Raw genomic sequence first — 56,566 nt, 5'->3', positions numbered from 1 at the left:
CGAGGTGGCGCGGCAGTTGCACACGAGGAAGACGCAGCGCGAGGTCTGAGCCGGAATCCGCTGCGAGGCTCCACGGAGCCTGAGCGGAATCGCCTATACCATCTCGCGGCGTCGCAGCTGATCAACTTCCGATATTTGGTGCAAGCCGCTGAAACAAGACGGTCGTTGGCGTTACTGTCAGTTTCGTGTTCGCTGCAGAACGTCGCCAATTGATCCTTGAAATGGTGCGCGCGAACGGAGCGGTGTCGCTCCGCGAGCTCGCCCGCGTCGTCCAGACCTCAGAAGTGACCGTACGGCGGGACGTGCGGGCGCTGGAGGCAGAAGGGCTGCTGGACCGCCGGCACGGCGGTGCCGTCCTGCCGGGCGGATTCACCAGGGAGTCCGGCTTCCCGCAGAAATCCCACCTAGCGACCGCGGAGAAGACGGCCATCGCCGACCTCGCGGCCGGTCTCGTCGAGGAGGGCGAGGCCGTCGTGGTCGGCGCCGGGACGACGACGCAGGAGCTGGCCCGCAGGCTCGCCCGCGTCCCGGGCCTCACCGTGGTCACCAACTCCCTGCTCGTCGCGCAGGCGCTGGCGCACGCCAACCGGGTCGAGGTCGTGATGACCGGCGGCACCCTGCGCGGCTCGAACTACGCGCTGGTCGGCAGCGGAGCCGAGCAGTCCCTGCAAGGGCTGCGGGTCTCCCGCGCCTTCCTCTCGGGCAGCGGACTGACCGCCGAGCGCGGGCTGTCCACGTCCAACATGCTGTCGGCGAGCGTGGACCGGGCGCTGGTGCAGGCCGCGGCGGAGGTGGTGGTCCTGGCCGACCACACCAAGCTCGGCACCGACACCATGTTCCAGACGGTGCCCACCGACGTGATCACCCGGCTGGTGACCGACGAGCCGCCCGCGCACGAGGAGCGTGCCGCGACCGAGCTCCAGGCCCTCGCCGACCAGGGGTGCAGATCGCGGTGGCCGGGCCGGGCGCGGCGTCCGGACCGGGCGCCGGGGGACCGCCTGGTGGCGGTGAGACGAACGCGGGTGCGGGTACGGGTTCGGGTGCTGCGGGGCCGGGCCAGGCGCCCGGACGGCAGGCCGCGCGGCTCGCTCCCGGCCAGCCCGGCCAGCACTCCTCCGGGCGCGGTGCCGAGGACGGCATGCCGCTGCCGGGGCCGCGCCGCGGTCACCCGCAGGGGCCGGGCGGCGGATCGCAGCTGCGCAACGGGGCGGTGCCGATCGCCGACGGGGCACGGGTGGCGGTGTCGCCGCGCGGCGGGCGGCCGTGACGCCTCGCGGCGGGCGGCCTTAGCGGGGCTTGAGGCCCGTGAGGGTCAGGGTCAGCAGGCGGTCGGCCAGGTCCGGGTCGTCCGGGGACTGCTCCACCGCCAGCGCGATCGCGTTCGTCAGCTGCATCAGATCGGTGATCTCGACATCCGCCCGCACCGATCCGGCCTGCTGCGCGCGGGCCAGCAGCGCGCCACCCGCCTCCCGCAGCGGCTCGCTGCACCGGGACAGCTCCGCGCTCTCCCCGGCGGACGCGGAGAGGAACGCCTGCGACAGCCCCCGGTACGTACTGGCGTGGTCGATGACGGCCCGCAGCCAGTCCACCAGCGCGCGGCACGGCTGCGGCGCCTGTGCCAGCTCCCGCGAGCGCGCCATGAGCGCGTCCAGCTCGCCGTAGAACACGGCCCCCATCAGCGCGGTGCGATGGGGGAAGTGGCGGTAGAGGGTGCCGATGCCGACGCCCGCCCGGCGCGCGATGTCCTCCAGTGAGGCGTCGGTGCCGTGCTCGGCGAAGGCCGTGCGGGCCTCGGCCAGCAGCCGTTCGTAGTTGCGACGCGCGTCCGCGCGCATGGGCCGTGCTGGCGTCTGCGCCGCCTCGGTCGCCATCGCCGGTCCTTCCTTCCTCGGGCTGCCAGTGGGCTCTCCGGCCAGCATGCCACCCCCTGGACGGCCGCGTCCGGGGACGGTGGCCGGGTGGTGACCTCCAGGCGAACGGCGGATGCGGGACGGCGAACAGTTCGCGAAGCCCTTCCGACCCCGGCAACGCCGTGCCGCGCAACCGGCATCCCTCATGTCGGCGTGGCTCGGGGGGCGCGCGGGACGAGAGTGGAGACGAAGGACATGATGGAACTGACCAGCCGCTCGCTGCTCTACACGGTGATCGCGGTCGCCGTCCTCAGCGTGGGGCTCACGGTCTGGCTGTGGCCGCGTTTCGCCGGGCGGACGATACCCGCGGTACTCGGGAGACTCGGCTCCATCGCCGTCACCCAGGTGGCGATCGTCACCTCTTTCGCCCTCGCGGTCAACGCGAACTTCCAGTTCTACGGCACCTGGGACGAGCTGCTCGGCAACGACGACACCGCGCCCGCCGCCCTGTCGAAGTGGGGGGAGGGGGGCGACGACGGGAGCCCGGGCGACCCGTCCGGCGGGTTGGTGCAGTCCGCTGGTCCGGAGAAGCTGGACAAGGTCCACGGGCTGCCCAAGGGGTCGCCGGACCGGGTCGGCAAGGTCGAGTCGGTCCGGATCCTCGGGCGCCGCAGCCAGCGGGCGACCCCGGCGTACGTCTACCTGCCGCCGCAGTACTTCCAGCGCCAGTACAACCGGCAGCGGTTCCCCGTCATCGTCGCCATCAGCGGCTACCCCGGCGGATCGTTCCTGCTCGCGCAGCACCTGCGCGTGCCGCAGACCGCGGGGAAGCTGATCGGCGAGGGGAAGCTGCCGCCCAGCGTCATCGTGATGATCCGACCCACCATCGCCCCGCCGCGCGACACCCAGTGCGTGGACGTCCCCGGCGGCCCCCAGGCGGAGACCTTCTTCCAGAAGGACCTGCCCGAGGCGCTCAAGGGGCACTACCGCGTGGGGCAGGACCCGAGCGCGTGGGGCGCGCTCGGGTACTCCTCCGGCGGCAGCTGTGCGCTCCAGCTGACCATGCGTCACCCCGACACGTACACGGCGGCGGCCGCGCTGTCGCCCGACTACCGCGTCACGAACGACCCCACGACCGGGAACCTCTTCGGCAGCGGCGAGGCCCGGCTCCGCCGGATGCGCGAACACGACCTGATGTGGCGGCTGAAGCACCTTCCGGCGCCGCAGGTGTCCGTATTGGTGGCCACCAGCCGCGAGGGCGAGAAGAACTACCCGCAGGCGCGCGAGTTCCTGGACGCCGTCAAGCCGCCGATGCGCGCCGAGTCGATCGTCCTGGACCGGGGGAGCCACAACTTCCGCACGTGGCGGCGGGAACTCCCCGCGTCCCTGGAGTGGATGGGACGGCAGTTGACGTTCCCGGAGGACGTGGCCGACGGGAGGGACTGAGCGGCGGCCCCTGACCCACGACGAACGGAGCCCCCGGCCGCGGTGGCGGCCGGGGGCTCCGTTCGTCGTACTCGGCGTCCGTACTCGGGGTTCAGTCCTTGATCTCGCAGATGACGGCGCCGGAGGTGAGGGAGGCGCCGACTTCGGCGGTCAGGCCCTTGATGGTGCCCGCGCGGTGGGCGTTGAGGGGCTGTTCCATCTTCATCGCTTCCAGGACGACGACGAGGTCGCCTTCTGCGACCTGCTGGCCTTCCTCGACCGCGACCTTCACGATCGTGCCCTGCATCGGGGAGGCCAACGCGTCTCCGGACACGGCCGAGCCGGTCTTCTTCGCCGCCTTCCGCTTCGGCTTACGCGCACCCCCACCACCGCCGGCGCCGACCGTGGCCACGCCCAGGGAGGCGGGGAGGGAGACCTCCAGACGCTTGCCGCCGACCTCGACGACGACCGTCTCACGACCCGCCTCGTCCTCCGCCTCGGCATCCACAGCAGAAGCAAACGGCTTGATCTCGTTGACGAACTCCGTCTCGATCCACCGCGTGTGGACCGTGAACGGATCAGCGGTGAACGCCGGGTCGGTGACGACGGCCTGGTGGAACGGGATCGCCGTCGCCATGCCCTCCACGCGGAACTCCGCCAGGGCGCGGGCCGCCCGCTGCAGTGCCTGCTCGCGGGTGGCGCCGGTGACGATCAGCTTCGCCAGGAGGGAGTCCCACGCCGGGCCGATCACACTCCCGGACTCCACACCCGCGTCCAGCCGCACACCCGGACCCGACGGCGGGGCGAAGGCCGTCACCGTGCCGGGGGCGGGCAGGAAACCCCGGCCCGGGTCCTCACCGTTGATACGGAACTCGAAACTGTGCCCCCGCACCACCGGATCGCCATAGCCCAGTTCCTCACCATCGGCGATGCGGAACATCTCGCGGACCAGGTCGATGCCGGTGACCTCTTCGGTGACCGGGTGCTCGACCTGCAGGCGGGTGTTGACCTCGAGGAAGGAGATCGTGCCGTCCGCGCCGACGAGGAACTCCACGGTGCCCGCACCCACATACCCGGCCTCCTTGAGGATGGCCTTCGACGCGGCATACAGCTCGGCGTTCTGCTCCACGGACAGGAACGGGGCCGGGGCCTCCTCCACCAGCTTTTGATGCCGGCGCTGGAGGGAGCAGTCACGGGTGGAGACCACCACCACGTTGCCGTGACTGTCGGCCAGGCACTGGGTCTCCACATGGCGGGGCTTGTCCAGATACCGCTCGACGAAGCACTCGCCCCGGCCGAACGCCGCAACGGCCTCGCGGACGGCGGAGTCGTACAGCTCGGGGACCTCTTCCAGGGTGCGGGCGACCTTCAACCCGCGCCCGCCGCCACCGAACGCCGCCTTGATCGCGATCGGCAGACCATGCTCCTCCGCGAACGCCACCACCTCCTGCGCACCGGAGACCGGGTCGGGGGTGCCCGCGACCAGCGGGGCACCGGCACGCTGCGCGATATGACGAGCAGCGACCTTGTCACCCAGATCCCGGATCGCCTGCGGCGGCGGACCGATCCAGATCAGACCCGCATCCAGCACCGCCTGCGCGAACTCCGCGTTCTCCGACAGGAACCCATACCCGGGATGGACCGCGTCCGCCCCCGCGTCCTTCGCCGCCGAGAGGACCTTGCCCATGTCCAGATAGCTGGTGGCCGGGGTGTCACCACCCAGCGCGTAGGCCTCATCAGCCGCGCGCACATGCACAGCGTCCCGATCCGGATCGGCGTACACGGCAACGCTCGCGATCCCGGCATCCCGGCACGCCCGGGCAACGCGGACAGCGATTTCGCCACGATTGGCGATGAGCACCTTGCGCACGATGGCTCCCTCCTTGAAACAAGCCGAGTTTAGGTACTGGCGACACTCCGCGCCGAGGAGACTCCGGGGGTGAGCTTGACCACACGGAGCGTGAAGGAGCCTCCGGGCGGCCTGGGAAATCCTCTGTCGCTCCACGGTACGCCCGGTTTTCGGGGTCACCGGCGGGCTCGTGGTGTGGCCAAGGTCTCCGCCGCGGCGAGCAGCGGCGGACCGCGTTTCTTTGTGGGATTCCTACGAACAGGTGGCGGAAACTTTGCCGCGCGGTCGCGAGCCGCAGTCAGCCGCCGCAGACCCCTTGTCCACGGGCTTACCCGTTAGTAGCGTGCCGCTGTCGAACGTACTCGGGGTAACGGCCCGGAGTCAGGCAGGGGAAGGGGTGGGCGGGGTGGGTGCTACGGCGCGCAGGCCGGTGGCCGCGGCGGCGGCAGTGGTACTGATCGTGGAAGCGGTCGGCATCGCCCTGCTCAACTGGATCCTCGGGCTGGTGGTCGACCGTCAGGACATGTCCATGGGAGGCATGGACCCCGACGCGATGTCCGTCGGCACCTGGGTCATGGGCGGCGTCTTCGGCCTCTATCTGCTGTTCTGCGGGCTGGTGCTGCTGCGCGCGGCGGTCCGCGACCGCGGCCCCGGCCGGTTCGCCCGCATCCTGCTCATCGTCTGCGCGGTGGTGCACGGGCTGCTCGGCGCGCTGACGGTCGGTCTGGTGGGCTGGGCGGCGTTCGCGGGGCTGATGGTGGTGCTGGGGCTGATCGTGCTGACGCTGATGGCGTACGACGACGCCTCCGGCGGGATTGCGGACCGGGGCGCCCCGGACCCCGCCGGTGACCCGGACCCCGAACCCGCCTGACCCGGGCGCGGGCCGGCTCAGGCCTCGGGCGCCCACAGGTCCGTGATGGACACGTCCAGCTCGGCCAGCAGGCGGCGCAGCAGCGGCAGCGACAGGCCGATCACGTTGCCGTGGTCGCCGTCGATGCCGTCGATGAACGGTGCCGACCGGCCGTCGAGGGTGAACGCGCCCGCCACGTGGAGCGGTTCGCCGCTGGCCACGTACGCCGCGATCTCGGCGTCGGTCGGCTCGCCGAAGCGGACCGTGGTGGAGGCCGTCGCGGAGGACCGCCGCCCGCTCGCCGTGTCGATCACGCAGTGGCCGGTGCGCAGCACCCCGGAGCGGCCGCGCATCGCCTTCCAGCGGGCGGTGGCGTCCTCCTCGTCGACGGGCTTGCCGAGCGCCTGGCCATCCAGCTCCAGCACCGAGTCGCAGCCGATGACCAGCGCGCCCGCCACCGCGGGCTGGGCCGCCACCGCGGCGGCCTTGGCCTCGGCGAGCACCAGCGCCAGCTCGGCGGGCGAGTCGGCGTCGAGGGCGTCCTCGTCGACACCGCTGACGATCACCTCGGGGGCGAGCCCCGCCTGCCGCAGCAGGCCCAGTCGGGCGGGGGAGGCGGAGGCGAGGACGACGGTGCGGGGTTCAGCCATGCGGCCCAGCGTAACGGCTCACTTCCTGAGGAACGGGCTCACTTCTTGAGGACCGCCTGCATGACCTTCTTGGCGATGGGGCCCGCCAGCCCGCCGCCGGAGATCTGGTCGCGCGGGATGCTGTCGTCGGGGTCGATCATCACCGCGACCGCGACCGGGGAGCCGTCGCCCTGCTTGGCGTAGGAGATGAACCACGCCAGCGGCGGGAGGTTGTTGTTCACGCCGCGCTGGGCGGTGCCGGTCTTGGCGCCGACGGTGACACCGGAGATCCGGCCGGGGCGGCCGGTGCCCTTCTCGGCGGTGTCCTCCATCATCTGCTGGACCTTCTTCGCGGTGTCCTCGGAGACCGCCTGGGACATCTCCTTCGGCTCGAACTTCTCCAGCGTGTCCAGGTCGGGGTCGCGCAGCGAGTCGACCATGTACGGCTTCATCAGCTTGCCGTCGTTGGCGATGGCGGCGGTCATCATCGCGATCTGCAGCGGGGTGGCGCGGACGCTGGACTGGCCGATGCCGGACATCGCGGTCTGGGGCCGGTCCATCTCGGCCGGGAAGACGCTCTCGACGGCGCGGGTGGGCGTGTCGACCTTGGGGTCGTTGAAGCCGAACTTCTCGGCCGTCTGGCGCATCTTCTCCTTGCCGAGGTCGACGCTGACCTTGCCGTAGACGTTGTTGCAGGAGTGCTGCATGGCGACGTTGAGGGAGGCGTTCTCGCAGGGCGCGGACTTGTCCTGGTTCGGCAGCGGCACCCTGGTCTCCGGCATGGTCCACGGGTCCGGGGACTTCGTCGGCGCGTTGATGTCCTGGTACAGCCCGTGCTCCAGCGCCGCGGCGGCGGTGATGACCTTGAAGGTGGAGCCGGGCGCGTAGGTCAGCTTGAGCGCGCGGTTGTCCATCGGCTTGCGCTTGTCCTTCTGGAGCCGGTCCCAGGCCTCGCCGTCCTTCTTCGTGGAGCCGGCGAAGACGGACGGGTCGTAGGACGGGGTGGAGGCGAGCGCGAGGATCCTGCCGGTGCTCGGGTCGATGGCGACCACCGCGCCGGTCCTGTCGCCCAGTCCCTGGTACGCGGCCTTCTGCGCCTTCGGGTCGATGGTGGTCACGACGTCGCCGCCGCGCCGGTCGTCGCCGGTGAACAGGTCGAGGGTGTTCTGGAGGAAGAGCCGGTCGTCGGTGCCGCTGAGCAGCTTGTTGTTGAGCGCTTCCAGGTGGGTGGCGCCGTAGGTCTGGGAGGAGTAGCCGGTGATCGGGGCGTACATCGCGCCGTCCTTGAACGTGCGCTTGTACTTGTAGTACGTGCTGTCGGTCTCCACCGAGCCGGTGATCGGCTGGCCGCCCACGATGATGTTGCCGCGCGGGTGGGCGTACGCCGCGATCTTCACGCGGGTGTTCTTCTCGTGGTTGGCCAGCTCGTCGGTGCGCTTGAACTGGAGCCAGGTGGTCTGCAGCAGCAGTGCCAGGATCAGCAGACCGCTGAAGACGGCGATGTGGCGTATCGGTCTGTTCATCGGTCGGCGGCTCTCCCCTGTGCCCGGCGGTCGTACCTCTTCTAAGGAAGAGGCGCGAACCGCCGGAGGGGTTGCCCTTGTGTGCCCAAGATCATCCCGTGCTCGTGATCATCCCGTGCTGAGGATCAGCAGGGTGATCAGGACCGCGACGGCCATCACCGCGCCCGCGCGCCGGAGCCTCTCCTGGACCTGGCGCAACTCCTCGGGCGGCTCATCGGGCGGGTCGGACCACAGCATGCGGACGATACTGCTCCGCGGACGGCCGTGGCGCCTGAGTACGCGTACTCAGGCGCCACGGCACGGAAGCACTATGACGCCGGATCAGGCAGGCCAGAAGCTGGTGCGCCACGCCTTGGGGCCCGGGTGCGGCACCCGGCCGCTCGGGATGGTGCGGGCCGGGTCCGCCCACTCGTCGGGTATGACCTGCCCCGGCGCGGCGGCAGCGGCGGCTGCCGCGCGCGCTTGAACCACCGCGAGGGCGGCGGCCAGCTCCTCGGGGGTGGGGTTGCCACGGACGACCTTGATCATGGAAACAACCCTTTCTAGAGGGGGATGTTGCCGTGCTTCTTCGGCGGCAGGGACTCGCGCTTGTTCCGCAGCGCGCGCAAGCCCCGCACGATGTGGCGGCGGGTCTCGGACGGCATGATCACCGCGTCGACGTAGCCGCGCTCGGCCGCGATGTACGGGTTGAGGAGGGTGTCCTCGTAGTCGGCGATCAGCTCGGCGCGGGTGGCGTCCTGGTCCTCGGCGGCGGCGATGGTCCGGCGGTGCAGGATGTTCACCGCGCCCTGCGCGCCCATGACCGCGATCTGGGCGGTCGGCCACGCCACGTTCAGGTCCGCGCCCAGGTGCTTGGAGCCCATCACGTCGTACGCGCCGCCGAACGCCTTCCGGGTGATCACCGTGATCAGCGGGACCGTGGCCTCCGCGTACGCGTAGATCAGCTTGGCGCCGCGCCGGATGATGCCGTTGTACTCCTGGTCCGTGCCGGGCAGGAAGCCGGGGACGTCCACGAACGTCAGGACGGGCACGTTGAAGGCGTCGCAGGTGCGGACGAAGCGCGCGGCCTTCTCGGAGGCGTCGATGTCCAGGCAGCCCGCGAACTGCATCGGCTGGTTGGCGACGATGCCGACCGGGTGGCCCTCGACACGCCCGAAGCCGGTGATGATGTTCGGCGCGAACAGCGGCTGGGTCTCCAGGAACTCGCCGTCGTCCAGCACGTGCTCGATGGCCTTGTGCATGTCGTACGGCTGGTTGGCGGAGTCCGGGATGAGGGTGTCCAGCTCCCGGTCCTCGTCCGTGACCGCCAGGTCGGCCTGCTCGGGGAAGGCGGGCGGCTCGGAGAGGTTGTTGGAGGGCAGGTAGGACAGCAGCGCCTTGACGTAGTCGATGGCGTCCTTCTCGTCGCCGCCCATGTAGTGCGCGACACCGGAGGTGGTGTTGTGCGTACGGGCGCCGCCCAGGGCCTCGAAGCCCACGTCCTCGCCGGTCACCGTCTTGATCACGTCCGGCCCGGTGATGAACATGTGCGAGGTCTGGTCGACCATCACGGTGAAGTCGGTGATCGCCGGGGAGTAGACCGCGCCGCCCGCGCACGGGCCGACGATCAGGCTGATCTGCGGGATCACCCCCGACGCGTGGACGTTCCGGCGGAAGATCTCGGCGAAGAGGCCGAGCGCCACCACGCCCTCCTGGATGCGGGCGCCGCCGCCGTCGTTGATGCCGATGACCGGACAGCCGGTCTTCAGCGCGAAGTCCATCACCTTGACGATCTTCTCGCCGTAGACCTCGCCGAGCGAGCCGCCGAAGATGGTGAAGTCCTGCGAATAGACGGCGACCGGGCGGCCGTCGACCGTGCCGTAGCCGGTGACCACACCGTCTCCGTACGGGCGGTTCTTGTCGATGCCGAAGTTCGTGGAACGGTGCCGCGCGAACTCGTCCAGTTCAGTGAACGAGCCCTCGTCCAGCAGCAGGTCGATCCGCTCCCGCGCGGTCAGCTTGCCCTTGGCGTGCTGCTTCTCCACGGCCCGCGCGGACCCGGCGTGGACGGCTTCTTCGGTACGGCGCTGCAGATCCGCGAGCTTCCCCGCGGTGGTGTGGCGGTCGTGGCTGTCGGGGGCGATCTCCGGCTCGGACATCGGGATGCGGCTCCTGCTCGTCCTCGGGGCGGGGTGGTCAGGGGGCGTTCACGGGGGGTTCACGGGGTTTTCCGGGTCGGTCACCTCGGCTACCGGCTCGTAGCGTATCGGCGGGACTGCGGTGTGGCACTGCGTCGTTGGCCACACCTCCTGACCCTAGGCTGGCCCGTATGAGCCCTTCTGACACCCATGGCAGCAGATGGAACGACCTGGACCGGCCGCCGCTGAACGCCGAGGCGCTGCGCCGGGCGCTCGTGCGGCCCGACGGGCTGTGGACCTCGGTGGAGGTCGTGCCGTCCACCGGCTCCACCAACACCGATCTCGTGGCCCGGGCGCAGGGGGGCGCACCGGAGGGCGCGGTCCTGGTGGCCGAGGAGCAGACCGCCGGACGCGGGCGGCTGGACCGGACGTGGACCGCCCCGGCCCGCTCGGGGCTGTTCCTCTCGATGCTGTTCCGGCCCGGGGAACGGGTGCCCGAGGCCCGCTGGGGCTGGCTGCCGCTGCTCGCCGGGGTCGCCACCGCCGCCGCGCTGGCCCGCACCGCCGGAGTGGACACGGCGCTGAAATGGCCCAACGACCTGCTGCTGACGGTGGCCGGGGAGGAGCGCAAGTCCGGCGGCATCCTGGCCGAGCGGACCGGTGACGCGGTCGTGGTCGGCATCGGGCTGAACGTCTCGCTGCGTGACGAGGAGCTACCGGTGCCCGCCGCGGGCTCGCTGGCGCTCGCGGGCGCGGTCACGGTCGACCGCGACCCGCTGCTGCGCGCCCTCCTGCGGTCGATCGAGCAGTGGTACGGGAAGTGGCGCGCCGCGGACGGCGACCCGGCGGCCAGCGGGCTCCAGGAGGCGTACGCGGCGGGGTGCGCGACGCTCGGGCGGCGGGTCCGTGCGGAGCTGCCCGGCGGCCGGTCGGCGGTCGGGGAGGCGGTCGCGGTGGACGGCGACGGGCGGCTGGTGCTCTCGATGGCGGGCGGGGTGCAGGGAGTGGTCGCGGCGGGCGACATCGTGCATCTGCGCGCCGCTTCCGAGGAAGAGTGAGCTAGGGCACACCTGACGTATCGTTGAGGCGGTCCGTCCAGCTCGGGGCGGCCGCGGGCGAATCCGTAACCGGGACCATCACCGGAGAGGGAAGCGGAAAGCAGTGCGCCAGGATCGGACAGGGGGCGGGCGGTGACCGTCGACGACACGGGGTCCGGCGCGTCCGGCTCGGCCGGTGCGGAGGGCTCCGCGCAGCCTTCTGCGCCGGAGGCGGAGGGTTCTGCGCCGGAGGTGGACGCGGGGGCCGACGTGGGCGTCGGCGCGGGTGCGGTTGCCGGTGTGGACGTCGGCGGGGGTGCGGGTGCCGGCGGGGATGCCGGTCCGGATCCCCGTGCCCATGGCAAGGACCAGGACACGGACGTGGACGCGGACGACGACGACGACGAGGACGACTCGATCGCGCTCCGGCTCGAACAGCTGATCCTTGGCGCCGAGCGGCGCTACACCCCCTTCCAGGCTGCCCGCAGCGCGGGCGTCTCCGTCGAGCTGGCCACCCGCTTCTGGCACGCCATGGGCTTCGCCGACATCGGGCAGGCCAAGGCGCTCACCGAGGCGGACGTCCTGGCGCTGCGGCGGCTCTCCGGCCTGGTGGAGGCCGGGTTGCTGAGCGAACCGATGGCCATTCAGGTCGCGCGGTCCACCGGGCAGACGACGGCGCGGCTGGCCGACTGGCAGATCGACTCCTTCCTGGAAGGGCTCACTGAACCCCAGGAACCCGGGCTCACCCGGACCGAGATCGCCTACCCGCTGGTCGAGCTGCTGCTCCCGGAGCTGGAGGAGTTCCTCGTCTACGTCTACCGGCGGCAGCTGGCGGCGGCGACGGGCCGCGTGGTGCAGGCCCAGGACGACGCGGAGATGGTCGACCGGCGGCTGGCGGTCGGCTTCGCGGACCTGGTCGGCTTCACCCGGCTGACCCGGCGCCTTGAGGAGGAGGAGCTCGGCGAGCTGGTCGAGGCGTTCGAGACGACGGCCGCCGACCTGGTCGCCGCGCACGGCGGACGGCTGATCAAGACGCTCGGCGACGAGGTGCTGTACTCGGCGGACGACGCGGGCACGGCGGCGGAGATCGGCGTACGGCTCATCGAGACCATGGCGCACGACCAGACGATGCCGGAGCTGCGGGTGGGGATCGCGTTCGGGACGGTGACGACCCGGATGGGCGATGTCTTCGGTACGACGGTGAACCTGGCGAGCCGGCTGACGTCGATAGCGCCGAAGGACGCGGTGCTGGTGGACGGGGCGCTCGCGGAGGAGCTGGCGCGGACCGGGGAGGCGCCGGAATCCGAGGCGGAGGCGGCGGAGGCGGCCGCGGAGGCGGAGAAGCGGGGCGAGGAACCGCCGGTGTACCGGTTCGCGCTCCAGCCGATGTGGCAGCGGCCGGTGCGAGGGCTGGGCGTCGTGGAGCCGTGGCTGCTGACGCGGCGGGGCTGACGTCTTCCGGGGCGTGTTCGCCGCGCTGCGGGGGCACCCGCCACGTCCCCTCACGCCGTCCGGCGGCTGACCGCCGGTGGGGCGGAGGGCGTGGCGGGACGTCGGCGAACAAGGCGTAGCGGGAGGTCGGCGGCCGCGCGGCGTCGGCCCCGCGCCGGTGCGGGGCCGCGCGGGACGCTATTCGCCCGGCCACTCCGGGGTCCGCTTCTCGTTGAAGGCCGCGACGCCCTCCGCCCGGTCCCCGGAGAAGGCCACCGACCGCCATGCCGCGTCCTCCACCTCCAGCCCGGTCCGCAGGTCCAGCCCGTGGCCCAGCCGCAGCGCCTTCTTGGCGGCGCGCAGTCCGACCGGTGAGTTCGCGGCGATCCGGGCGGCCAGCGCCAGCGCCTCCTCGCGGTCCTGGCCCTCGGCGGCCAGCTGGTCCACCAGCCCCAGCTCACGCGCCTCCCCGGCGGCCACCCGGCGCGCCGTGAAGATCAGCTCGGCGGCCCGCGCGGCTCCCACCCGGCGCGGCAGCAGCTGCGTACCGCCGCCGCCGGGGATCACTCCCACGGACACCTCCGGCAACCCCACCACGGCCGTCGGGTCGGCCACGATCACGTCGCAGGACAGGGCCAGCTCGAAGCCGCCGCCCAGGGCGTAGCCGTGCACGGCCGCGATGGTGGGCATCGGCAGCTCCAGCACCCCGGTGTACGCGGCACGGGCCAGCGGGCGCTGGCGGCCGAGCTCGGCGTCCGTAAGAGAGTTCCGCTCCTTGAGGTCGGCGCCCACGCAGAAGGCCCGCTCATGGGTGGAGGTGAGCACCACGACCCTCGCGCCGGGGTCCCCGGCGAGCGCGGTGCACGCGGCCCCGATGCACCTGGCCATCTCGGTGGAGACGGCGTTCATGGCCTTGGGCCGGTCGAGCACCAGCTCGGCCACGTGCCCGTGCCGCCGTACGCCGACCCACTCGCCGAACCGCTGTTCCGTCATGGTGCGCCCTCCCGGTGCCGCCGGTGTTAACGATCGTTGACCGGATCATCGCAGCCGACCCCGACCCGCCGCTACGCCTGCCGACGGGGCGGTACGGCAAGCCGCGGCCTCCCCGCCGAGGTCGGAGGCCGGAGAGCGTCGATCGAGGAGGGCGGAATCCGTCAAACGTTCCTACGCTGGATGGCGCGGCGCGCGGTGTGCGCGCGGCGAGGGAATGCGAGGCGCGGTGACGGGCGAAGCGGCAGGCGGCGGTACGGGCCAGGGCGGCGAGCGGATGACGGCCGTGGTGGCGCTGGCGCAGGCCATGGCGGCCGCGCACACGCTGCCGGAGGCGGTGCGGTCCGCGGCGGCCCGCGCCTGCGGCGCGCTGGGCGGGAGCTTCGCGGCCGTGTCGGTCTGGGAGCGCGAGCTGGGGCGGCTGCGGGTGCTGGCCAACGTGGGCGCGCTGGCCCCGGGGGAGGAGGAGTTCCCCGAGAACGAGTGGTATCCGGTGCACGAGTTCCCGGAGATCACCGAGTTCCTGCACGAGCAGTGGGCGCGGGGCGGCGAGCCGCACGCCTGGGTGGAGGTGGCCGAGCCCCCCGGTGCCGAGCCCGGGGAGGACCCGTGCGCCGGGTCGTACGGGGCGTACTGCCACCAGCGCGTGGCAGCGCTGCGGCGGCGCGGGCGAAGCAGCTGCGTGGTCGCCCCGATCGTGCTGCGCGGGCGGGCGTGGGGCGAGCTGTACGTGGCGCGGGCGGTGGGGGAGCCGCTGTTCGACCGCGGTGACGCGGACTTCGCGACGGTGCTGGCGGCGGTGACGGCCGCGGGGATCGCCCAGACGGAGCGGCTGGAGGAGGCGCGCCGGCTGGCGTTCACCGACCCCCTGACCGGGCTGGCCAACCGGCGGGCGGTGGACATACGGCTGGACGAGGCGCTGGAGGCGCACCGCCGCGACGGCACGGTCGTGAGCCTGGTGGTGTGCGACCTGAACGGGTTGAAGAGGGTCAACGACACGTTGGGGCACGCGGTGGGCGACCGGCTCCTGGAGCGCTTCGGCACGGTGCTGTCCCTGTGCGGGGCGATGCTGCCGGGCGCGCTGGCGGCGCGGCTGGGCGGCGACGAGTTCTGCCTGCTGGAGGTGGGCCCCTCGGCGGACGAGGTCGTACGGGTGGCGGACGAGCTGTGCCGCAGGGCGGCGGAGCTGGAGATGGGGGAGGGCGTCGCGTGCGGGGTCGCGTCGACGGGCGACCCGATCGGGCCGGTGCGCAGCGCGCGGCGGCTGTTCCGGCTGGCGGACGCGGCCCAGTACCGCGCGAAGGCGGCCCGTTCGGAGAAGCCGGTGGTGGCGGGCCGGGACGGTGGGCCGGACGACCCGGTGGTGCGCCTGGCGGACTCCCCGCCGCAGGCGCCGCCGGCCGAACGCCGCCGCTTCCGCGGCCGCGCGTCGCCTCCCGGCGAGGGAGCGTAGCGCCGTGCCGCCGTTCGTCTCGCCGGGGCCGCGCCCCGGACCCCGGGCCAGGTGCCGGCCCCGCCCGGGCCCGAGCCGGGAACGCCGGCCTCGCCGGGTCGGGCCCTCTGTCCGCCCCGGCCGGGCCCCCACCCCCGTCCCGGCGGGGGCCGCCGCCGGCCCCCCCGCACCCCGACGGCCTCGGCAAACAGCCGGACTCGGGTGGTGACAGGTCGCGATTCAGTCTCTAGGGTGCCTGAATATGGATATGCACACTGTGGTGGTGGGGTCGTCCGGGACGACCGCCGACGATGTCATCGCCGTCGCGCGCGGCGCCGCCCGCGTCGAGCCGGCCACGGAGGCCCTCGCCGCCGTCGCCGCGGCGCGGCAGGTCATCGACGACCTGGCCGCCAAGCCCGACCCGGTCTACGGCGTCTCCACGGGCTTCGGCGCGCTCGCCGTCCGGCACATCAGCCCCGACCTGCGCGCGCAGCTCCAGCGCAACATCGTGCGGTCGCACGCGGCCGGGATGGGGCCGCGCGTGGAGCGCGAGGTGGTGCGGGCGCTGATGTTCCTGCGGCTCAAGACGCTCGCCTCCGGGCGGACCGGTGTGCGGCCCGTCGTGGTCGAGACCATGGCCGCGCTGCTCAACGCCGGGATCACCCCGGTCGTCCACGAGTACGGTTCGCTCGGCTGCTCCGGCGACCTCGCCCCGCTGTCCCACTGCGCCCTCGCGCTGCTGGGGGAGGGCGACGCGGAGGGCCCCGACGGCGTCGTACGGCCCGCCGCCGAGCTGCTCGCCGAGCACGGGATCGCACCCGTGGAGCTGCGCGAGAAGGAAGGGCTGGCGCTGCTCAACGGCACCGACGGCATGCTCGGCATGCTGGTCATGGCCTGCGCCGACCTGGCGCGGCTGTTCACCAGCGCCGACATCACCGCCGCGCTGTCCCTGGAGGCCCTGCTCGGCACGGACAAGGTCCTCGCGCCCGAGCTGCACGCCATCCGGCCGCACCCCGGCCAGGCCGCCAGCGCCGACAACATGCTGCGGGTGCTGGCGGACTCCGGGCTCACCGGGCACCACCAGGACGACGCGCCGCGGGTCCAGGACGCGTACTCCATCCGCTGCGCCCCGCAGGTCGCGGGCGCGGGCCGGGACACCCTCGCGCACGCCCGCCTGGTCGCCGACCGCGAGCTGGCCGCCGCCGTCGACAACCCGGTGGTCCTCCCCGACGGCCGCGTGGAGTCCAACGGGAACTTCCACGGCGCCCCGGTCGCCTACGCGCTGGACTTCCTCGCCATCGCCGCCGCCGACCTCGCCTCCATCGCCGAGCGCCGCACCGACCGGCTGCTGGACAAGAACCGCTCGCACGGCCTGCCGCCGTTCCTCGCCGCCGACGCGGGCGTCGACTCCGGGCTGATGATCGCGCAGTACACGCAGGCCGCGCTGGTCAGCGAGTTGAAGCGGCTCGCCGTGCCCGCCTCGGTGGACTCGATCCCGTCCTCCGCCATGCAGGAGGACCACGTCTCCATGGGCTGGTCGGCCGCCCGCAAGCTGCGTACCGCGGTGGACAACCTGACCCGGGTCATCGCCGTCGAGCTGGTCGCCGCGACCCGCGCGGTCGAGCTGCGTACGGGGCTCACGCCCGCGCCCGCCACCCGGGCGGTGCTCGCCGCGGTGCGTGCCGCGGGCGTCGAGGGGCCGGGCGGGGACCGCTACCTGGCGCCGGATCTGGCGGCGGCGGACGCGTTCGTGCGCTCCGGAGGGCTGGTCGCGGCGGCGGAGACGGTCACCGGTCCGCTCGCCTGACCCCGCGGTGCGGTGGGGGCACCGGGCAGCCCGGACCCCCTCCGCCGTCGCGGGCGCGGCTACAGCGCGCGGCCCCCGTACGCTTCCGTGCGCGACCGGCGCACGGAAGCGGCCACCATGGCCACGCCGAGTCCCAGGAACGCCGTGCCGCCGAAGAGGTACGGGGTGACGTCGATGCTGCCGGAGTCGGCCAGGTTCAGCTCGTCCGAGGTCTCAGCAGGTGCCTGGGCCTCGACCTGGGTCTGACCGGCCGGGGGCCGCGCGTCCCGCTCGGCGGTCGCGTTCGCGGACGGTACGAACCACAGGGCGCACAGCATCGAGCCGGCGGCAGCGGCGGTCAGCAGCGGTCGGCGTGCGGTCAACGGAATGCATCCCCCTTGAGGCTGCGGCGAATTGGCCTCGTGCGTCCGATCGTAGTGACAACTGCGGGTCGCGCGGAAGCGAGACCCCCACCGCCTTACGCTCCGTTGCATGAGCACTACGCAAACATCACGGTATGTCCGGATCCGGGTCGACCTCATGCTGGAGGTCTCCGACTCCGGCGCGCTGACACGGGCCGCCATCGACCACATCGACGGTGACGACTTCATGCCCGACGAGGAGCGCGGTTACGCGCGGGACGCGGTACGTGACGACGAGGCGGAGGCCCTGGCGCATCTCATCGATCCGGTCAGCCTGGTCGAGGGGGTGCCGGGGGTCGAGCTGGCGAAGGCGTCGTGGACGAGTGAGGGGGTGGCCTACGATCCGGACGCGGACGACTGGGACATGGATGACGACCTCTGAGTCGTTGAGGCATGGACGACGACGTCTGAGCCGTCCGGGGCATGGCCGACGCGTCCGATCGTCCGATGGGTCGGCTGTTCGGCTGGTCCGATCGGCTGCCTGCCGGCGTGCCGCGCGACGGGCGCGCGCCGCCTCGCGCGCCCGTCGGGCGCCGCGTCTGACCGGTGCTTTTGCTAAGTGGCGTCGCCCACAGTTTTACTGATCGGGGAACCGTCCCGAATACGCGGGCGTTCTTCATGGACGGCCGGAGTGCTTGTACGAAGAGTGCGCCGGTTCGGGGTTTTTGGGGTCCAGCAGCAATGGAGAGACCAGTGATGACGGACGGTAAGCGCCGTAAGGGCATGGTGGCCGTGGCCGCCCTGCTCAGTGGCGTGCTGACCCTCGCGGCGTGTGGCGGGGACGACAAGGGCGACGGTGGCGGCAAGGGCACCGGCAAGGACAAGTCGTCCCAGGTCGACGAGGCGGCGGCCAAGGACGCCTCGGACGCCCGAATAAAGATCACGCCGAAGAACGGCGCCACCAACGCCGGCATCAACAACGACGCGAAGGTCACCGTCAGTGGCGGCAAGCTCACCGACGTCACCATGACCGCCGCCACCGGCGCCGTGGTCAACGGCTCCATGTCCGCCGACGGCACCAGCTGGAAGCCGGCCGGTCAGCTGGAGCGCTCCACCCAGTACAAGATCACCGCTGTGGCGAAGGACGCCGAGGGCCGCAAGGCCACCGAGCACTCGTCCTTCACCACGGTCTCCCCGGCCAACAGCTTCATCGGGAACTTCACGCCGGAGGACGGCGCCACGGTCGGCGTCGGCATGCCCGTGTCGATCAACTTCGACAAGGCGGTGACCAACAAGAAGGACGTGCAGTCGCACATCACCGTCAGCTCCAGCAGCAACCAGCAGGTCGTCGGCCACTGGTTCAGCCCGACCCGCCTGGACTTCCGGCCGCAGGAGTTCTGGAAGGCCGGCTCCACCGTCACGCTGAAGCTGGACCTGGACGGCGTCGAGGCGTCCAACGGCGTCACGGGCGTCCAGGAGAAGACGGTCACCTTCAAGATAGGCCACTCGCAGGTCAGCACGGTCGACGTCAAGACCAAGACCATGACGGTCGTCCGCGACGGCAAGACCATCAAGACCATCCCGATCTCCGCGGGCAGCGCGGAGAACCCGACGTACAACGGCCAGATGGTGATCTCCGAGAAGTTCAAGGAGACCCGGATGGACGGCTCGACCGTCGGCTTCACCGGCAAGGACGGCAAGGGCGAGTACGACATCAAGGACGTGCCGCACGCCATGCGGCTGTCCACCTCGGGCACCTTCATCCACGGCAACTACTGGGGTGCCGACTCGATCTTCGGGTCGGTCAACACCAGCCACGGCTGCGTGGGCCTGAACGACGCCAAGGGCGCGGGCGACGCGAACCAGGACGGCGCCTGGTTCTTCAACAACTCGCAGATCGGTGACGTGGTCTGGGTGAAGAACTCCGACGACGCGACCATCAAGCCCGAGAACGGCCTCAACGGCTGGAACATGAGCTGGAGCCAGTGGGTCGCGGGGAGCGCGACCGGCTCCTGACCCCGCGCGGAGCAGACCCCAGCACCTCCGCACCCCTCACCGCCGGGCGGCGGTCGGCAGCGAAGAAGCAGCCGACCGCCGCCCGGCGCGTTTCCCCCTCCGCCCCGACCAGTCCCTCGGCGCGTTTCCTCTCCCGCCCCAACCGGCCCTTCTCGACGCCCCGTTGAACGCCCGCACCACCCCCTGCATACTCCGCATGCGGGGGCTGATGGCAGCCCCTTTCGTGAACTGTCCTCACTTGGGGGGAAGTTGCGTAAAACAGCACAGGCGTTATGGGTCGCCACCGTGGCCGCGGCCGCGGCCACAGCGATGACGGCGGGACTGACCACCGCGCCGGCAGCGGCGGCCCAGGACCGGGGCGGCGCCCCGGCCGCCGACGGCACGCGGGGCGCCGCCGCACAGTGGGTCACCCTCCTGACGGGCGACCGGATCGCGGTCGACACCGCGGGCCGCCCCACCGCCCTGAAGCGGGCCGAGGGACGCGAAGACATCCCCATCCAGATCCGGAAGGCCGACGGGCACACCTACGCGGTGCCCCTCGACGCCCAGCGGCTCGTCAGCCAGGGCCGCCTCGACCAGCGGCTGTTCGACCTCACCACACTCACCCGGCCCGACTACCTCGCGCGGCAGCGCGACGGGCTGCGGCTGATCGTCACGTACCAGGGCGACCGGCCCGCCGCCAGGTCCGCGCTGCGCGCCGCCGGGGGCACCGAGGTGCGCCGTACGTTCCGCACGCTGAACGCCGACGCGGTCACCACCCCGCGCCAGGACGCCGCCGCGGCCTGGGACGCGCTCACCGACGGGCCGACGGGCGGCGGCGGCCCGTTCCGTACGGCCGCGTCCGGCATCGCCGCGGTGTGGCTGGACGGCATTCGCACGGCCGATCTGGACAAGAGCGTGCCGCAGATCGGGGCGCCGGAGGCATGGCGGGCCGGGTACGACGGCAAGGGCGTCAAGATCGCCGTCCTGGACACCGGCGTCGACCAGACCCACCCGGACCTGGCCCGCCAGGAGATCGCCGAGAAGAACTTCTCCGACGCCGCCGACGCCAAGGACCGCTTCGGCCACGGCACCCACGTCGCCTCCATCGCCGCCGGTACGGGAGCGAAGTCCGGCGGGAAGTACAAGGGCGTCGCGCCCGGCGCGAAGATCCTCGACGGCAAGGTCCTGGACGACAGCGGCTCCGGCGGCGACTCCGGCATCCTCGCGGGCATGGAGTGGGCGGCGGCCGAGAAGGCCGACGTCGTCAACCTCAGCCTCGGCGGCCCCGACAGCCCCGGCGACGACCCGCTGGAGGCCGCGGTCGACACGCTCTCGGCCCGGACCGGCACCCTGTTCGTCATCTCGGCGGGCAACGACGGCCCCGGCGCGGGCACGATCGGCTCGCCCGGCAGCGCGCGGGCGGCGCTCACCGTCGGCGCGGTCGACAAGAAGGACAAGCTCGCCGACTTCTCCAGCACCGGCCCGCGCGTCGGCGACGGCGCGGTCAAGCCCGACGTGACCGCGCCCGGCGTGGACATCGGCGCCGCGGCCGCGCCCGGCAGCGTCATCGCGGGTGAGGGCACCCCGGTCGCCGACGGCTATGTGGCCATCTCCGGCACCTCCATGGCCGCCCCGCACACCGCGGGCGCCGCCGCCCTCCTCGCCCAGCAGCACCCCGACTGGCCCGGCGACCGGATCAAGGCCGCGCTGACCGGCTCGACGACCCCCGGCAAGGGCTACAGCGCCTTCCAGCAGGGCTCGGGCCGGATCGACCTGCGCACGGCGATCAAGCAGTCGGTCGTCGCCGACCAGGTCTCGCTCTCCTTCGGCACGCAGGCGTGGCCGCACGCCGACGACAAGCCGGTGTCCAAGGAGCTGACGTACCGCAACCTCGGGAACGAGCCGGTCACTCTCGACCTGGCCGTCACCGCCACCGGACCGGACGGAAAGCCCGCGCCCGGCGGCTTCTTCACCCTCAAGGACAAGCGGCTCACGGTCCCGGCGAACGGCACCGCGGCCACGTCCGTCACCACCGACACCCGGCTCGGCGGCGCCCTGGACGGCGCGTACAGCGCGTACGTCACGGCGACCGGCGGCGGGCAGTCCGTCCGCACGGCCGCCGCGGTGGAGCGCGAGGTCGAGTCGTACGACCTGACCCTCCGGCACCTGGGGCGCGACGGCAGGCCCGCGAAGTTCTTCCAGAGCACGGTCCAGGGCGTCAGCGGCCTCGCCGAGGGCCGGTACGAGACGTTCGACGGGACCACCGGGGCGGCGAAGGTCCGGATCCCCAAGGGGCGGTACGTCCTCAGCGGCTCCGTGCTGGTCTCCGGCGGCGAGGAGTTCAAGGGCGCGGACTGGATCAACCAGCCCAGGCTCGACCTCACCAGGAACACGACGGTGACGGTCGACGCGCGCACCGCCAAGCCCGTCGAGATCACCGTGCCCGACGCCCGGGCCACCTCGGAGTTCGCCACCATCGACATGACCGTCCGCACCGGGGGCGACACCACCGGATACGGCTGGTGGCTGGACTCGTACAAGAACTTCCGCACCGCCCACCTCGGGCCGGCGTCCGCCCCCGGCGAGCTGACCCAGCAGGTGACGAACAGCTTCAAGCGCGGCAACGGGCCCGAGTACCACCTGGCGTACGGTGGCAAGGTCACCAGGCTGGCCACGGGCTTCGTCCGGCACGCGAAGAGCCGCGACCTGGCCGAGGTCACCGCGGAGCTGGGCGCGCCGGCCCCCGGCAAGACCGGCTACCTGGCGGCGTACCCGGAGACCGGCAGCGGCGGCGGCGCGGCCGTCTCCTTCGAGCGCAAGCTGCCGCACACCAGCAGGCTCTTCGTCAACGGCGGCGGCGTGACGTGGCGCCTCTCCTTCGACCAGGTCGGGACGCAGGGCGAGACCGACTCCACGTACACGGTCAGGGAGCGGGCCTACCGGCCCGGCAGCGCGTACGCCCTGCGGTTCAACGTCGGCGTGTTCGGGCCCGCGCTCGGCTCGGGCCAGGGCGTCTTCCGCGAGGGGAACGAGATCAGCGGCGAGCTGCCGCTGTTCGCCGACGGCAGCGGGCACGACGGCTGGTCCGCGTACGACAAGGCGGTCACCACGCTGTACCGCGACGGTGAGAAGGTGGGCACCAGCGACGATCCGCTGAGCGGCGGCGCCGTGTTCACGGTGCCGGCGGGCCGCGCCGACTACCGGCTCACCACGTCGGTCACCCGCGGCACCAAGACCGCCAAGGTGTCCACCAAGGTCACCGCCGCCTGGACGTTCTCCTCCCAGCGGGTCGCGGGCAGGACCGGGCTGCCCGCCTCGGTGGTCCGCTTCACCCCGCGGCTGGCCGCCGACAGCACGGCCAAGGCGGGCGCGACGGTCGCCGTCCCGGTCGCCGTGCGGGGCGCGGCCGCGGGCCGCAACCTGAAGTCGCTGACCGTCCACGTCAGCTATGACGACGGCGCGCACTGGAAGAAGCTGACCGTCACCGGCGGCAAGGTGACGGTGAAGAACCCGGCCGCGGGCAAGAGCGTCTCGTTCAAGGCGAAGGCGGTGGACAAGCAGGGCAACACGGTGAGCCAGGCGATCCTCCGCGCCTACCTCGCCACGTAGGCCGGTGCGGGGGCCTGCTCCGGTGGGCGGGCCCCCGCCTCAGCCCGTCAGTCCGTGGTCAGTTCGAGGACGTACACGTTCCCGGCGGTGCCGACGAAGCGGTAGTCCGCGTCGGGGTGGAGCTGGCGCGCGTAGTCGATCATGTGGCGCGCGGTCCGCGGGCCGTCTTCCTGCAACGCGATGTAGTGCGGCACCACTCCCCGGGTGTCGCCGACCCAGAACACCCGCGTGCGGCTGGTGAGCCGGCTTATCGGCCCCACGTTCGCCTCGACCGTCGCCCCGTCGGGGATCCGTGCCAGCAGCCGTTCGGCGGCGGCGACGCGGGCGGGCTTGCGGTACGTGTCCGGCACCGTCAGCGAGTACAGCGGAAGCGAGCTGGTCAGGGCGAGGGCCGCGGCGGCCACGGCGGTGGGGAGCTGGCCGCTGTAGGAGCGCAGCCAACCGCGGCGGCTGCTGCGGGAGCGGTGCAGGGCGTCGACGAGGGCGAGGAAGACGACGGGCATCAGCACGGCGTTGTAGTGCCAGTCGGTGCCCCAGTAGAACTCCTCGTGCGAGACGAAGCGCCAGCCGATGGTCGGCACGGCGGCCAGCAGCAGTGGGGAGCGCAGCGCGAGCAGCCCGGTGGTGGGCAGCAGGATCCAGGCCAGGGTGCGCAGCGCGGTGTCGAACGGGATGGTGCCGTCGGAGTCGGCGCCGTCGACCTTCTGCCAGTAGGCGTAGTCGCCGTCGCCGTTGAAGCCGGGGATGACCAGGCCGAGCGCCAGCGCCGAGGCGATCAGCCCGAAGGCGGTCAGCGCGATGGCCGCCAGTGGCACCCGGGTCTCGCGCCGCCGCCAGGTGCGGATCAGTATGACGGCGCCGATGGCGGCCACCGTGGCGCCCATGTCCTCCTTGACGAAGACCAGCGGGGCGGCCCACAGCATCGCCGCGTACCAGCGTTCCCGGACGACCGCTTCGAGGGCGAACGCCAGCAGCGGGACGGCGAAGCAGATCTCGTGGAAGTCGAAGTCGACGGCGCGCTGGACGCCCCAGGACAGCCCGTACGCGATGCCGATCAGCAGTCCCCGGCCGCGCCCGAGGAGGTGGGCGGCGGCCCGGGTGACGGGGACGGCGGAGAGGGCGAACAGGGCGGCCTGGGCGACGAGCAGGGTGATCGGCCCGGGGAAGATCCGGTAGAGCGGGCCGAGCAGCGCCGTGACGGGGCTGAAGTGGTCGCCGAGTATGTTCGCGCCGGGCCCCTTGAGGTCGGCGATCGGGGCCTGGAAGCGCGAGTAGGCGCGTATCGCCTGCTCGAAGATGCCCAGGTCCCAGGACATGGCCTCCATGCGGCGGTGCCGGGAGACCGACAGCGCGGCGTACGCGGCGAAGAGCACGGCGGCCAGCCAGTACGGGTCCGCCCCTGGTCGGCGCAGCGCGGCCGCCCGGTCACGCAGACGGGAGGACGCCGGCTCCGCCGGCGCGTCCGGGGCCGATGTGCCGGACGGTGCTGTGGCGGCCATGTCCATGCAAGGTCCTCGAAATGTCGTGCGGGCGGCGGTGCGGGCGTCAGGTCGATGCGGGCGTCAGTGCGAAAAGATACGGGAAACCGGGCGAATGGTTGCAGGGGCGGTCGAGGCTTCCGGTCGGCTGACCGCGCGCTACCCGAGCCCTGGCGAATCGTTTGTCGAAGCGGTGGCTACCCGGCCGCCGACTCCCTACCATCGATCAACGCCAGGTCCGTGCACCGCCGCACGATCTCTGCCGGGAGGCCAACGAATGTTCCGAAGCCGCACCGCACTGTCCGTCTCCGCCGCTTCCGCGCTGCTGCTCGCGACCCCCCTGCTCACCGCCTGCGGCAGTGACGCACACCCCGGTGCCGCGGCGGTCGTGGACGGCGAGCGGATCTCCGTCGCGCAGCTCCAGGCCCAGGTGCGGACGGTACGGGACGCGCAGCGCGAGTCCCCGCAGGCCGACCAGCTCGTCGCCAACTCCGGGCGGCTGAGCAAGGACACGCTGATCCGGATGATCCAGTACCGGGTGATCGAGCGCGCGGGCGCGGACAACGGCGTCCACGTCACGCGGCGCCAGGTGCAGAAGGCCCTCAAGGACGCCGCGGAGCACGAGGGCGGGCCGGCCCGGGTCCGCGCCCTGTACCTCCAGCAGGGCATCGCGCCCGGCCAGATCGATGACCAGGTCCGGATGGACCTGACCCGCGACGAGCTGCTGCGGAAGCTCGGCCCGCGGAAGGTCAACGAGACCTTCGCGGCCACCTCGAAGGCGCTGCGCATCGACGTCAACCCGCGGTACGGCTCGTGGGACGACACGCAGGGCACGGCCCGGCTCGTCCAGGAGCCGTGGCTGCACGCCGCCACGGAGGCGTAGGACGAGGGGAAGACGTGAGGGGCGCCGGGCCACAGGCCCGGCGCCCCTTCCCGTCGGACGTCGGATCAGGCGGCCTTGCAGGCGCCCTCCGCGCATTCGGTCAGCCAGCTGTCGAACTCGCTGTCGTAGCGGTCGCCGATGGACTCGGTCAGATACCTCCGGGCGCCTTCCCAGTCACCCGTGCGGTAGGAGCCGAGCACGGTGTCCACCTCGGAGCGGTGCTTCTCCAGCATGAAGCGCACCGCGAGGTAGCCCCACTGGTAGGTCCGCGTGGTGTTGGAGTTCTCGTAGGTGGTGTTCCACAGCTCGCTGAGCTTGTAGGTGTGCTTGCCGGCCTCCTCGATCGCCTTGTCGTAGTTCTCCTTGCGGTAGGTGTACGACACGTACTCGGCGAAGCCCTCGATCCACCACACGGTGGGCGTGGTGACACCCGCCTCGAAGTCGCCGTACATGTCGAACCGGCCGTCGAGGTAGTGGGTGTACTCGTGGTTGAGGTTCCAGATCGCGAACTTCGGCTTCAGCCACTCCGCCTCGTAGGCGATGAACCGGGGCTGGTTGTCCTCGGCGGTCGGGTCGCCCTCCAGGTACATGCCGCCGTTGTTGGTGTCGATGCCGTAGATGATCCCGGCGTACGTCTTGTAGTCGGTGCTGGAGTCGAAGGCGGTCACCTCGATGGTGTCGTTGAGGTCGCCTTCCACCGGTCCGCTGTCGCGGGCGATGTTGTGGAAGAACTCGTTCTGGTTCTTGAGGCTGTCGCAGGCCTCGTCCAGCTGGGCGCCGGTGATCTCCTGCGCCCGGACGGTGATGCCGTCGCCGCAGTCGTGCTGGACCGGCAGGACCTCCTTGATCAGGCGTTCCTTGAGGTTGCAGGTGCCGTAGTCCTCGCAGTTGTCCTTGTCGTACTCCTCGGTCATCTCGGCGATGCCGACCCACAGCGGGGCCGTGCGCCCGGTGATGCTGCTCTTGCCGAGCAGCTCCTTGGCCATGGGCCGGACCTTGTCGCGCAGGGAGTCGTGGCGCAGGAACCGGGCCAGCTCACGCCCGGCGTTGGAGGCAAGGTAGCTCTGCTTGCCGCCGAGCAGGTCGAGGTGGTTGAGGGCGAAGTCGGACAGCGTGGTGAGGACGGTCGGGTCGCCCTCCACCGCGGTCACGAACTCCGGCATCTGGTGGCCGCGGAAGAGCACGCTGTAGGCGTTGTTGACCGCGGTGACCATCCAGTAGGAGCTGTCGTAGCTGCTGTCGTAGCCCTCCAGCATCCGCTTGACGATCGGCAGGTAGCGGGCGTTCTCCGACGCGCTGTCGATCAGGGTGACGGCCTCGGCGAGCGTCTCGCCGTTGGCGTCGGTCACGTCGTGCGAGTGCTCCGACTCGAAGAAGGCGTCGAGCCCGCCCTGGATGGCGCTGCGCAGCTCGGGTCCGTACTCGCCGACGTCGTCCTGGTGGTTCCACGCGACGTAGTACCCGGCGCGCAGGAACAGCACGATCTGCGGCATGCCGGTGGAGCCGTCACCGGGGTAGGAGGCGGACCCTTCGCGCAGGGCGTCGGCGACCGTGACCATCTGCTCCTCGCGGAACGCGCCGCGGGCGTCGGAACCGGTCAGGCTGAACAGGGTGTTGATGCACTCGGTGGTCGCACCCTTGATCTTCTCGACCAGGGCACTGCCGGTGTTCGAGGTGAAGTCGCTGACGTTGCACTCGGCAGCGGCGGCGCGCGCCGACTTCTGCTGCCGCATGGAGGGGCGCTTGCGCGGGGTGGGCTTGCTGTGCAGGTTGTAGTCGACCCGCTGGGCGTCGTTGGAGACGGTCAACGGGGGGCGGTCGGCGGGCTTCGGCGCCCGCGCGTCCACGTGCCCGTGATCGTGCCCGTGGCCGCCGGCGTCCGGGACGGCGCCCAGCTGGGCCAGGGGGCCCGGTCCGTCGGCGGACGGCCCGGCGGATATGGGGGTGCCGGGTCGGCCGGAGTCCTTGGGCGGGGTGGCGTGCCCTTGGGCGGCGATCAGACCGCCGCTGACGCCGAGCGCCAGCGCGAGGGCCGCGAGCGACCTCGCCTTTTTGCGTGCCGAAGGCAATCGCATGGTTGCTCTCCCGTGTTGTTGCTCTCCCGTGGGGGGTGAGAACGAGATGGGGGGTGTTGTTGACATGGACACGTGTGGGAGGTGTCCAGAGGTAAAATTTCACACGTCACATCACAATGGAAGGGTTACGCGTCAGTAGTCGGGGCCGCACGGCGAATTTGCATATGCGAACTGACGGGTGTCGGCGACGGGGTCGGAGCCGCGGCGCGAGGGTGCGCGGGGCGGGTCGGGGACGGCGCTGCGCTACGTTCGAAGCGTGAACGTTCCCCGCCTCAGCGGCCCCGGCCGCCTGGTCCTGCTCACCACCAGCCACCGCGTCGCGCCCGGCCTGCTGTCCTGGCCCGCCTGGCAGGCGCTGCGCGCCGCCGACCGCGTCCTGTGCGCCGACCTCGACCACCCCCAGCTGCCGTATCTGCGGGAGGCGGGCATCGAGGTCGAACGGGCCGAACCCGCCGCCCGTGAACTGGTGGAGTTCTGCGCCGACGGCGGCCGCACGGCCGTCGTGATCTCCTCGGCGGACGGCGAGTCCGCGCTCACCGACGGCCTGGCCCGGATGGCCGGCTCCGGTCGTGAGCAGATGCCCGACCTGGAGCTGCTGCCCGGCTCCTACGACCTGCCCGGCGCGCGCCTGCTCGACCTCGTCCAGGTCATGGACCGGATTCGCGCCGAATGCCCCTGGAGCGGCGAGCGCACCAACGCCGAGCTGGTGAAGTACGGCATCGAGGAGGCGTACGAACTCGTCGAGGCCATAGAGGCGGGCGATCGCGAGGCGCTCCGCGAGGAGCTCGGCGACGTGCTGCTCCAGGTCGTCTTCCACGCCCGGATCGCGCAGGACGACCCGGACGAGCCGTTCTCCATCGACGACGTGGCGGGCGGCATCGTGGACAAGCTCATCCACCGCCACCCGCATGTCTTCGGCGAGGAGACCGCCGAGACCGCCGACGAGGTCAAGGCGCACTGGCTGCGTACGAAGGCGATCGAGAAGCAGCGCACCTCGGTCACCGACGGGGTGCCGCTCGGGCAGCCCGCCCTCGCGCTGGCCGCCAAGCTGGCCTCCCGGGCGCGTACCGCCGGACTCCAGGTGCCGGTCCCCGCAGGTCAGGGACCGGGCTACGAGCTGCTGGCCCTCGCGGTGCGGGCCGAGGCGGAGGGGGTGGAGCCGGAGACGGCGCTGCGGGCGGCGGCCCGGACCTACCGGGACGCGATCCGCGCCGCGGAGGCCGCGGTGGAGGCCGCCGGGCCGGCGGGGGAGTCCGCTGGGCCGGCGGGGGAGTCCGCGGTCTGACCTCGGTCAACCCTCGCGCGAGGGCCCCAATAGGGGTATGAAGAACATATGGGCACATACAGCACTGTTCCGCTCGCGGCCCGAGACCATCTGGTCGGCATCGGCCCGCTCGTCGCGGGGATCGGCATCGTCGTCGGCCTCATCCTGGCCGTGTGGCTCGGCATCAGGGTGAGGAACAAGGAGCTCCCGCCCTCTCAGGAGCCGCAGCCGCGCTCCGGCGCCTGGGAGACGGAGCCGGAGTACGAGAGCGGTCGGCTGACGTCGCCGGACCACGGGCCCGGGCATCAGGACTCGCATCCGACCGAGGTGAAGACGCAGCGCCGCAAGCCGATGGAGGTCCCGCACGACGGTGTGCGGCACATGCCGTACGAGTTCGGGAACTTCGGCAGCCAGCCGTCGGACACCGACGAGCCGCCGCCGAAGTGGACGTCGGGACGCAGCGGCTCGTGGGGCACCGGCTGACCGGGCCGCCACGGCCCGCCGCCACGGCCCGCCACCACCGCGGCCTGTTGTCGCCGCGACGACCGGCTGCCGCTGAGCGGCGGCCGGGGATGAAGACCGGTCCGAGGCGAGGCCCACATGTGAAGGAGGCCCACGTGTGAAGGTCGGCCGGAGCTGCGGCCCACGGGCGACGGCCGGCCGGAGCTGCGGCCCGCGCGTGAAGGCGTGCCGGAGCTGTGGCCCACGGGCGACGGTCGGCCGGAGCTGCGGCCTACGGGCGGCGGTCGGCCGGAGGGGCGGCTCGGCCCACGCGATACGGTCGCGACGTGCCTGACCAGCTTTCCCCCGTACCTGACCGGCTCTGCCCCGTGCCCGCCCCGCCGCCCCTGTTCACCTGGGAGTTCGCCACCGACCCCTACCCGGCGTACGCCTGGCTGCGCGAGCACGCCCCCGTGCACCGGACCGCCCTGCCCAGCGGGGTCGAGGCCTGGCTGGTGACGCGGTACGCCGACGCGCGGCAGGCGCTCGCCGACACCCGGCTGTCGAAGAACCCCGTCCACCACAGCGAGAACGCCCACGGCAAGGGGAAGGTCGGCATCCCGGGCGAGCGCAGCGCGGGCCTCATGACGCATCTGCTCAACATCGATCCGCCGGACCACACCCGGCTGCGGCGGCTGGTGTCGAAGGCGTTCACGCCGCGCCGTGTGGCGGAGTTCGCCCCGCGCGTCCAGGACCTGACCGACCGGCTCATCGACGGTTTCGCGGCGCGCGGCGAGGCCGACCTCATCCACGAGTTCGCCTTCCCACTGCCCATCTATGCCATCTGCGACATGCTGGGCGTACCGCCCGAGGACCAGGACGACTTCCGCGACTGGGCGGGGATGATGATCCGGCACGGCGGCGGGCCGCGCGGCGGCGTCGCCCGGTCGGTGAAGAAGATGCGGACGTACCTGGCCGAACTGATCCACCGCAAGCGGGAGTCGCTGCGCCAGGACGGGGCCGACGACCTGATCTCCGGGCTGATCCGGGCCAGCGACCACGGCGAGCACCTCACCGAGAACGAGGCCGCGGCCATGGCCTTCATCCTCCTGTTCGCCGGTTTCGAGACCACGGTCAACCTCATCGGCAACGGCACCTACGCCCTGCTGCGCCACCCGGCGCAGCGCAAGCGCTTCCAGGCCGCGCTGGCCGACGGCGACGAGGCCCTGCTCGCCACCGCGGTCGAGGAGTTGCTGCGCTACGACGGCCCCGTGGAGATCGCCACCTGGCGGTTCGCCACCGAGCCGCTGACCCTCGGCGGGCAGCGCATCGCCGAAGGCGACCCCGTCCTGGTCGTCCTGGCCGCCGCCGACCGCGATCCCGAGCGCTTCGAACGGCCGGACATCCTGGACCTGGCGCGCGCCGACAACCAGCACCTCGGCTACGGCCACGGCATCCACTACTGCCTCGGCGCGCCGCTGGCCCGGCTGGAGGCGCGGACCGCCCTCGCCACCCTGCTGCGCCGCCTCCCGGACCTTGCGCTCGACGGCGATCCGTCCGATTTGCGCTGGCGCGGCGGGCTCATTATGAGAGGGCTGCGCACACTCCCCGTAACCTTCACCCCAGAAGGAAGTTGACGGACGATCAGCACCGTGATCGGGGCGTGACCTCCGCTACATCGGCTTGTGACTCGTGGGCGGCCGGATTATCTTTCAGCCTCAACTCAGCCGCCACTACGAGAGGTAACCGCATGCGCTCCGGGAACGGTAGGCACCGCCGCCCCCGTCAGGCTCCGGCCATCGTCGTCGCGGCGGGGGTGACCGGCGCGAGCATCGCGCTTCCCCTCCTGGGAGCCACCGGCGCACACGCCGCCGACACGGCCACGTGGGACCGGGTCGCCGAATGCGAGAGCGGCGGCATGTGGAGCGCCAACGCGGGCAACGGCTTCTACGGCGGCCTCCAGCTCACCCTCGACATGTGGAAGAGCTACGGCGGCACGTCCTACGCCCCGCGCCCCGATCTCGCCAGCCGCTCGCAGCAGATATCGGTCGCCGAGTCGATCCTGGCCGACCGCGGGCCGCAGGCCTGGCCCGGTTGCGCGCTGAACGCCGGGCTCAAGGACGGGGGCGACGCGCCCGAGGTGAACCCCGGCAGCACCGAGCCGCCCAGATCCGGGGCGGAGGAGCCGGACGGCGGCGACGCCGACTCGACGAAGCCCGCCGACGAGGACACGTCCACCGAGAAGCCCGATTCCGACTCCGGCTCCGACGACACGTCGGATGCGGACCGCGACCGTACGGATGGCGACGCAGACGGCAAGGCGCCCGAGGACGGCAAGGGCGACAAGGACGCTGACGGTGAGAAGGGCGACAAGGCCGACGAGGACGGGAAGGGCTCCACGGACCGTGCGGACGGCAAGGACCCGGAGCGGGACTCCGACTCCGCGCCCAAGCCGTCGGAAGACCCCGCGGACGGCCGTACGGACGACGGCAAGGGTGACGGCGGGGACGAGAGCAAGGGCGACGGCAAGGCCCCGTCCCCGGACGCCGGACGTACGCCGGAGCCCGGCAGCGGCAGGCACCGCGGCGCCCCGGACGACCGCGCCGACGACGGCGAGCGGCGCGGCGGGCGGCACGCCTCGCGCGGTGACCGCGACCGCGGCGCGAACCCCGCGGGCGACGGCCCGAAGCGCTACACGGTGCGCTCCGGTGACAGCCTGTCGGCCATCGCGGCCGAGCATGACGTCCCCGGGGGCTGGCCCGCGCTCTACGAGGCCAACGAGAGCCTCGTGGGCACCGACCCGGACCTCATCCACCCAGGTCAGCGCCTTGTCCTGGACGGCGGCGAACGCTAGTTCGGGGCATCTCGCCCGCCGTGCCGAAAATGAGACATGAGTCTCTTCGCATTGACGGGTGTGTCCGCCTTATCCGGCCTTAACAGGTCACGTCTGACCTGCGGAGATAGTGGTTCCCTGGGCGCAAACACGGCTGAGTTTCCACGGATGTTGGGGTTTGAGCTCACCCGGGAGCTGTGCTTACCGTCGTCACCGCTCGCCACCGCGGGCACCGCCGACCGACACGCCGAGTCCTGCCAACGGTCGGGGGGTTGTCGACGCGCAAGCGCCGAAGGCAGGAGCGGGGGACCCAGGATTGTGCGCCGGTCCGCCGGCTAGGGGTGAAGCCGGATGCGCGGCAGCGCATCCGGCCGGGCCACTCACACGCCCGAACCCGACAGCTCACCTCGCAGGCGTCGGTGAGGAAACGAACCAACCATGCTCAAGTCCAAGGGCAAGCATCGTCGTCCCTCCAAGGCCGCTCGCATCGCCACCCTCGCCGGTGTCACCGGCGCCGCGGTCGCCGCTCCGCTGATCGCCGCCACCCAGGCCTCCGCCGCGACCACCCAGCAGTGGGACCAGGTCGCGCAGTGCGAGTCCGGCGGCAACTGGTCGATCAACACCGGCAACGGCTACTACGGCGGCCTGCAGTTCTCGGCCTCGACCTGGGCCGCGTACGGCGGCACCGCGTTCGCCCCGACCGCCGACCAGGCCAGCAAGGACCAGCAGATCCAGATAGCCGAGAAGGTCCTGGCCGGGCAGGGCAAGGGCGCCTGGCCGGTCTGCGGCAAGAACCTGACCTCCGGCGGTTACGAGGGCGGCTCCTCGGCCACCACCCCGTCGCAGCAGCAGAGCACGCCCAAGGCCCAGCCGAAGCCGCGGACCCAGACCCAGCCGAAGGCGCAGCCCCAGCAGCAGGCCCCGCGACACACCGAGCGCCAGGCCCAGCCGGCGCCCACCACCCGCTCCCACGAGCGCGCCGTGCCCAAGGGCGACGGCGAGTACACGGTGAAGGCCGGCGACACCCTCTCCAAGATCGCCGAGGCCCGGCACGTCGAGGGCGGCTGGCACAAGCTCCACGAGCTGAACGACGACGTCGTCGCCGACGCCGACCTGATCTACCCCGGTCAGCGCCTGCACCTGAGCTGACCCGAGCTCTCCGGCGGGCCTTCGCCCCCGGACCACGGCCCGCGGGAGCCGGACGGGCTGGCATATCGACACGTACAGCCCGTCCGGGGGCTCTGCCGTCTCGCGGGCCGGGCGTCGGGCGGGGGCAGCCCGCCGCTGCCGTTAGGCTCATGCTGCAGACGCAGACCCACACGAAGGAGATCCTCGTGCCGTCCATCGACGTCGTCGTAGCTCGCGAGATCCTCGACTCGCGAGGCAACCCCACGGTCGAGGTCGAGGTCGGCCTCGACGACGGCAGCACCGGCCGTGCTGCCGTGCCGTCCGGCGCCTCGACCGGCGCCTTCGAGGCGCTTGAGCTGCGTGACGGTGACAAGAACCGCTACGGCGGCAAGGGTGTCGAGAAGGCCGTCCTCGCCGTCATCGAGCAGATCGGCCCGGAGCTGGTCGGCTACGACGCCACCGAGCAGCGCCTGATCGACCAGGCGATGTTCGACCTGGACGCCACCCCGGACAAGTCCTCGCTCGGCGCCAACGCCATCCTGGGCGTCTCCCTCGCCGTCGCGCACGCCGCCTCCGAGGCGTCCGACCTCCCGCTCTTCCGGTACCTGGGCGGCCCCAACGCCCACCTGCTGCCGGTCCCGATGATGAACATCCTCAACGGCGGCTCGCACGCCGACTCCAACGTGGACATCCAGGAGTTCATGATCGCGCCGATCGGCGCGGAGTCCTTCTCCGAGGCCCTGCGCTGGGGCACCGAGGTGTACCACACCCTCAAGGCGGTGCTGAAGGAGCGCGGCCTGTCCACCGGCCTGGGCGACGAGGGCGGCTTCGCGCCGAACCTCGACTCCAACCGCGACGCCCTGGACCTCATCCTCGAGGCCATCCAGAAGGCCGGCTACACCCCGGGTCAGGACATCGCGCTGGCGCTGGACGTCGCCGCCTCCGAGTTCTACAAGGACGGCGTGTACGTCTTCGAGGGCCAGGAGCGCACCGCCGCCGACATGACCTCGTACTACGAGGAGCTCGTCGCCGCGTACCCGCTGGTCTCCATCGAGGACCCGCTGTTCGAGGACGACTGGGACGGCTGGAAGACCATCACCGCCAAGCTCGGCGACAAGGTCCAGCTCGTCGGCGACGACCTGTTCGTCACCAACCCGGAGCGCCTGGGCCGCGGCATCGAGGAGGGCGCCGCGAACGCCCTGCTGGTCAAGGTCAACCAGATCGGCTCGCTGACCGAGACCCTGGACGCCGTCGAGCTGGCCCAGCGCAGCGGCTTCAAGTGCATGATGTCCCACCGCTCCGGCGAGACCGAGGACGTCACCATCGCCGACCTGGCCGTCGCCACCAACTGCGGCCAGATCAAGACCGGCGCCCCGGCCCGCTCCGAGCGCGTCGCCAAGTACAACCAGCTGCTGCGCATCGAGGAGATCCTCGACGACGCCGCGGTGTACGCGGGCCGCTCGGCCTTCCCGCGGTTCAAGGGCTGACCAAGCCCGGACCAGCGGCTGACCAAGCCCGGCTCAGGGGCTGACCAGCCCGGTTCAATGGGCTGATCAGCCCGGCGTACGTACGTCCCCGTTCCCGGTCCCGTACCGTGGGCGGGGACGTACGCACGTAGTCACGCAGGCAGGGGAGGCGGACATGGCCGGGGACCGGGACCGGTTCTCCACCGCGACCAGGCTCAAGACGCTCGGCGAGCAGGCCGCGGCCCGCGTCTACCGTGCGCGCGGCCGCCGCAACCGCCTCACCGGCCGCGCGGCGATGCTGGCCCTGGTCGTCTGCTCCCTGGTCATCGCGCTGGCCTATCCGATGCGCCAGTACATCTCCCAGCGCGCGGAGATCGCCGATCAGCGGCGCCAGGCCCAGCAGGCGCGCGACGACGAGAAGCGGCTGCGCGAGGAGAAGGCGCGGCTGCAGGACCCCGCGTACATCGAACGGCTGGCGCGCGAGCGGCTGCACTACGTACGGCCGGGGGAGACGGGTTTCAGCGTGGCCGGCGACGCGCAGGACGACGACCGCATCTCCGACCACAGCGCGGCCGCGAACCGCCCGTGGTACCGCAACCTGTGGGACGGCGTGGACACGGCGGACGCGTCCGCCCGCCACTGACCCGCCCCGCCTCAGGCCACCACAGCAGCTCCCGGGGCCCGCCCGGCAGCCCCATTCCACCACCCACACCGAAGAGAATCCGCCACTCATGGACACGCCCCCTCCGCAGACGGAGCCCACCCCGCCCACCGACGCGGACATCGCCGCCTTCAAGGAGCAGCTCGGCCGCCCGCCGCGCGGCCTGCGCGCCATCGCGCACCGGTGCCCGTGCGGCAACCCCGACGTCGTCGAGACGGCGCCCCGTCTGGAGGACGGCACGCCCTTCCCGACGCTGTACTACCTGACCTGCCCGCGCGCCGCGTCCGCCATCGGCACCCTGGAGGCCGAGGGCGTGATGAAGGAGATGACGGAGCGGCTCGGCACGGACCCCGAGCTGGCCGCCGCCTACCGCGCCGCCCACGAGGACTACATCGCCCGGCGCGACGCCATCGAGGTGCTGGAGGGCTTCCCCAGCGCGGGCGGCATGCCGGACCGGGTGAAGTGCCTGCACGTCCTGGTCGGCCACTCCCTGGCCGCCGGCCCCGGCGTGAACCCGCTGGGCGACGAGGCCATCGCGATGCTGCCGGAGTGGTGGCGCAAGGGCCCGTGCGTCACCCCCTGCGCGGAGGCGCCGGGGACCGGGGAGGGCGAGGAGTGAAGCGCGTGGCCGCCGTGGACTGCGGCACGAACTCCATCCGCCTCCTCGTCGCCGACATCGACCCGTCGACCGGCGAGCTGCACGAGCTCGACCGCCGCATGCGGATCGTCCGGCTGGGCCAGGGCGTGGACCGTACCGGCCGGCTGGCCCCGGAGGCGCTGGAGCGGACCTTCGAAGCCTGCCGCGAGTACGAGGCCGTCATCAAGGACCTGGGCGCCACCAGCGTCCGTTTCGCTGCCACCTCGGCCTCCCGGGACGCCGAGAACCGCGCCGACTTCGTCCGCGGCGTCGTGGACATCCTGGGCGTGGCGCCCGAGGTGATCAGCGGCGACCAGGAGGCGGAGTTCTCCTTCGCCGGCGCCACCAGGGAACTGGCCGCCGGAGTCGGAGGGGGCGCGGAGCGCCCTTCTATTGAGGGTGGTGGCGGGCGACGGGTGGGCCACGTCGAGCCGCCGTATCTCGTGGTGGACCTGGGCGGCGGCTCCACGGAGTTCGTCGTCGGCGACACCCACGTCCAGGCGGCTCGCAGCGTGGACATCGGCTGCGTACGGATGACCGAACGCCATCTGGTGGTCGACGGCCAGGTCACCGATCCCCCGACGCCCGCTCAGATCGCCGCCATGGAGGCGGACATCACCGCGGCCCTCGACCTCGCCGAGCGGACGGTCCCGCTGACCCGGGCCCGTACCCTGGTGGGTCTGGCGGGCTCGGTCACCACCGTCGCCGCCATCGCGCTGGGTCTCAAGGAGTACGACTCCACCGCGATCCACCACTCCAGGATCCCCCTGGCCCAGGTCCGCGAGGTCACCACCCGCCTGCTGACCTCGACCCACGCCGAACGCGCGGCGATCCCCGTGCTGCACCCGGGCCGGGTCGACGTGATCGCCGCCGGGGCGTTCGTCCTGCTGAAGATCATGGAACGGACCGGAGCCCAGGAGGTCGTCGTGAGCGAGCACGACATCCTCGACGGCCTCGCGTACGCGGCGGCAGAGCAGTCCGAGGAGCCTCGGAAAGAGTCCTGACCTGCGCTGATGTAGCCGGAAATGCGCCCCCTGGGCGCTGCCCCGGTCCGCCCCCGGGTGACCACGCCCGCGAGCGCCCTCCTAGGATCGCCTGACCCGCCGACGCATCGGCCGGCGGGTCAGCACATATGTATGGGGGAAGCACCTTGAAGATCGGTATTCGCGCAGCAGCAGCCACGTCGGCTGTCGTGGCCATGACTGCCGGCCTGCTGCTCGGCGCCGCCGGCACCTCCGCGCAGGCCTCCGGGTGGAAGTGGCACTGCTCCAAGACGGTCAGCCGCACCATCGCCCTGCCGGGCAAGCCCGACGTGACCGTGAAGGCCAAGAACTGCATCGCGAACGGCCACGACGGCCAGTTCAACGCCAGGACGGTGGTGAGCTGGGACGGCGGTGCCGACTGGTTCGGCAACAAGCGGTTCAACAGCTTCAAGCTCAACTCGCGCGTCGAGTGGGCCGGCGGGAACCGCATCTACAGCAACGCGAGCCTGGCCGGCTCCATCAACGAGAAGAGCTCCGGCTCCCACAGCGAGTACATCCCGTACACCTCTGATCGGCAGGGGAAGTACACGATGGACGCCACGCTCAAGTGGGACGTGGCTGATGACGGCAAGGGCGCCGTGACCTGGGCCCTGCCGGACTCCCCGAGGGTCTGACCAGCACCTCGGAACCACCACGGGACCTCACGGGGGCCTGCCGCCGGGATCCCGGCGGCAGGCCCCTGCCTCGTGGATCGGTGTCAGCGAACACTGACATGTCCGCCCTTGACGCCGTCCGCCCCGGCACCCCTGTGATCAACCCCGGACACGCCCGTGATCAAAGTGTCTCGGGCGACCGTTTGAATGGTGCACGTCATTCAGCACAACCGCTCATCATGGGGTCCCCAATGAAGCACACCTCCGCCCGGTCCGTCCGTCGCGCCGCCGCCGCGCTCGCCTGCGCCGCGATCCTGCTGCCGCTGACGGCCTGCAACGGCGACGAGACCGCCGACGATCCGGCGGGCGGCGGCAAGTCGTCGCAGAGTCCCGCCGGCGCGGACGCCAAGCCGAACGGCGTCGAGAAGCTCTCCGCCGCCGACATCTACAACAAGGGCAAGAAGGCGAACGCCGACGCGGGCTCGGTCCATGAGCGGCAGACGCGCTCGGACGCCAAGACCGATCTCCTGGTCTCCGCCACCGACTGCGTCGGCAAGGTCGACCTGCTGGACCACGGCAAGTTCGAGATCATCCGCAAGGGCGACGACATCTGGGGCAAGGTGGACTCCCGCTTCGCCAACTGGGCCAAGCAGAACGGCAGCACCGTCCCCGCCGGCAAGTGGATGCACGGCTCGGAAAGCAACCCCATCATGAAGGCCCTGTCCAGCTACTGCCACACCAGTCAGTTCACCAAGCCGGACACGGCCTCCGTCAAGATGACCAAGGGTGCGGCCACGAAGGTCGAGGGACAGCCCGTCATCCCGCTCGTCATCGAGAACCAGGGCAAGAAGGGCACGTACAACGTCGCGACCACGGGCACGCCCTACATGGTGATGCAGGAGGGCCCGTACAAGGGCGGCTCCGCGCGCATCGTGTGGACCGAGTTCGGTACGCCGGTCAACGCCAAGGCGCCGACCGGCGAGATCGTGGAAGCCCCCAAGGGCTGACCACCGCACTCGGCGACGAGTGACCTCCGGGTAGGGAGGCCCGGAGCCTTCGGGCTCCGGGCCCCTGCTTCTCAGATGTTGCGGTAGACGTCGCGCCGGTCGCCGACCTTGACGACAAGGATGATGAGCTCGCCGTCCTCGACCTGGTAGGCGACCCGGTAGGTGCCGACCCGGAGCCGATAGAGGCCCGAGGGGCCGGCGAGCTTCTTGACGTCGGCGTCCTCGCGGTACGGATCGTCGCCGAGCGTGGTCAGCGCGGCCAGGATGCGCATAGCGGCAGGCCGGTCGATGGCTCGAAGCTGCCGCTGTGCCGCAGTGGTGAACCGGAATGCGTACTTCACGCCGCGTCTTCGGCGCGCTCGGTGAACAGATCTGCCAGCAACTCGGCCATCGTCACGGTCGGGCCGCCCTCGGCCAGGACCGCCTCCGCCTCCCGGGCCAGCAACACATCGGCCGCCTCTTCCAACGCGTCGAAGTCCGCGATCGGAACCACGGCCGCCACCGGGACCCCGTTGCGGGTGATCACCGTAGGTGTGCCCTGTTCGGCGCGATTGATGTGGTCCGCGAGGTGCGCACGGGCTTCCCGTACGGTCACAGTGCTCTCAGCCATGCAGATAGTGTACGCGTCATCGTGTACACGCAGCCTGCCGGGTTGCGGCTGTCGTCACTTGTCCGCTCGATCGAGCAGGTCCCGGATCGCCTGGAGCACGGCGTCCGGGCGTTGCACGTGCAGCCAGCTGTGTCCGGCGTCGTCGAGCACGCGGTTCTCGCCGTGGGGAACGGATGCGGCCAGTGCCTCGTAGAGGGCACGTTTGCCCTCGTTCATCTGCCGCTCCAGTTGTTCCGGCATGAACCACGACATCATGGGGTCGAGCGCCATGGCGGTGAGCACGATCGTCGGCACGTCGGGGGTGTCTCCGGCGCGGCGGAGTTCGCCGTAGAGCGTGCGGAAGTTCTTCTCTCGTGGGCCCGTGCAGCCCCGTACGGGGTCGAGGTGGAGGTCGACGAGCCGTTCGCGGATCGGGGCGGGCCACCCCGCCAGCATCTGTGTGAACAGATCGCGAATCTGCTGGAGGAGTTCTTCGCCCGGCTCGGGCGTTCCTTCGCCTGCCGCCGCGTGGGGATCCTCCACCTCCACCATGAGCCGCGGGTCCGGCATGTGGGCGTCCCAGTCCTCATGGGCGGGTTCCATCAGGAGCAGCCCGGCGACATCGTCGGGGAAGCGCTGCGCGTAGTGGCGGGCGTAGGCCCCGCCCAGGGAGTGCCCGACCAGTACATACGGGGTCGGAACGCCGGCAGCGTGCAGGAGGCGACGTAGTTCGTCGGTGACCTCGGCTCCGGTGCGCGGCAGCGGCACCTGGTCGCTCCAGCCTGTTCCGGCGCGGTCGTAGAGCACGGACGTGGTGAATTCCGCAGCCGCGTCATGGATGTTGAGGTAGTCAAGGCCGACCATGCCCCCGCCGGGCAGGAACACCACGGCCGGGCCACCGCTGCCTGAGCGGTGCAGGAAGAGGCGCCGGCCGTCGCCGTACAGGTGCCCCACGGGCGGTAAGACATCGGCAGTGGTTCCGCCGTGAGGCCTGTCCGTGTGCTGCCGCATCGAAGACTCCTTCGGAGAGGTGCATCAGTGCCAACCGTTCCCAACTTTGGAAATGGTACCAGTTGTGGGAACAATGGGGTGATGGATACGGCAGACCTGCTCCTGCACCCCCTGCGGCTACGCATCGTGCAAGCCCTCTACGGGCGGACACTGACGACGTCCCAGTTGTGCACGCGCATGCCCGACGTCCCCAAGACCACCGTGTACCGGCACGTCGGACTGCTCGTCGACGGCGGCCTCCTCGACGTGGAGAGCGAGCAGCGGGTGCGCGGCGCCGTCGAGCGCCGCTACCGGCTGCATCAGAAGCGCGCGGTGCTGGACGAGGACGCGGTCGCGGCAATGACGCCGGAAGATCACCGGCGCGGATTCACAGCGGTGGTGGGATCCCTGTTGGCCGAGTTCAACCTCTACCTCGACCGCGACGACACCGACCCGGTCGCCGATGCGGTGTCCTACCCGCAGTTCTCGCTCTGGCTCAGCGGCGACGAGATGGCCGAGCTGGCCGAAGAGGTACGCTCCGCCATCCGCTCCAGGATGGGTAACAAGCCCTCGCCCGAGCGCACGCGCCGCCTCCTCACCATGATCCTCTTCCCGGCCGAAGGGCCTGCTGAGCATGAGCGACCCTGAGTGCCCCGGAGTCCTGGAGGGGTCGGAGAGGCGCGCGGCGGGGCCTGGGCGGGCCCGGCGGCACCGCCTGGCGGCTCGCCCGAGAAAAGGTTCGTGAAATCCTTCACATGAAAAAGAGGGCCCGGCGGTCGCATCCTGCCCCCGTCGGGCCCCTTTCCGCTCACTTTCGGGCGCCATGGGGGGTCGTTGGCGATCGGACGGAGGAGTTCCGGGGGGTGGCGCTGAGCCGTGCGGAAGGGGTGGTTCAGCCGCCTCGCGGGGTCCAATCCCTGTTCAGTAGGGGTGGCTAACGTCTCCCGGGGCGTTCTGGTTCCCCCGGGCGGCTATGGCGTGGGTCACGGTGGCGGCGGAGTGTAGCAGATGCCCCCGACGTGCTTGTGAAGGGGCTCACGAGCACCCCTCCAACGGGTGCTGGATACTCGAATCATGAGCACCACGGAGCGTCCCAGGATCCTCGTTGTAGGCGGTGGGTACGTAGGCCTGTACGCGGCGCGCCGCATTCTGAAGAAGATGCGGTACGGCGAGGCGACCGTCACGGTCGTCGACCCGCGCTCGTACATGACGTACCAGCCCTTCCTCCCCGAAGCTGCTGCCGGCAGCATCTCCCCGCGCCACGTCGTGGTCCCGCTGCGACGCGTGCTCCCCAAGGCGGAGGTCCTCACCGGCCGCGTCACCACCATCGACCAGGACCGCAAGGTCGCCGTCGTCCAGCCGCTCGTCGGCGAGGCGTACGAGCTGCCCTTCGACTACCTGGTCATCGCGCTCGGCGCGGTCTCCCGTACCTTCCCGATCCCCGGCCTGGCCGAGAACGGCATCGGCATGAAGGGCATCGAGGAGGCCATCGGGCTGCGGAACCACGTGCTCGAGCAGCTCGACAAGGCCGACTCGACCACCGACGAGGAGGTCCGCCGCAAGGCGCTGACCTTCGTCTTCGTCGGCGGTGGCTTCGCCGGTGCGGAGACCATCGGCGAGGTCGAGGACATGGCGCGCGACGCGTGCAAGTACTACACGAACGTCAAGCGCGAGGACATGCGCTTCGTGCTCGTCGACGCCGCGGACAAGATCCTCCCCGAGGTCGGCCCGAAGCTCGGCCAGTGGGGCCTGGAGCACCTGCAGAAGCGCGGCATCGAGGTCTACCTCAAGACCTCCATGGAGTCCTGCGTCGACGGCCACGTCGTTCTCAAGAACGGCCTGGAGGTCGACTCCAGCACCATCGTGTGGACGGCCGGCGTCAAGCCGAACCCGGCGCTCGCCCGCTTCGGCCTCCCGCTGGGCCCGCGCGGCCACGTCGACACCGCCCCCACCCTCCAGGTGCAGGGCACCGACTACATCTGGGCCGCCGGCGACAACGCCCAGGTCCCGGACCTGGCCGTCGGCGAGGGCGCCTGGTGCCCGCCGAACGCCCAGCACGCGCTGCGCCAGTCCAAGGTCCTCGGCGACAACGTCATCTCGGGCATGCGGGGCTTCCCGCAGCGCGAGTACAAGCACGCCAACAAGGGCGCGGTCGCGGGCCTCGGTCTGCACAAGGGCGTCGCGATGCTGGTCTTCGGCAAGACGAAGATCAAGCTCAAGGGCCGCCTCGCCTGGTACATGCACCGTGGCTACCACGGCATGGCGATGCCGACCTTCAACCGCAAGATCCGCGTGCTGGCCGACTGGACCCTGGGCATGTTCCTCAAGCGCGAGGTCGTCTCCCTGGGAGCCATCGAGAACCCCCGCGAGGAGTTCTACGAGGCGGCGGCTCCGGTCTCCGCCGCGGCGGCCAAGAAGGCCGAGACGAAGGTCGAGCAGGCCAAGGCCGGCTGATCGCAGGTCCGGCGGCAGCAGCCGGGCCGCACGTACGACGCCGAGGGCGTCCGCCAATCCGTGGGGCGGACGCCCTTCGGCGTGTTCGGGCTCCCCCATGCCGGTCCTGCCCCCGGCTACCGTGAGAGGTGGTCCTTTCTGACTCACCCTCACGGAGGTGTGCGACATGGCCGACGCCGCCCGACGGCTCACCGCGCTCGCCGAGGAGGTGCTGGGAGCCCCGCTCCCGGTCCGCATCCGCGCCTGGGACGGCAGCGAAGCCGGGCCGCCCACCGCGTCCGGCGGCGACACGCCCACCGTGCCCACCCTGGTCCTGCGCCGTCGCCGCGCCCTGCACCGGCTGCTGTGGCGGCCGGGCGAACTGGGCCTGGCCCGGGCCTGGGTGGCCGGCGACCTCGACATCGACGGCGATCTGTACCAGGCGCTGGACCTGCTGGCCGGGCTGCTGTGGGAGCGCCCCACCGCCGCCCGCCGCGGCAGGGCGGCACTCGCCGCCCTGCACGCGCTGGGTGACCCCCGGCTGCGCGCCGCCGCCCGCTCGCTGCTCACCCTCGCGGGCCCCGGCCTGCCGCCCCCGCCGCCACGCGAGGAAGCCCCGGTGCGGCGCGGCCCCCTGCACACCCTGCGCCGCGACAAAGAGGCCATCCGGCATCACTACGACGTCGGTAACGCCTTCTACGAGCTGGTGCTGGGACCCTCGATGGTCTACTCGTGCGCGTACTGGGACGACGCCGACGGCACCCCCACCCTGGAGGCGGCCCAGCACGCCAAGCTCGACCTGATCTGCCGCAAGCTGGCGCTCCAGCCCGGCCGGCGGCTGCTGGACGTCGGCTGCGGCTGGGGTTCGATGGTGCTGCACGCCGCCCGCGAGTACGGCGTACGGGCGGTCGGCATCACCCTCTCCGAGGAGCAGGCGGCGTACGCCCGCAAGCGCGTCGCGGAGGCGGGCCTCGCCGACCGGGTCGAGATCCGCGTACAGGACTACCGGCTGGTCACCGACGGCCCGTTCGACGCGGTCTCCTCCATCGGCATGGCCGAACACGTGGGCACGGCACGCTACGCCGAGTACGCCGCCGTCCTGCACCGGCTGCTCGTCCCCGGCGGGCGGCTGCTCAACCACCAGATCGGCCGGCGCCCGGAACCGGACGAGGAGGCGTACCGGGTCGACGCGTTCATCGACCGGTACGTCTTCCCCGACGGCGAGCTGGCCCCCGTCGGGCGCACCGTCGCCCAGCTGGAGGAGGCGGGCTTCGAGGTACGGGACGTGGAGGCGATCCGCGAGCACTACGCGCTGACGCTGCGCCGCTGGGTCGCCAACCTGGAGGCGAACTGGGCGGCGGCCGTGCGCGCCACGTCCCCGGGCCGGGCCCGGGTCTGGCGGCTCTACATGGCGGCCTCCGCGGTGTCCTTCGAGCGCAACCGGATCGGGGTCAACCAGGTGCTCGCGGTCCGTACGCCGGACTCGGGCGCGTCGGGGATGCCGCTGCGGGCCAGGGAGTGGAGCGGGTGACACAAAAGGGCTCCGGGCCCGCGCCGTGGGGCGCGGGCCCGGAGCCCTGGCAGCTGTGCCGCCTACGACGACTTGATGGCCGCCAGCATGTTCATCTTGGCCGCCCGGCGCGCGGGCCACAGGGCCGCCAGCACGCCGACCAGCCCGGCGATCAGCAGGAAGACCACCACCCGGTCCCAGGGCAGGACCAGCGTGTAGGTGGATATCCCGGCGGCCATCAGCTCACCGGCCGCCCAGCCGAAGAACAGTCCGAGGCCGACGCCGAGCACACCGCCGAAGAGTGAGATCACCACCGCTTCGAGGCGCACCATCCGCTTGACGCTGCGGCGGTCGAAGCCGATGGCGCGCAGCATCCCGATCTCCTGGGACCGCTCGAAGACCGACATCGCCAGGGTATTGATGACGCCGAGCACCGCGACGATCACGGCCATGCCGAGCAGCCCGTAGAGGATGTTCAGCATCAGGGTGAACATCGAGGCGATCTCGTTGGAGACGTCCTCCTTGTCCTGCACCTTGATGGCCGGGTTGTCGCCGAGCGCCTTCTCCAGGTCGGCCTTGGTGGCGTCGGTGGCGCCGTCCTTGGTCTTGACCATGACGAGCGCGTCGGCGACCGTCTCCATGTGGGGGGTGAGGGTCCCGATATCCATCTGGATACCGTTGATCATCATGTTGCCCTCGTAGAGGCCGGCCACGGTCAGCGTGGCCTTCTTGCCGTCTTCGAAGGTCATCGGGAACGACGAGCCGACCTTCCAGCCGCGGTCCTCGGCCGTGTCCTCGTCCACGACGACCTTGTTGCCGTTGACCGAGGAGAAGGAGCCCGCGCTGAACGGGATGTCGATCAGCTTGGCGATGTCCTTGCCGTTGACGCCCGACACCGTCTTGTTGCTGTCGGCGACGCGGACCGGCGCCTGGCGCAGCGCGCTGGAGGCGGTGACGTCGTCCAGGCCGCTCAGGGTCTTCTCGACGTCCGGCGAGAGCAGCACGACGCCGTCGCCCATCTTCACGAAGTAGTCGGCCTCGAAGGAGTCGGCGGCCATCTTGTCGATGCTCTTCTGCAGGCTGCCCGCGATCACCGTCATACCGGTGATCAGCGTGAGGCCGATCATCAGCGCGGAGGCGGTGGCGGCGGTGCGGCGCGGGTTGCGCACCGCGTTCTGCCGGGCCAGCTTGCCGGACATCCCGAAGAGCCTCAGCACCGGCCCGACGGCGGCGATCAGCGGCCGGGACAGCAACGGGGTGAGCACGATGACGCCGATCAGGACGGCGACGGCACCGATGCCCATCGCGGCCTTGCCGTCGTCCATGGTGGTGCCCGCGACGACGGCCGCGATGCCGATGCCGGTGAAGACGGCGCCGATGGAGTTCCGCACCACCAGGCTGCGGGTGGTCGCGACGGCGTGCACGCTGCTCATCGCGGCGACCGGCGGGATCTTCGCGGCGCGGCGGCCCGGCAGCCAGGCGGCGAGCATGGTGACCACGATGCCGACGATCATCGAGGTGATCACCGTGTTCGCGCCGACGACCAGCGGACCGTCCGGAACGGTTGCGGCGGTGGAGTTCAGCAGCGAGCGCAGGCCCGCGCCGATGCCGATGCCGGCGGCCAGGCCGGCGGCGCCCGCGACCGTGCCGACGAAGGCGGCCTCGATCAGCACCGAGCGGGTCACCTGGCGGCGGCTGGCGCCGACCGCGCGCAGCAGGGCCAGCTCCTTGGTGCGCTGGGCGACCAGCATGGTGAAGGTGTTGGCGATGATGAAGATGCCGACGAACAGCGCGACACCGGCGAACCAGAGCATGCCGGTCCGCATCACGCTCATGCTGCTCTCGATCTCCTTGGCCTGGTCGTCGGAGAGCTTCTCTCCGGTGACCGCCTCGGACTCCTTGGGCAGGATCTTGTCCGCCGCGGCCTTCAGCTCGGCCTGGGAGGTGCCGGGCTTGGCCGCCAGGTGGATCTCGTCGAACTGGCCGGGCTTGGCGAACAGCTTCTGCGCGGTGGCGGTGTCGAACAGCGCGAGGCTGCCGCCGGCCGCGACGTTGCCGTCGTCGGTGGTGAAGACGCCGACCAGCTTCTCGCTGCGGACGGGGCCGTCGGCGGAGACCCGCACGGTGTCGCCGACCTTGTAGTGGCCCTTCTTGGCGGTCTTGGAGTCCAGCGCGACCTCGCCGGCGGCCTTGGGCGCGCGGCCGTCCTTGAGGGTGTAGCGGGAGTCCTTGCCGTCGGTGCCGGGGAAGTAGTTGCCGCCGGTGTTGGCGAAGCCGTTGCCCAGCAGGTCGCCGTCCTTGTCGGCCACGGCGGTGTAGCCGGAGACCAGGCCGGTGGCGGAGGCGGCGCCGTCCAGCTTGGTGGCCTTGTCCAGCAGCCCCTGGCTCAGCCGGGGCGCGGCGCCGGGACGGTCGTCGTCCGAGTCGGCGTCGGGCCGGATGGCGACGTCGACGGTGGAGTAGCCCTTTTCAGAGCTCTTCTGATAGGCGTCGGAGACGGTGTTGGTGAAGACCAGGGTGCCCGCGACGAAGGCCACGCCCAGAAGCACGGCGAGCATCGTCATCAGCAGCCTGGCCTTGTGCGCGAGCACATTGCGCAAGGCGGTACGGAACATGGGTCAGGTCAGTCCTGTGGAGAGGGCCGGTGGTCGGGCGCTGTGGTGATGCGGCGTCGGCTCAGCTGACCCGTCCCTTGGCGTCGAAGCGCTTCATGCGGTCGAGCACCGCGTCGGCGGTGGGCTCACGCAGCTCGTCGACGATGCGGCCGTCGGCGAGGAAGACGACCCGGTCGGCGTAGGACGCGGCGACGGGGTCGTGGGTGACCATGACGACCGTCTGGCCCAGCTCGCGCACGGAATTGCGGAGGAAGCCGAGCACCTCGGCGCCGGAGCGGGAGTCGAGGTTGCCCGTCGGTTCGTCGGCGAAGATGATCTCGGGCTTGCCGGCCAGCGCGCGGGCCACGGCGACGCGCTGCTGCTGACCGCCGGAGAGCTGGTTCGGCCGGTGCTTGAGGCGGCCGGCGAGACCGACCGTGGCGACGACCTGATCCAGCCACGCCTGGTCGGCCTTGCGGCCCGCGATGTCCATCGGCAGCGTGATGTTCTCCAGCGCGTTCAGCGTGGGCAGCAGGTTGAACGCCTGGAAGATGAAGCCGATCTTGTCGCGCCGCAGCTGGGTGAGCTTCTTGTCCTTGAGCGAGGTCAGCTCCGTGGTGCCGATACGCGCCGATCCCCGGGAGATGGTGTCCAGGCCGGCCATGCAGTGCATGAGGGTCGACTTGCCGGAGCCGGAGGGCCCCATGATGGCGGTGAACTCGGCCTGCCGGAACTCGACGGAGACCGAATCCAGGGCGACCACCTGGGTCTCGCCCTGTCCGTAGACCTTGGTCAGGTCCTTGGCGGCTGCGGCCGCCGCACTGGTGCGGGGGCCGGTCTCGACGCCGGCGGGGAAGGTGGTCACGGAAACAGCTCCTCGGATCGGAAGTGCCAGACGTGTCGAAAGCGCCTCACGCGGGCGCGCGGCGACTTCTTCCATCGTCCTTGCCCGAGCCGCCCGGGGGATCAGCCCGTGCTCCCGTCCTGGGGTGGACTTGGGAAGTACCGCGGGGGAGGGGGGTCCTCCTCAGGTAGGAGAGGCACGTGTGTGCCCGCGTCACCCCGTTGGCGGGACTTGGTCATCTGGTCGGCGGTATTCGGCCACTCTGACGAAGCCCTCGACTCCTCGTCATTCGTTGTTATGGCCGCACCGCAAGCGGTGACCAGGCCCTACAGGCCCTTGGCATATGCCATAGGCTCTGCAGCCCTGCTGATGAGCCCTCAGTTGCCAATAAAATAAGACAACCACGGTCCGTCGTTCCGCTGTTCGGGGACTTCTCCCCGGATAGTCTCGTCTCTGCTCTCTTCGGAGAGGGCCGTGTTCGCGGCTCGATCGAGAGCCCAGCCCGGATGGTGGAATGCAGACACGGCGAGCTTAAACCTCGCTGGCCTTCGGGCCGTGCCGGTTCAAGTCCGGCTCCGGGCACCTCCAGGTCTCATGTGCGCACGCTCCGTGCGCGCCTCGTCGCCCACCGTTCCGGTCGCCGCCTCGGGACCCGCCGGGCAGCGTGGCAAGGTTCCTCCAAAGATCCTGCCCAGGCACTAGGGTGCATCCTTTGCTGTGCCATTACCCTTGTCCCAAGGTCGCGCAGGGCGGCCACGGAGGAGTGAGGATGAGGAGCAGCAACCCGGTCTTCTCGCGACGGGGGTTCGGCCGCGACGGCGGCTCTGCCGGTTTCGGCGCGGCGCCGCAGGCCGGGGGCCCCGCCGCTGTCCAGGGCAACCCGTACGCGCAGACCCAGCCGCCGACCAACCCGTACGCGCTCGGTGACCAGCACAACCTGACACCCGAGCAGATGCAGCAGATGTACGGCGCACCGCCGGTCGCACCGCTGCAGACCGGCCGGATGACGATGGACGACGTCGTCATGCGGACGGGCATCACCCTGGGCACTGTGATCGTCGCCGCCGCGGCGGCGTGGGCCGCCCAGCTCCCCATGGGCGCGGGCTTCGCCGCCGCGCTCGTCGCGATGGTGCTCGGCTTCGTCCAGTCCTTCCGGCAGAAGGCCTCGCCGGCGCTGATCCTGGCGTACGCGCTCTTCGAGGGCGTCTTCCTCGGCGTCATCAGCCAGGCCTTCAACGAGCGCTGGTCCGGCATCCCGATGCAGGCCGTGCTCGGCACGATGGCGGTCTCCGTCGGCGTCCTGGTGGCGTACAAGACCCGGCTGATCCGGGTCGACCAGCGGTTCATGCGCTTCGTGATGGCGGCCGCGATCGGCTTCGTGCTGCTGATGGCCGTCAACCTCCTGTTCGCGGCCATCGGTGGCGGTGACGGCCTCGGCTTCCGCAGCGGTGGCCTCGGCGTCGTCTTCGGCATCGTCGGCGTGCTGCTCGGCGCGGCCTTCCTGGCGATGGACTTCAAGCAGATCGAGGACGGCGTGCGGTACGGCGCCCCGCGCGAGGAGTCGTGGATGGCCGCCTTCGGCCTGACGCTCTCGCTCGTCTGGATCTACCTGGAGATGCTGCGCCTGATCGCGATCCTGCGGGAGCTGTGATCGGCGGCGGCGACAGCCGGCAGCGAAGGGCCCGCGGCGACTGCCGCGGGCCCTTCGTCATGTCGGCTCACGGCCGCATGTCGGCTGACCGCCGTGCCGCAGCCGCTACAGCAGCTTGCGCGCCGCCCGGCGCAGGTCGTGCTCGTGGATGATCGCCTTGGCGTGGCCGTACGCGAGCTGGTGCGCGCCGCGCAGCCAGCTGACCTTCTCCTCGAAGCGGAAGAGGGCGGGTCCCTCGTCCACCGTCCGCAGCCAGTCGGCGACTTCACGGCCGGTGCATGCGGGGATTCGGGAGAGCAGGTTCCGGTGGGTTTCTTCGGAGAAGACGTGGGACATCGGCGCCTCCGGCGTGTCCAGTCGCTGTTCCACTTCGGCCCAGTGGGCTCGTCTTCAGCTCACCGTGCCTGACTGTTGGCGCGTTGGCAACAGGCCGTTGGCGACGCATAGGCTCACGGCGTGAACGATGTGACGCCCTTGCTGACCGCTGTCGACCGGCTGGCCGACCGGCTCCGTACCCTGCCGCAGTCCGCGCTGCAACGGGGCGGCGCGGCCGAAGCGCTGGCGCTGGCACGGGAGTTGGCCCAGTGGGCGCAGGAGATCGAGGAGCCGGGCCGCACCCCGCGTACGGTGCCGGACGCGGGGCTCTTCGCGGTGGGGGACCAGGTGGCCGTGGCCGGGCACGATCTGGCCGAAGCGCTCCGGGACGCGGCCGAAGGCGAGGGGCTGCTGGCGCGGGCGGTGGACCGGGTCGCGGAGGCGGCGGCGAAGATCGCCCCCTGACGGAGGCTCCGGCGCCGGGGGCCCGAGTCCTGCGAGCGCCGTGTCCTCCAGCGGCGTGCTGCCAACAGCGGCGTGCTGCCCAACAGCGGCGCGATGTCCTACAGCGAGGCGATGACGCGGTCCGCGAGGACGTACACGTTCTCCTCGCCGCAGGCGAAGGTCAGCGCGTACGCCCCGGAGACGCCGGAGCTGCCGAGCAGCACGGGGGCGACGCCCTCGCGCAGTGCCGTGGCGAGCCGGTCGGAGGTCTCCCGGTGGCCCGGCGTCATGCAGATGGTGGTGCCGTCGGCGAAGACGTAGACGTCCAGGGTGCCGAGCGGACCGGGCCGGACGTCGGCGAGCGGGGTGCCGGCGTCGGACAGCTCGGCGAGCCGGTGCACGGTGCGGTCGTGGTCGCTGATGCCCGGCGACGGGTTGAAGTCGGGGTGCGAGGGGTGGCGGCGGCGGGCGGCGGCGAGTTCGGGGGACTCCACGACGTCCGCGTCCAGCTCCAGCTCCTCGGCCGCGTCCAGCGGCTCCGGGCCGAACAGCGGCTCGAACCCGGCGAAGTCCGCCTGCCGGGGCACGTAGATCTGGGGCTCGGCCTGGGGGGCGTCCAGCAGGTCGTCGCCGAGGCCGGCCACCCCGCCCAGCAGCGAGGAGGCGTCGGAAGCGCCGGCCGCCGCGCTGACGTCGCGGGCCTCCTGCGCGGCCCAGAACGCGCGGGCCTCGGCCAGCTCGCGCTCCCGCTCCTCGGCGAGGGCGTCGGCCACGGCGGCGCGTATCTCGGCGGCGGGGGTGGTACGCGCCATGGGCACCGACGCGACGCCGCGCGTGTGCGCGGCGGCGGACTCCGCGAGCTCGGTACGCAGGTCGGCGATCTCCCGGCGGAGGCCGCGAGCGGTGTGCATGGCGGCGGCGCCGATGGCCGTGGCGGCGGACGCGGCCAGCAGGAGGGCAAGAGTCATGGCGCTCACTGACGTACTCCCGATTGCGGTTGATCCCCGATTCCTACCTCAGCTTGGCCCGCGCCGCAGAGGCTTGTCAGTGCATAACGTCACCAAAGGGGCGGGCATTTGGTCCCCCACATGCGGTCGTTACGCCTCTGACCTGCGAAAACGCTACTCCCCCAGGAGTTAGGTCACATCCTGGGGGAGATTCGGTCACAACCGGTGCGGTGGCCGAAACCCCGGCCCCGGCCTCAGCTCAGGTCGCGTTCCGCCTCGCGTCCGCTGCGGCTCAGCTCAGCCGCTCGATGACCATCGCCATGCCCTGGCCACCGCCGACGCACATGGTCTCCAGGCCGAACTGCTTGTCGTGGAACTGGAGGGAGTTGATCAGCGTGCCGGTGATGCGGGCGCCGGTCATGCCGAAGGGGTGGCCGACGGCGATGGCGCCGCCGTTGACGTTCAGCTTGTCCAGATCGATGCCCAGGTCGCGGTAGGACGGGATGACCTGCGCGGCGAACGCCTCGTTGATCTCGACCAGGTCGATGTCGCCGATGGTCAGCCCGGCGCGGGCGAGCGCCTGCTTGCTGGCCTCCACCGGGCCGTACCCCATGATCTCCGGGGAGAGGCCGGAGACTCCGGTGGACACGATGCGTGCCAGCGGCGTGACGCCCAGCTCGCGCGCCTTGGTGTCGGACATGATGACCAGGGCCGCGGCGCCGTCGTTGAGCGGGCAGCAGTTGCCCGCGGTGACCAGGCCGTCGGGGCGGAACACGGGCTTGAGCCCCTGCACGCCCTCCAGCGTGGTGCCCGCGCGCGGACCGTCGTCCTTCGCCACGACCGTGCCGTCGGGCGTGGTCACGGGGGTGATCTCGCGCTCCCAGAAGCCCTTCTTGATGGCCTCCTCGGCCAGGTTCTGGGACCGGACGCCGAACTCGTCCATCTCCTGGCGGGTGATGCCCTTGAGCCGCGCCAGGTTCTCGGCGGTCTGGCCCATCGCGATGTACGCGTCCGGGATCAGCCCGTCCTCGCGCGGGTCGTGCCAGTCGGTGCCCTCCTGCTCGGCGCGCGCGGCGGTGCGGGCCTCGGCGTCGGCGAACAGCGGGTTGTGGGTGTCCGGCAGCCCGTCCGAGCTGCCCTTGACGCTCCGCGAGACCATCTCGACGCCCGCGGAGATGAAGACGTCGCCCTCGCCCGCCTTGATGGCGTGCAGCGCCATCCGGGAGGTCTGGAGGGAGGAGGAGCAGTAGCGGGTGATGGTGCAGCCCGGCAGGTGGTCCATGCCCATCTGCACGGCGACGATGCGGCCCAGGTTGTGCCCCTGCTCGCCGCCCGGCAGACCGCAGCCCAGCATGAGGTCGTCGATCTCGCGCGGGTCCAGCTCGGGCACCTTGGCGAGCGCGGCCTGGATGATCTCCGCGGTCAGGTCGTCCGGGCGCAGGTCCTTGAGGGACCCCTTGAAGGCGCGACCGATGGGCGAGCGGGCGGCAGAGACGATCACGGCTTCGGGCATCACGGCTCCAGGAGGGGAGAAGGCTGGACGGAAGGGAAGTTACCCGTACGTATGGCGGGGGTCACGGTTTGTGGGCTGTGATGCGGAACTCTTTTCTAAGCGTACGCTCAGCGGCGCCCGCGGCGGGCCGGCGGTGCCTCGCCGGGTCGGGGAAGGTCCGCCGCAGGCGCCACGGACCGGCGGGTCAGTTGGGCAGGGACGGTTCCGCGGGGAGTGGGGCACCGCACCCGCTTCGGTCGGCAGGCGCCTGCGGCGCCTCAGCAGGGCCCACGGGCCGCGGGTCGCCGTGACCTCCGCGCCTCCCTCGGCCGCCGCCTCCGCCGCCGCGCGGGCCACCGGCATGACGTCCTCCTGGCGGGCGGGCTCCAGGGTCTCCTCCGGCCAGAGCCCGAGCGCACCGCACAGGGTCGGCAGGATCGCCATCGCGGCCGTCGCGTACCCCTCCGCCGACGGGTGGTAGTTGTCGGGCCCGAACAGCTCCCGCGGGTTCTTCGCGAACTCCGGCCCGAGCAGGTCGCCCAGCGACACCGTACGCCCGCCCTGTTCGACCACCGCGATCGTCTGCGCGGCGGCCAGCTGGCGGCTGAGGCGGCGGGCGATCCAGCGCAGCGGCTGGTAGACGGGCTCGATGGTGCCCAGGTCGGGACAGGTGCCGACGACCACCTCGCAGCCGGCGTCCCGCAGTCTGCGGACCGCGGCGGACAGCAGGCGGACGGACCTGGCGGGCGGCACCCGATGGGTGACGTCGTTGGCGCCGATCATGATCACGCAGACGTCGGGACGGGGCGGCGGCTCGGTGGGCGGCTGCTCGACGAGCGCCGCCTCCTCCTCGGCGGCAGCCTCCACCGCGGCCTCTGCCGTGGCGTCCGCCGCCGCGTTCTGCGCCGCCGCGTCCTGCGCCGTCTCCATCGCCCCCAGGATCAGGCCCACCTGCCGGTCCAGATCCTCGGACCGGGCGCCCGGAGTCGCCACGTTCCGCAGGTCGACCGGGCATTCGGCGACCGCCGCGAGCCCGGAGGCCAGCAGCGCGCCGGGGGTCTGGCTGGGCCGGTGCACGCCCTGGCCCGCCGCCGTGGAGTCGCCGAGGAACGCCAGCCGCAGCGGACTGCGCCCGTTGCGGAGTGCCAGGGCGAAGCCGTACCGCCCGTCGGCGCACGGCGGCGTCTCCTCCGATTCGCCGATGACCCGCTTCGCGAGCGACACCTCGGTCAGTAACAGCCCGACGGCCATCCCGCCCAGCACCCCGATCCCACCACCGCCGTAGGCCGCCGCGGCGGCGATCCGCCGGGCCACCCTCGCCCTCGACCAAGACATGGGACGTATCCACCTCCCGAACGCACCAGGCTCCTCACACCTTCTTGCCCCGCCCGCGCTGGTGTGCAACGCGCCGGTCGGGCGTCGGCGGCCGTTTAGGCTGGCAGCACGGGCCCCGCGACGGCGGCCGCCCCTTTGACCGCGGAGATCCCGCTGACACTGGAGTAGGGCGTGCAGTACTACGAATCGATGATTGAGCTGGTCGGCAATACCCCGCTGGTGAAGCTCAACAACGTTACGGAAGGCATCCAGGCGACGGTGCTCGCCAAGGTCGAGTACTTCAACCCCGGCGGGTCCGTGAAGGACCGGATCGCCGTGCGGATGATCGAGGCGGCCGAGCGTTCCGGAGAGCTCAAGCCTGGCGGCACCATCGTCGAGCCGACGTCGGGCAACACGGGCGTGGGGTTGGCCATGGTCGCCCAGCGCAAGGGCTACAAGTGCATCTTCGTCTGCCCGGACAAGGTTTCCACGGACAAGATCAACGTGCTGCGGGCGTACGGCGCCGAGGTCGTGGTCTGCCCGACGGCCGTGGATCCCGAGCACCCCGACTCGTATTACAACGTCTCCGACCGCCTGGTGCGGGAGACGCCGGGGGCCTGGAAGCCCGACCAGTACAGCAACCCGAACAACCCGCGTTCGCATTATGAGACAACCGGCCCCGAACTTTGGGAGCAGACGGAGGGGAAGATCACCCACTTCGTCGCGGGCGTCGGCACCGGCGGCACCATCAGCGGCACCGGCCGCTATCTGAAGGACGCCAGTGACGGCCGGGTCAAGGTCATCGGCGCCGACCCGGAGGGCTCGGTCTACTCCGGCGGCTCCGGGCGCCCGTACCTGATCGAGGGCGTCGGCGAGGACTTCTGGCCCACCGCCTACGACCAGACCGTCGCGGACGAGATCGTCGCCGTCTCCGACAAGGACGCCTTCCAGATGACCCGGCGGCTGGCCAAGGAGGAGGGCCTGCTGGTCGGCGGCTCCTGCGGCATGGCGGTCGTCGCCGCGCTGCGGGTGGCCGAGGGCCTCGGCCCGGACGACGTCGTGGTCGTGCTGCTCCCCGACAGCGGCCGCGGCTACCTGTCGAAGATCTTCAACGACGACTGGATGGCCGACTACGGCTTCCTCGAGGAGGCCGGTCCGGCGGTCCGCGTCGGCGACGTGCTGGAGGGCAAGGAGGGCGGACTGCCGTCCCTGGTCCACATGCACCCCGAGGAGACCGTCGGCGAGGCGATCGAGGTGCTGCGCGAGTACGGCGTCTCCCAGATGCCGATCGTCAAGCCGGGCGCCGGGCACCCTGACGTGATGGCCGCCGAGGTCGTCGGGTCGGTCGTCGAACGGGAGCTGCTGGACGCCCTGTTCACCCAGCGCGCCTCCCTCAACGACCCGCTGGAGAAGCACATGAGCCCGCCGCTGCCGCAGGTCGGCTCGGGCGAGCCGGTCGAGGACCTGATGGCGGCGCTGAGCGGTGCCGGGGCGGACGCGGCCATCGTGCTGGTGGAGGGCAAGCCGAAGGGCGTGGTCAGCCGGCAGGACCTGCTGGCGTACCTGGCCACGAGCCCGAAGTCGGCGTGAGTGGCCGTCAGTCGGCGGTCACGGTGACGAGCCGTCGGCCATGGTGACGAGCCGTCGGCTGACGTGCGGTTGACGGGCGTGGGCGCGGATGTCCCACAAGGTGTACGCACGCGTCACGCGCCCGCAGCACGCGCTTAACACAGGTCCGGCACAGTAAGGGGCGTCGGCAAGGACGACACCGACACCCCAAGTGCGGCGACACGGACCTCCGGAGCGGCTCCCGGACCTCCATGGTCGCCCGGACGTGGCAGCTCGGCCCTGACCCGGCCCGCGTCCCAGTGGGGGGACCGCCGTCGTCCCGCCCTCGGTGCTCACAGCCGGGGTGCGGCGGTCCCCCTATTTCTTCTCTTTCTCCCTTCGCGAACCGGGGTTGCCGACGTCGTCCCGGTGCTCGGGGCCGAGGTCGGGGTCGCGGTGCCGGCGGAGCCAGGCGAAGCCGCCCGTCGCGTGGACCGCGTTCACCCCGAAGATCCCGGCCCAGGCGACCAGCAGCCCCGCCAAGTCCGCCTGGGTCGCGGCTATCGCCGACAGCGGTATCGCCAGGACCAAGGACACCGCCACGAAGCCGAAGCGCTCGCCCACGCCCATCCCCTCACCCAGCCCGCCGGGCCCCCGCCCGGCGGCCGGGCGCCGCGCGCGGCAGCCATCTGCTGCTCGGCGAGTTGCCGGCGCACATGGCGGTCGGCGGTGTCGTTGAACCGCTGCTCGACCTTCTCCAGGAAGGATTCGACCAGCTCCGACTCGTACTCCGCGCCCAGCTCCTTGCGGGTCTGGAGGGCGGTGTCGAGTTCATTTCTCAGCTCGGGATCGCGGGCGTCCATGCTCTTGACGGTACGGTCGCGGCAGTGCCGATGTAAGTAGGGCCAGCCCCCCAACCGACCCTGGGGGAAAAGCCCCCTGTCGAAGGAGCAGTCCGTGGCCGCACCCTTGCTGACGTCCCTCACGGAGCCCGGCGGCGACCGCCCCGATGCGATCTCGGTCGCGGGCCGCGCCTGTTCCCGCGAGGACCTGCTGGGCGCGGCGGGCGCTGTCGCGGCCCGGATCGCGGGGGCGCCGGTGGTCGCGGTGCGGGCGACGCCCACGCTGGAGACCGTGACCGCGGTCGTGGCCGGGCTGCTGGCCGGGGTGCCGGTCGTCCCCGTACCGCCGGACTCCGGACCCGTCGAGCGCGACCACATCCTGCGCGACTCGGGCGCGGCCTTGCTGCTGGACGGACCGGGCGCGCCCGCCGCCACCGGCGGTGCCGCCACGACCGGCGCCGGGGTTTTCGGGACCGGCGCCGGGCTCGGGACCGGCGCGGGGGCCGAGACGGGCGCGGGGGTCGAGACCGTGCTCGTGGACCTGCGAGAGCGCGGCACATGGACGGAGGCCGAGCCCGAGCCCGCGTCCACCGCGCTCATCCTCTACACCTCCGGTACCACCGGCGCGCCCAAGGGTGCGTTGATCTCCCGCCAGG

General features: G+C 71.6%; 49 protein-coding genes, 1 tRNA gene, 2 pseudogenes and 1 riboswitch (2 of these 53 running past the window's edge). Of the genes and pseudogenes, 31 read left to right on the top strand and 21 right to left on the bottom strand.

Annotated features, from left to right (window positions below; translation table 11 throughout):
- Positions 1-49, top strand: the 3' portion of a protein-coding gene (locus Q3Y56_RS13455) for an NAD(P)H-quinone dehydrogenase (protein ID WP_304462167.1). It extends 1,400 nt beyond the left edge of the window; only the last 49 of its 1,449 coding nucleotides appear in the window; its start codon lies beyond the left edge, outside the window; its stop codon occupies positions 47-49.
- A gap of 172 nt (positions 50-221) precedes the next feature.
- Positions 222-1,267, top strand: a pseudogene (locus Q3Y56_RS13450) (DeoR/GlpR family DNA-binding transcription regulator).
- 19 nt (positions 1,268-1,286) lie between these two features.
- Here the strand turns inward: Q3Y56_RS13450 and Q3Y56_RS13445 are convergent.
- Positions 1,287-1,871 carry a TetR/AcrR family transcriptional regulator gene (locus Q3Y56_RS13445; RefSeq protein ID WP_304462166.1) on the bottom strand — a complete coding sequence of 195 codons (585 nt, stop codon included), beginning with the start codon at positions 1,869-1,871 and terminating at the stop codon, positions 1,287-1,289.
- Positions 1,872-2,108: 237 nt separating this feature from the next.
- Here Q3Y56_RS13445 and Q3Y56_RS13440 point away from each other — a divergent pair, with 237 nt between their 5' ends.
- The gene (locus Q3Y56_RS13440; protein WP_304465592.1) at positions 2,109-3,296 is read left to right on the top strand and encodes an esterase family protein; all 1,188 of its coding nucleotides are present in this window, start codon (positions 2,109-2,111) and stop codon (positions 3,294-3,296) included.
- 91 nt (positions 3,297-3,387) lie between these two features.
- On the opposite strand, the gene Q3Y56_RS13435 is transcribed toward Q3Y56_RS13440, so the two are convergent.
- Complete coding sequence (locus Q3Y56_RS13435; protein ID WP_304461910.1) at positions 3,388-5,145, bottom strand: biotin carboxylase N-terminal domain-containing protein; 1,758 nt, start codon at positions 5,143-5,145, stop codon at positions 3,388-3,390.
- A gap of 385 nt (positions 5,146-5,530) precedes the next feature.
- On the opposite strand from Q3Y56_RS13435, the gene Q3Y56_RS13430 reads away from it, so the two are divergent.
- Positions 5,531-5,995, top strand: a complete 465-nt coding sequence (locus Q3Y56_RS13430) for a hypothetical protein (RefSeq protein WP_304462165.1) — start codon at positions 5,531-5,533, stop codon at positions 5,993-5,995.
- Positions 5,996-6,012: 17 nt separating this feature from the next.
- Here the strand turns inward: Q3Y56_RS13430 and Q3Y56_RS13425 are convergent, their stop codons facing one another.
- The 5 genes from Q3Y56_RS13425 to Q3Y56_RS13405 form a co-directional block, all read right to left on the bottom strand.
- Positions 6,013-6,624: a nucleoside triphosphate pyrophosphatase gene (locus tag Q3Y56_RS13425; RefSeq protein ID WP_304462164.1), complete on the bottom strand. Its 612-nt coding sequence runs from the start codon at positions 6,622-6,624 to the stop codon at positions 6,013-6,015.
- 38 nt (positions 6,625-6,662) lie between these two features.
- Entirely contained in the window at positions 6,663-8,126 is a 1,464-nt protein-coding gene (locus tag Q3Y56_RS13420; protein ID WP_304462163.1) for a penicillin-binding protein 2, read from the bottom strand.
- Positions 8,127-8,234: 108 nt separating this feature from the next.
- The gene (gene mmpB, locus Q3Y56_RS13415) at positions 8,235-8,363 is read right to left on the bottom strand and encodes a morphogenic membrane protein MmpB (protein ID WP_304462162.1); all 129 of its coding nucleotides are present in this window, start codon (positions 8,361-8,363) and stop codon (positions 8,235-8,237) included.
- Positions 8,364-8,447: 84 nt separating this feature from the next.
- Positions 8,448-8,654, bottom strand: a complete 207-nt coding sequence (locus Q3Y56_RS13410; protein WP_304462161.1) for an acyl-CoA carboxylase epsilon subunit — start codon at positions 8,652-8,654, stop codon at positions 8,448-8,450.
- A 14-nt stretch (positions 8,655-8,668) separates the two neighbouring features.
- Positions 8,669-10,264 (bottom strand): acyl-CoA carboxylase subunit beta, encoded by a 1,596-nt coding sequence (locus Q3Y56_RS13405; protein WP_304462160.1) that lies wholly within the window; start codon positions 10,262-10,264, stop codon positions 8,669-8,671.
- 170 nt (positions 10,265-10,434) lie between these two features.
- Between Q3Y56_RS13405 and Q3Y56_RS13400 the strand changes: the two genes are divergently transcribed.
- The gene (locus Q3Y56_RS13400; RefSeq protein ID WP_304462159.1) at positions 10,435-11,301 is read left to right on the top strand and encodes a biotin--[acetyl-CoA-carboxylase] ligase; all 867 of its coding nucleotides are present in this window, start codon (positions 10,435-10,437) and stop codon (positions 11,299-11,301) included.
- A 360-nt stretch (positions 11,302-11,661) separates the two neighbouring features.
- Positions 11,662-12,732: an adenylate/guanylate cyclase domain-containing protein gene (locus Q3Y56_RS13395; RefSeq protein WP_304465591.1), complete on the top strand. Its 1,071-nt coding sequence runs from the start codon at positions 11,662-11,664 to the stop codon at positions 12,730-12,732.
- A 177-nt stretch (positions 12,733-12,909) separates the two neighbouring features.
- Here Q3Y56_RS13395 and Q3Y56_RS13390 read toward each other — a convergent pair whose 3' ends face one another.
- Positions 12,910-13,704 carry an enoyl-CoA hydratase/isomerase family protein gene (locus Q3Y56_RS13390; RefSeq protein ID WP_304462158.1) on the bottom strand — a complete coding sequence of 265 codons (795 nt, stop codon included), beginning with the start codon at positions 13,702-13,704 and terminating at the stop codon, positions 12,910-12,912.
- Between the two features lie 304 nt (positions 13,705-14,008).
- Between Q3Y56_RS13390 and Q3Y56_RS13385 the strand changes: the two genes are divergently transcribed.
- Together Q3Y56_RS13385 and hutH are read left to right on the top strand one after the other, a co-directional pair.
- Entirely contained in the window at positions 14,009-15,154 is a 1,146-nt protein-coding gene (locus Q3Y56_RS13385; protein WP_304465590.1) for a GGDEF domain-containing protein, read from the top strand.
- A 241-nt stretch (positions 15,155-15,395) separates the two neighbouring features.
- Entirely contained in the window at positions 15,396-16,940 is a 1,545-nt protein-coding gene (gene hutH / locus Q3Y56_RS13380; RefSeq protein WP_304462157.1) for a histidine ammonia-lyase, read from the top strand.
- A gap of 59 nt (positions 16,941-16,999) precedes the next feature.
- Here the strand turns inward: hutH and Q3Y56_RS13375 are convergent, their stop codons facing one another.
- Positions 17,000-17,302 carry a hypothetical protein gene (locus tag Q3Y56_RS13375; RefSeq protein ID WP_304462156.1) on the bottom strand — a complete coding sequence of 101 codons (303 nt, stop codon included), beginning with the start codon at positions 17,300-17,302 and terminating at the stop codon, positions 17,000-17,002.
- Positions 17,303-17,411: 109 nt separating this feature from the next.
- Between Q3Y56_RS13375 and Q3Y56_RS13370 the strand changes: the two genes are divergently transcribed.
- From Q3Y56_RS13370 to Q3Y56_RS13360, 3 genes are all read left to right on the top strand, one after another.
- On the top strand, positions 17,412-17,723 hold the full coding sequence (locus Q3Y56_RS13370; protein WP_304462155.1) for a hypothetical protein: 312 nt from the start codon (positions 17,412-17,414) through the stop codon (positions 17,721-17,723).
- 299 nt (positions 17,724-18,022) lie between these two features.
- Positions 18,023-19,297, top strand: a complete 1,275-nt coding sequence (locus tag Q3Y56_RS13365) for an Ig-like domain-containing protein (protein WP_304462154.1) — start codon at positions 18,023-18,025, stop codon at positions 19,295-19,297.
- Between the two features lie 249 nt (positions 19,298-19,546).
- Positions 19,547-22,888, top strand: a complete 3,342-nt coding sequence (locus Q3Y56_RS13360) for a S8 family serine peptidase (RefSeq protein ID WP_369696742.1) — start codon at positions 19,547-19,549, stop codon at positions 22,886-22,888.
- A 47-nt stretch (positions 22,889-22,935) separates the two neighbouring features.
- Here the strand turns inward: Q3Y56_RS13360 and Q3Y56_RS13355 are convergent, their stop codons facing one another.
- Entirely contained in the window at positions 22,936-24,393 is a 1,458-nt protein-coding gene (locus Q3Y56_RS13355) for a DUF2079 domain-containing protein (RefSeq protein WP_304462153.1), read from the bottom strand.
- Between the two features lie 250 nt (positions 24,394-24,643).
- Here Q3Y56_RS13355 and Q3Y56_RS13350 point away from each other — a divergent pair, with 250 nt between their 5' ends.
- Positions 24,644-25,249: a SurA N-terminal domain-containing protein gene (locus Q3Y56_RS13350; protein ID WP_304462152.1), complete on the top strand. Its 606-nt coding sequence runs from the start codon at positions 24,644-24,646 to the stop codon at positions 25,247-25,249.
- Between the two features lie 65 nt (positions 25,250-25,314).
- On the opposite strand, the gene Q3Y56_RS13345 is transcribed toward Q3Y56_RS13350, so the two are convergent.
- Positions 25,315-27,324 (bottom strand): collagenase, encoded by a 2,010-nt coding sequence (locus tag Q3Y56_RS13345; RefSeq protein ID WP_304462151.1) that lies wholly within the window; start codon positions 27,322-27,324, stop codon positions 25,315-25,317.
- A gap of 256 nt (positions 27,325-27,580) precedes the next feature.
- On the opposite strand from Q3Y56_RS13345, the gene Q3Y56_RS13340 reads away from it, so the two are divergent.
- From Q3Y56_RS13340 to Q3Y56_RS13290, 11 genes are all read left to right on the top strand, one after another.
- The gene (locus Q3Y56_RS13340) at positions 27,581-28,609 is read left to right on the top strand and encodes a nucleoside triphosphate pyrophosphohydrolase (protein WP_304462150.1); all 1,029 of its coding nucleotides are present in this window, start codon (positions 27,581-27,583) and stop codon (positions 28,607-28,609) included.
- A gap of 48 nt (positions 28,610-28,657) precedes the next feature.
- A complete protein-coding gene (locus Q3Y56_RS13335) occupies positions 28,658-29,071 on the top strand; it encodes a DUF6479 family protein (RefSeq protein ID WP_304462149.1) in 414 nt (137 codons plus the stop codon).
- A gap of 305 nt (positions 29,072-29,376) precedes the next feature.
- Positions 29,377-30,666 carry a cytochrome P450 gene (locus tag Q3Y56_RS13330; protein WP_304462148.1) on the top strand — a complete coding sequence of 430 codons (1,290 nt, stop codon included), beginning with the start codon at positions 29,377-29,379 and terminating at the stop codon, positions 30,664-30,666.
- 113 nt (positions 30,667-30,779) lie between these two features.
- Positions 30,780-31,883, top strand: coding sequence for a transglycosylase family protein (locus Q3Y56_RS13325; protein WP_304462147.1), 1,104 nt, complete (start codon positions 30,780-30,782; stop codon positions 31,881-31,883).
- Positions 31,884-32,139: 256 nt separating this feature from the next.
- Positions 32,140-32,293, top strand: a riboswitch (cyclic di-AMP (ydaO/yuaA leader).
- A gap of 7 nt (positions 32,294-32,300) precedes the next feature.
- A complete protein-coding gene (locus tag Q3Y56_RS13320; protein ID WP_304462146.1) occupies positions 32,301-33,011 on the top strand; it encodes a transglycosylase family protein in 711 nt (236 codons plus the stop codon).
- 185 nt (positions 33,012-33,196) lie between these two features.
- Complete coding sequence (gene eno, locus Q3Y56_RS13315) at positions 33,197-34,477, top strand: phosphopyruvate hydratase (protein ID WP_304465588.1); 1,281 nt, start codon at positions 33,197-33,199, stop codon at positions 34,475-34,477.
- 154 nt (positions 34,478-34,631) lie between these two features.
- Complete coding sequence (locus Q3Y56_RS13310) at positions 34,632-35,099, top strand: septum formation initiator family protein (protein ID WP_304462145.1); 468 nt, start codon at positions 34,632-34,634, stop codon at positions 35,097-35,099.
- Between the two features lie 88 nt (positions 35,100-35,187).
- Positions 35,188-35,736 (top strand): DUF501 domain-containing protein, encoded by a 549-nt coding sequence (locus Q3Y56_RS13305; RefSeq protein ID WP_304462144.1) that lies wholly within the window; start codon positions 35,188-35,190, stop codon positions 35,734-35,736.
- On the top strand, positions 35,733-36,758 hold the full coding sequence (locus tag Q3Y56_RS13300; RefSeq protein ID WP_304462143.1) for a Ppx/GppA phosphatase family protein: 1,026 nt from the start codon (positions 35,733-35,735) through the stop codon (positions 36,756-36,758). The genes Q3Y56_RS13305 and Q3Y56_RS13300 overlap by 4 nt, the downstream gene beginning before the upstream one ends.
- 188 nt (positions 36,759-36,946) lie before the next feature.
- Positions 36,947-37,411 carry a hypothetical protein gene (locus Q3Y56_RS13295; protein ID WP_304462142.1) on the top strand — a complete coding sequence of 155 codons (465 nt, stop codon included), beginning with the start codon at positions 36,947-36,949 and terminating at the stop codon, positions 37,409-37,411.
- A 230-nt stretch (positions 37,412-37,641) separates the two neighbouring features.
- A complete protein-coding gene (locus tag Q3Y56_RS13290; protein WP_304462141.1) occupies positions 37,642-38,397 on the top strand; it encodes a hypothetical protein in 756 nt (251 codons plus the stop codon).
- Positions 38,398-38,468: 71 nt separating this feature from the next.
- On the opposite strand, the gene Q3Y56_RS13285 is transcribed toward Q3Y56_RS13290, so the two are convergent.
- The 3 genes from Q3Y56_RS13285 to Q3Y56_RS13275 are packed head-to-tail and all read right to left on the bottom strand — an operon-like array spanning position 38,469 to position 39,940.
- The gene (locus Q3Y56_RS13285; protein ID WP_304462140.1) at positions 38,469-38,738 is read right to left on the bottom strand and encodes a type II toxin-antitoxin system RelE/ParE family toxin; all 270 of its coding nucleotides are present in this window, start codon (positions 38,736-38,738) and stop codon (positions 38,469-38,471) included.
- Entirely contained in the window at positions 38,735-39,007 is a 273-nt protein-coding gene (locus Q3Y56_RS13280; RefSeq protein WP_304462139.1) for a type II toxin-antitoxin system Phd/YefM family antitoxin, read from the bottom strand. Before Q3Y56_RS13280 ends, Q3Y56_RS13285 begins: the two co-directional genes overlap by 4 nt.
- 54 nt (positions 39,008-39,061) lie before the next feature.
- The gene (locus tag Q3Y56_RS13275; RefSeq protein WP_304462138.1) at positions 39,062-39,940 is read right to left on the bottom strand and encodes an alpha/beta fold hydrolase; all 879 of its coding nucleotides are present in this window, start codon (positions 39,938-39,940) and stop codon (positions 39,062-39,064) included.
- 138 nt (positions 39,941-40,078) lie between these two features.
- On the opposite strand from Q3Y56_RS13275, the gene Q3Y56_RS13270 reads away from it, so the two are divergent.
- The 3 genes from Q3Y56_RS13270 (at position 40,079) to Q3Y56_RS13260 (ending at position 43,940) form a co-directional block, all read left to right on the top strand.
- Positions 40,079-40,624, top strand: coding sequence for a helix-turn-helix domain-containing protein (locus tag Q3Y56_RS13270; RefSeq protein ID WP_304462137.1), 546 nt, complete (start codon positions 40,079-40,081; stop codon positions 40,622-40,624).
- A gap of 426 nt (positions 40,625-41,050) precedes the next feature.
- On the top strand, positions 41,051-42,430 hold the full coding sequence (locus tag Q3Y56_RS13265) for an NAD(P)/FAD-dependent oxidoreductase (RefSeq protein ID WP_304462136.1): 1,380 nt from the start codon (positions 41,051-41,053) through the stop codon (positions 42,428-42,430).
- Between the two features lie 166 nt (positions 42,431-42,596).
- Entirely contained in the window at positions 42,597-43,940 is a 1,344-nt protein-coding gene (locus Q3Y56_RS13260) for a cyclopropane-fatty-acyl-phospholipid synthase family protein (protein ID WP_304462135.1), read from the top strand.
- A 62-nt stretch (positions 43,941-44,002) separates the two neighbouring features.
- Here the strand turns inward: Q3Y56_RS13260 and Q3Y56_RS13255 are convergent, their stop codons facing one another.
- Positions 44,003-46,534, bottom strand: a complete 2,532-nt coding sequence (locus Q3Y56_RS13255) for an ABC transporter permease (RefSeq protein ID WP_304462134.1) — start codon at positions 46,532-46,534, stop codon at positions 44,003-44,005.
- Between the two features lie 61 nt (positions 46,535-46,595).
- Positions 46,596-47,378, bottom strand: coding sequence for an ABC transporter ATP-binding protein (locus tag Q3Y56_RS13250; RefSeq protein WP_304462133.1), 783 nt, complete (start codon positions 47,376-47,378; stop codon positions 46,596-46,598).
- Positions 47,379-47,857: 479 nt separating this feature from the next.
- Between Q3Y56_RS13250 and Q3Y56_RS13245 the strand changes: the two genes are divergently transcribed.
- Positions 47,858-47,939: transfer RNA gene (locus Q3Y56_RS13245), tRNA-Leu, on the top strand.
- Between the two features lie 187 nt (positions 47,940-48,126).
- Complete coding sequence (locus Q3Y56_RS13240; protein WP_304462132.1) at positions 48,127-49,008, top strand: Bax inhibitor-1/YccA family protein; 882 nt, start codon at positions 48,127-48,129, stop codon at positions 49,006-49,008.
- A 105-nt stretch (positions 49,009-49,113) separates the two neighbouring features.
- On the opposite strand, the gene Q3Y56_RS13235 is transcribed toward Q3Y56_RS13240, so the two are convergent.
- On the bottom strand, positions 49,114-49,344 hold the full coding sequence (locus tag Q3Y56_RS13235; protein ID WP_304465587.1) for a DUF4287 domain-containing protein: 231 nt from the start codon (positions 49,342-49,344) through the stop codon (positions 49,114-49,116).
- Positions 49,345-49,464: 120 nt separating this feature from the next.
- On the opposite strand from Q3Y56_RS13235, the gene Q3Y56_RS13230 reads away from it, so the two are divergent.
- A complete protein-coding gene (locus Q3Y56_RS13230) occupies positions 49,465-49,788 on the top strand; it encodes a hypothetical protein (RefSeq protein WP_304462131.1) in 324 nt (107 codons plus the stop codon).
- Positions 49,789-49,886: 98 nt separating this feature from the next.
- On the opposite strand, the gene Q3Y56_RS13225 is transcribed toward Q3Y56_RS13230, so the two are convergent.
- From Q3Y56_RS13225 to Q3Y56_RS13215, 3 genes are all read right to left on the bottom strand, one after another.
- The gene (locus Q3Y56_RS13225) at positions 49,887-50,744 is read right to left on the bottom strand and encodes a hypothetical protein (RefSeq protein WP_304462130.1); all 858 of its coding nucleotides are present in this window, start codon (positions 50,742-50,744) and stop codon (positions 49,887-49,889) included.
- A 262-nt stretch (positions 50,745-51,006) separates the two neighbouring features.
- Entirely contained in the window at positions 51,007-52,227 is a 1,221-nt protein-coding gene (locus tag Q3Y56_RS13220) for an acetyl-CoA C-acetyltransferase (protein WP_304462129.1), read from the bottom strand.
- Positions 52,228-52,266: 39 nt separating this feature from the next.
- The gene (locus Q3Y56_RS13215; protein ID WP_304462128.1) at positions 52,267-53,541 is read right to left on the bottom strand and encodes an SGNH/GDSL hydrolase family protein; all 1,275 of its coding nucleotides are present in this window, start codon (positions 53,539-53,541) and stop codon (positions 52,267-52,269) included.
- Between the two features lie 171 nt (positions 53,542-53,712).
- Here Q3Y56_RS13215 and Q3Y56_RS13210 point away from each other — a divergent pair, with 171 nt between their 5' ends.
- Positions 53,713-55,110 (top strand): cystathionine beta-synthase, encoded by a 1,398-nt coding sequence (locus Q3Y56_RS13210; protein ID WP_304462127.1) that lies wholly within the window; start codon positions 53,713-53,715, stop codon positions 55,108-55,110.
- Between the two features lie 336 nt (positions 55,111-55,446).
- Here the strand turns inward: Q3Y56_RS13210 and Q3Y56_RS13205 are convergent.
- Positions 55,447-55,931, bottom strand: a pseudogene (locus tag Q3Y56_RS13205) (hypothetical protein).
- Positions 55,932-56,025: 94 nt separating this feature from the next.
- Here Q3Y56_RS13205 and Q3Y56_RS13200 point away from each other — a divergent pair.
- On the top strand, positions 56,026-56,566 hold the 5' portion of the coding sequence (locus Q3Y56_RS13200; RefSeq protein WP_304462126.1) for an acyl-CoA synthetase. Its footprint extends 926 nt past the window's final position; the window shows 541 of its 1,467 coding nt (coding positions 1-541); its start codon is at positions 56,026-56,028; the stop codon falls past the right edge of the window.

It is taken from the genome of Streptomyces sp. XD-27, from assembly GCF_030553055.1.
In the GTDB taxonomy this organism is placed as follows: domain Bacteria; phylum Actinomycetota; class Actinomycetes; order Streptomycetales; family Streptomycetaceae; genus Streptomyces.
This window is presented reverse-complemented; position numbering and strand designations above follow the sequence as displayed.

Coding starts and splice junctions, on each gene's coding strand:
- hutH (WP_304462157.1), top strand. CDS start 15,396: ATGGATATGCACACTGTGGTGGTGGGGTCGTCCGGGACGACCGCCGAC.
- Q3Y56_RS13385 (WP_304465590.1), top strand. CDS start 14,009: ATGGCGGCCGCGCACACGCTGCCGGAGGCGGTGCGGTCCGCGGCGGCC.
- Q3Y56_RS13325 (WP_304462147.1), top strand. CDS start 30,780: ATGCGCTCCGGGAACGGTAGGCACCGCCGCCCCCGTCAGGCTCCGGCC.
- Q3Y56_RS13370 (WP_304462155.1), top strand. CDS start 17,412: ATGAGCACTACGCAAACATCACGGTATGTCCGGATCCGGGTCGACCTC.
- Q3Y56_RS13310 (WP_304462145.1), top strand. CDS start 34,632: ATGGCCGGGGACCGGGACCGGTTCTCCACCGCGACCAGGCTCAAGACG.
- Q3Y56_RS13320 (WP_304462146.1), top strand. CDS start 32,301: ATGCTCAAGTCCAAGGGCAAGCATCGTCGTCCCTCCAAGGCCGCTCGC.
- Q3Y56_RS13255 (WP_304462134.1), bottom strand. CDS start 46,534: ATGTTCCGTACCGCCTTGCGCAATGTGCTCGCGCACAAGGCCAGGCTG.
- Q3Y56_RS13290 (WP_304462141.1), top strand. CDS start 37,642: ATGAAGCACACCTCCGCCCGGTCCGTCCGTCGCGCCGCCGCCGCGCTC.
- Q3Y56_RS13215 (WP_304462128.1), bottom strand. CDS start 53,541: ATGTCTTGGTCGAGGGCGAGGGTGGCCCGGCGGATCGCCGCCGCGGCG.
- Q3Y56_RS13220 (WP_304462129.1), bottom strand. CDS start 52,227: ATGCCCGAAGCCGTGATCGTCTCTGCCGCCCGCTCGCCCATCGGTCGC.
- Q3Y56_RS13410 (WP_304462161.1), bottom strand. CDS start 8,654: ATGATCAAGGTCGTCCGTGGCAACCCCACCCCCGAGGAGCTGGCCGCC.
- Q3Y56_RS13355 (WP_304462153.1), bottom strand. CDS start 24,393: ATGGACATGGCCGCCACAGCACCGTCCGGCACATCGGCCCCGGACGCG.
- Q3Y56_RS13335 (WP_304462149.1), top strand. CDS start 28,658: ATGGGCACATACAGCACTGTTCCGCTCGCGGCCCGAGACCATCTGGTC.
- Q3Y56_RS13445 (WP_304462166.1), bottom strand. CDS start 1,871: ATGGCGACCGAGGCGGCGCAGACGCCAGCACGGCCCATGCGCGCGGAC.
- Q3Y56_RS13390 (WP_304462158.1), bottom strand. CDS start 13,704: ATGACGGAACAGCGGTTCGGCGAGTGGGTCGGCGTACGGCGGCACGGG.
- Q3Y56_RS13440 (WP_304465592.1), top strand. CDS start 2,109: ATGGAACTGACCAGCCGCTCGCTGCTCTACACGGTGATCGCGGTCGCC.
- Q3Y56_RS13345 (WP_304462151.1), bottom strand. CDS start 27,324: ATGCGATTGCCTTCGGCACGCAAAAAGGCGAGGTCGCTCGCGGCCCTC.
- Q3Y56_RS13235 (WP_304465587.1), bottom strand. CDS start 49,344: ATGTCCCACGTCTTCTCCGAAGAAACCCACCGGAACCTGCTCTCCCGA.
- Q3Y56_RS13420 (WP_304462163.1), bottom strand. CDS start 8,126: ATGAACAGACCGATACGCCACATCGCCGTCTTCAGCGGTCTGCTGATC.
- Q3Y56_RS13400 (WP_304462159.1), top strand. CDS start 10,435: ATGAGCCCTTCTGACACCCATGGCAGCAGATGGAACGACCTGGACCGG.
- Q3Y56_RS13405 (WP_304462160.1), bottom strand. CDS start 10,264: ATGTCCGAGCCGGAGATCGCCCCCGACAGCCACGACCGCCACACCACC.
- Q3Y56_RS13265 (WP_304462136.1), top strand. CDS start 41,051: ATGAGCACCACGGAGCGTCCCAGGATCCTCGTTGTAGGCGGTGGGTAC.
- Q3Y56_RS13365 (WP_304462154.1), top strand. CDS start 18,023: ATGGAGAGACCAGTGATGACGGACGGTAAGCGCCGTAAGGGCATGGTG.
- Q3Y56_RS13425 (WP_304462164.1), bottom strand. CDS start 6,624: ATGGCTGAACCCCGCACCGTCGTCCTCGCCTCCGCCTCCCCCGCCCGA.
- mmpB (WP_304462162.1), bottom strand. CDS start 8,363: ATGCTGTGGTCCGACCCGCCCGATGAGCCGCCCGAGGAGTTGCGCCAG.
- Q3Y56_RS13305 (WP_304462144.1), top strand. CDS start 35,188: ATGGACACGCCCCCTCCGCAGACGGAGCCCACCCCGCCCACCGACGCG.
- Q3Y56_RS13270 (WP_304462137.1), top strand. CDS start 40,079: ATGGATACGGCAGACCTGCTCCTGCACCCCCTGCGGCTACGCATCGTG.
- Q3Y56_RS13260 (WP_304462135.1), top strand. CDS start 42,597: ATGGCCGACGCCGCCCGACGGCTCACCGCGCTCGCCGAGGAGGTGCTG.
- Q3Y56_RS13350 (WP_304462152.1), top strand. CDS start 24,644: ATGTTCCGAAGCCGCACCGCACTGTCCGTCTCCGCCGCTTCCGCGCTG.
- Q3Y56_RS13280 (WP_304462139.1), bottom strand. CDS start 39,007: ATGGCTGAGAGCACTGTGACCGTACGGGAAGCCCGTGCGCACCTCGCG.
- Q3Y56_RS13240 (WP_304462132.1), top strand. CDS start 48,127: ATGAGGAGCAGCAACCCGGTCTTCTCGCGACGGGGGTTCGGCCGCGAC.